Annotated in this window: 41 protein-coding genes and 2 tRNA genes (1 of these 43 running past the window's edge); 31 read left to right on the top strand and 12 right to left on the bottom strand. The window is 68.5% G+C overall.

The genetic code is table 11. The features are described 5' to 3' along the window. The 16 genes from AC3A6J_RS20865 to AC3A6J_RS20790 form a co-directional block, all read left to right on the top strand. Window positions 1-72: EF-Tu C-terminal domain-related protein (locus AC3A6J_RS20865; protein WP_487861899.1), on the top strand; the 72-nt coding region annotated here is incomplete at its 5' end. A 21-nt stretch (window positions 73-93) separates the two neighbouring features. Next, a tRNA-Trp gene (locus AC3A6J_RS20860) sits at window positions 94-169 on the top strand. Between the two features lie 134 nt (window positions 170-303). Further along, complete coding sequence (gene secE, locus AC3A6J_RS20855; RefSeq protein WP_487861888.1) at window positions 304-687, top strand: preprotein translocase subunit SecE; 384 nt, start codon at window positions 304-306, stop codon at window positions 685-687. Further along, entirely contained in the window at window positions 688-1,302 is a 615-nt protein-coding gene (gene nusG, locus AC3A6J_RS20850) for a transcription termination/antitermination protein NusG (protein ID WP_487861887.1), read from the top strand. A 139-nt stretch (window positions 1,303-1,441) separates the two neighbouring features. Continuing rightward, window positions 1,442-1,873 (top strand): 50S ribosomal protein L11, encoded by a 432-nt coding sequence (rplK, locus tag AC3A6J_RS20845; RefSeq protein WP_213958619.1) that lies wholly within the window; start codon window positions 1,442-1,444, stop codon window positions 1,871-1,873. After that, window positions 1,873-2,571: a 50S ribosomal protein L1 gene (gene rplA / locus AC3A6J_RS20840; protein ID WP_487861886.1), complete on the top strand. Its 699-nt coding sequence runs from the start codon at window positions 1,873-1,875 to the stop codon at window positions 2,569-2,571. Before rplK ends, rplA begins: the two co-directional genes overlap by 1 nt. A gap of 249 nt (window positions 2,572-2,820) precedes the next feature. Then, window positions 2,821-3,357 carry a 50S ribosomal protein L10 gene (rplJ, locus tag AC3A6J_RS20835; protein ID WP_487861885.1) on the top strand — a complete coding sequence of 179 codons (537 nt, stop codon included), beginning with the start codon at window positions 2,821-2,823 and terminating at the stop codon, window positions 3,355-3,357. A 43-nt stretch (window positions 3,358-3,400) separates the two neighbouring features. After that, window positions 3,401-3,778, top strand: a complete 378-nt coding sequence (rplL, locus tag AC3A6J_RS20830; protein WP_487861884.1) for a 50S ribosomal protein L7/L12 — start codon at window positions 3,401-3,403, stop codon at window positions 3,776-3,778. Between the two features lie 249 nt (window positions 3,779-4,027). Further along, window positions 4,028-8,152 (top strand): DNA-directed RNA polymerase subunit beta, encoded by a 4,125-nt coding sequence (rpoB, locus tag AC3A6J_RS20825; RefSeq protein ID WP_487861883.1) that lies wholly within the window; start codon window positions 4,028-4,030, stop codon window positions 8,150-8,152. A gap of 20 nt (window positions 8,153-8,172) precedes the next feature. After that, a complete protein-coding gene (gene rpoC, locus AC3A6J_RS20820) occupies window positions 8,173-12,402 on the top strand; it encodes a DNA-directed RNA polymerase subunit beta' (protein WP_487861882.1) in 4,230 nt (1,409 codons plus the stop codon). Between the two features lie 122 nt (window positions 12,403-12,524). After that, complete coding sequence (locus tag AC3A6J_RS20815) at window positions 12,525-13,181, top strand: LemA family protein (protein WP_487861881.1); 657 nt, start codon at window positions 12,525-12,527, stop codon at window positions 13,179-13,181. 110 nt (window positions 13,182-13,291) lie between these two features. Further along, a complete protein-coding gene (gene rsmB, locus AC3A6J_RS20810) occupies window positions 13,292-14,683 on the top strand; it encodes a 16S rRNA (cytosine(967)-C(5))-methyltransferase RsmB (RefSeq protein WP_487861880.1) in 1,392 nt (463 codons plus the stop codon). Next, window positions 14,661-15,320 (top strand): DUF4390 domain-containing protein, encoded by a 660-nt coding sequence (locus AC3A6J_RS20805; RefSeq protein ID WP_487861879.1) that lies wholly within the window; start codon window positions 14,661-14,663, stop codon window positions 15,318-15,320. Before rsmB ends, AC3A6J_RS20805 begins: the two co-directional genes overlap by 23 nt. Then, window positions 15,317-17,653: a sensor histidine kinase gene (locus AC3A6J_RS20800; protein ID WP_487861878.1), complete on the top strand. Its 2,337-nt coding sequence runs from the start codon at window positions 15,317-15,319 to the stop codon at window positions 17,651-17,653. The genes AC3A6J_RS20805 and AC3A6J_RS20800 overlap by 4 nt, the downstream gene beginning before the upstream one ends. 102 nt (window positions 17,654-17,755) lie before the next feature. Next, a complete protein-coding gene (locus tag AC3A6J_RS20795; RefSeq protein ID WP_487861877.1) occupies window positions 17,756-18,457 on the top strand; it encodes a response regulator in 702 nt (233 codons plus the stop codon). An 18-nt stretch (window positions 18,458-18,475) separates the two neighbouring features. Continuing rightward, window positions 18,476-18,551: transfer RNA gene (locus AC3A6J_RS20790), tRNA-Phe, on the top strand. Between the two features lie 69 nt (window positions 18,552-18,620). On the opposite strand, the gene AC3A6J_RS20785 is transcribed toward AC3A6J_RS20790, so the two are convergent. Together AC3A6J_RS20785 and AC3A6J_RS20780 are read right to left on the bottom strand one after the other, a co-directional pair. Beyond that, window positions 18,621-20,054, bottom strand: coding sequence for an FAD-dependent oxidoreductase (locus AC3A6J_RS20785; protein WP_487861876.1), 1,434 nt, complete (start codon window positions 20,052-20,054; stop codon window positions 18,621-18,623). Between the two features lie 29 nt (window positions 20,055-20,083). Next, complete coding sequence (locus AC3A6J_RS20780) at window positions 20,084-21,088, bottom strand: tripartite tricarboxylate transporter substrate binding protein (protein WP_487861875.1); 1,005 nt, start codon at window positions 21,086-21,088, stop codon at window positions 20,084-20,086. A 133-nt stretch (window positions 21,089-21,221) separates the two neighbouring features. Between AC3A6J_RS20780 and AC3A6J_RS20775 the strand changes: the two genes are divergently transcribed. Then, window positions 21,222-22,151, top strand: a complete 930-nt coding sequence (locus AC3A6J_RS20775; RefSeq protein ID WP_487861874.1) for a LysR substrate-binding domain-containing protein — start codon at window positions 21,222-21,224, stop codon at window positions 22,149-22,151. Here AC3A6J_RS20775 and AC3A6J_RS20770 read toward each other — a convergent pair. Further along, window positions 22,148-23,509 carry a hypothetical protein gene (locus AC3A6J_RS20770; RefSeq protein WP_487861873.1) on the bottom strand — a complete coding sequence of 454 codons (1,362 nt, stop codon included), beginning with the start codon at window positions 23,507-23,509 and terminating at the stop codon, window positions 22,148-22,150. The two genes, AC3A6J_RS20775 and AC3A6J_RS20770, sit on opposite strands and share 4 nt — an antisense overlap. A gap of 145 nt (window positions 23,510-23,654) precedes the next feature. Between AC3A6J_RS20770 and AC3A6J_RS20765 the strand changes: the two genes are divergently transcribed. From AC3A6J_RS20765 to AC3A6J_RS20735, 7 genes are all read left to right on the top strand, one after another. Then, window positions 23,655-24,047 (top strand): hypothetical protein, encoded by a 393-nt coding sequence (locus AC3A6J_RS20765; RefSeq protein ID WP_487861872.1) that lies wholly within the window; start codon window positions 23,655-23,657, stop codon window positions 24,045-24,047. Between the two features lie 76 nt (window positions 24,048-24,123). After that, complete coding sequence (locus AC3A6J_RS20760; protein ID WP_487861871.1) at window positions 24,124-25,356, top strand: TolC family protein; 1,233 nt, start codon at window positions 24,124-24,126, stop codon at window positions 25,354-25,356. Further along, on the top strand, window positions 25,353-26,663 hold the full coding sequence (locus AC3A6J_RS20755; RefSeq protein ID WP_487861870.1) for an efflux RND transporter periplasmic adaptor subunit: 1,311 nt from the start codon (window positions 25,353-25,355) through the stop codon (window positions 26,661-26,663). The genes AC3A6J_RS20760 and AC3A6J_RS20755 overlap by 4 nt, the downstream gene beginning before the upstream one ends. Further along, window positions 26,660-29,830 (top strand): efflux RND transporter permease subunit, encoded by a 3,171-nt coding sequence (locus AC3A6J_RS20750; protein WP_487861869.1) that lies wholly within the window; start codon window positions 26,660-26,662, stop codon window positions 29,828-29,830. The genes AC3A6J_RS20755 and AC3A6J_RS20750 overlap by 4 nt, the downstream gene beginning before the upstream one ends. A gap of 172 nt (window positions 29,831-30,002) precedes the next feature. After that, window positions 30,003-31,457 carry a cytochrome ubiquinol oxidase subunit I gene (locus AC3A6J_RS20745; protein WP_487861868.1) on the top strand — a complete coding sequence of 485 codons (1,455 nt, stop codon included), beginning with the start codon at window positions 30,003-30,005 and terminating at the stop codon, window positions 31,455-31,457. Next, entirely contained in the window at window positions 31,447-32,454 is a 1,008-nt protein-coding gene (gene cydB, locus AC3A6J_RS20740; protein ID WP_487861867.1) for a cytochrome d ubiquinol oxidase subunit II, read from the top strand. The genes AC3A6J_RS20745 and cydB overlap by 11 nt, the downstream gene beginning before the upstream one ends. Beyond that, complete coding sequence (locus AC3A6J_RS20735) at window positions 32,441-32,575, top strand: DUF2474 domain-containing protein (protein WP_487861866.1); 135 nt, start codon at window positions 32,441-32,443, stop codon at window positions 32,573-32,575. Before cydB ends, AC3A6J_RS20735 begins: the two co-directional genes overlap by 14 nt. A 4-nt stretch (window positions 32,576-32,579) precedes the next feature. Here AC3A6J_RS20735 and AC3A6J_RS20730 read toward each other — a convergent pair whose 3' ends face one another. Continuing rightward, window positions 32,580-32,789 (bottom strand): hypothetical protein, encoded by a 210-nt coding sequence (locus AC3A6J_RS20730; RefSeq protein WP_487861865.1) that lies wholly within the window; start codon window positions 32,787-32,789, stop codon window positions 32,580-32,582. A 64-nt stretch (window positions 32,790-32,853) separates the two neighbouring features. Further along, window positions 32,854-35,061, bottom strand: a complete 2,208-nt coding sequence (locus tag AC3A6J_RS20725) for a copper-transporting P-type ATPase (RefSeq protein WP_487861864.1) — start codon at window positions 35,059-35,061, stop codon at window positions 32,854-32,856. A 184-nt stretch (window positions 35,062-35,245) separates the two neighbouring features. On the opposite strand from AC3A6J_RS20725, the gene AC3A6J_RS20720 reads away from it, so the two are divergent. Next, window positions 35,246-35,644 carry an HU family DNA-binding protein gene (locus tag AC3A6J_RS20720; protein WP_487861863.1) on the top strand — a complete coding sequence of 133 codons (399 nt, stop codon included), beginning with the start codon at window positions 35,246-35,248 and terminating at the stop codon, window positions 35,642-35,644. Window positions 35,645-35,721: 77 nt separating this feature from the next. Here the strand turns inward: AC3A6J_RS20720 and AC3A6J_RS20715 are convergent, their stop codons facing one another. Continuing rightward, entirely contained in the window at window positions 35,722-36,630 is a 909-nt protein-coding gene (locus AC3A6J_RS20715; RefSeq protein ID WP_487861862.1) for a LysR substrate-binding domain-containing protein, read from the bottom strand. A 185-nt stretch (window positions 36,631-36,815) separates the two neighbouring features. Between AC3A6J_RS20715 and AC3A6J_RS20710 the strand changes: the two genes are divergently transcribed. The 4 genes from AC3A6J_RS20710 to AC3A6J_RS20695 all read left to right on the top strand — a co-directional run bounded on the left by AC3A6J_RS20710 (window position 36,816) and on the right by AC3A6J_RS20695 (window position 45,407). After that, entirely contained in the window at window positions 36,816-37,931 is a 1,116-nt protein-coding gene (locus AC3A6J_RS20710) for a TRAP transporter substrate-binding protein (protein ID WP_487861861.1), read from the top strand. Next, window positions 37,928-40,903 (top strand): bifunctional diguanylate cyclase/phosphodiesterase, encoded by a 2,976-nt coding sequence (locus AC3A6J_RS20705; protein ID WP_487861860.1) that lies wholly within the window; start codon window positions 37,928-37,930, stop codon window positions 40,901-40,903. The genes AC3A6J_RS20710 and AC3A6J_RS20705 overlap by 4 nt, the downstream gene beginning before the upstream one ends. Window positions 40,904-40,936: 33 nt before the next feature. After that, window positions 40,937-43,345, top strand: a complete 2,409-nt coding sequence (locus AC3A6J_RS20700) for a diguanylate cyclase domain-containing protein (protein ID WP_487861859.1) — start codon at window positions 40,937-40,939, stop codon at window positions 43,343-43,345. Between the two features lie 133 nt (window positions 43,346-43,478). Continuing rightward, a complete protein-coding gene (locus AC3A6J_RS20695) occupies window positions 43,479-45,407 on the top strand; it encodes a hybrid sensor histidine kinase/response regulator (protein ID WP_487861858.1) in 1,929 nt (642 codons plus the stop codon). 6 nt (window positions 45,408-45,413) lie between these two features. On the opposite strand, the gene nadE is transcribed toward AC3A6J_RS20695, so the two are convergent. The 4 genes from nadE to AC3A6J_RS20675 are packed head-to-tail and all read right to left on the bottom strand — an operon-like array spanning window position 45,414 to window position 50,018. Then, a complete protein-coding gene (gene nadE, locus AC3A6J_RS20690) occupies window positions 45,414-46,265 on the bottom strand; it encodes an NAD(+) synthase (protein ID WP_487861857.1) in 852 nt (283 codons plus the stop codon). A 29-nt stretch (window positions 46,266-46,294) separates the two neighbouring features. Beyond that, window positions 46,295-47,476 carry a phospholipase A gene (locus AC3A6J_RS20685; protein ID WP_487861856.1) on the bottom strand — a complete coding sequence of 394 codons (1,182 nt, stop codon included), beginning with the start codon at window positions 47,474-47,476 and terminating at the stop codon, window positions 46,295-46,297. Then, window positions 47,473-47,916 (bottom strand): hypothetical protein, encoded by a 444-nt coding sequence (locus AC3A6J_RS20680; protein WP_487861855.1) that lies wholly within the window; start codon window positions 47,914-47,916, stop codon window positions 47,473-47,475. Before AC3A6J_RS20680 ends, AC3A6J_RS20685 begins: the two co-directional genes overlap by 4 nt. Beyond that, on the bottom strand, window positions 47,913-50,018 hold the full coding sequence (locus AC3A6J_RS20675; RefSeq protein ID WP_487861854.1) for an ATP-dependent helicase: 2,106 nt from the start codon (window positions 50,016-50,018) through the stop codon (window positions 47,913-47,915). The genes AC3A6J_RS20680 and AC3A6J_RS20675 overlap by 4 nt, the downstream gene beginning before the upstream one ends. Window positions 50,019-50,144: 126 nt before the next feature. On the opposite strand from AC3A6J_RS20675, the gene AC3A6J_RS20670 reads away from it, so the two are divergent. Both AC3A6J_RS20670 and AC3A6J_RS20665 read left to right on the top strand, forming a co-directional pair. Further along, complete coding sequence (locus AC3A6J_RS20670; RefSeq protein WP_487861853.1) at window positions 50,145-51,161, top strand: AEC family transporter; 1,017 nt, start codon at window positions 50,145-50,147, stop codon at window positions 51,159-51,161. Window positions 51,162-51,282: 121 nt separating this feature from the next. Beyond that, window positions 51,283-51,480, top strand: coding sequence for a hypothetical protein (locus AC3A6J_RS20665; RefSeq protein WP_487861852.1), 198 nt, complete (start codon window positions 51,283-51,285; stop codon window positions 51,478-51,480). A 7-nt stretch (window positions 51,481-51,487) separates the two neighbouring features. Here AC3A6J_RS20665 and priA read toward each other — a convergent pair whose 3' ends face one another. Both priA and hemE read right to left on the bottom strand, forming a co-directional pair. Continuing rightward, window positions 51,488-53,611 carry a replication restart helicase PriA gene (gene priA / locus AC3A6J_RS20660; RefSeq protein WP_487861851.1) on the bottom strand — a complete coding sequence of 708 codons (2,124 nt, stop codon included), beginning with the start codon at window positions 53,609-53,611 and terminating at the stop codon, window positions 51,488-51,490. A 439-nt stretch (window positions 53,612-54,050) separates the two neighbouring features. Next, on the bottom strand, window positions 54,051-54,223 hold the final stretch of the coding sequence (hemE, locus tag AC3A6J_RS20655) for a uroporphyrinogen decarboxylase (RefSeq protein ID WP_487861850.1). 937 nt of this gene lie beyond the right edge of the window; 173 of the gene's 1,110 nt are visible here — the last part of the coding sequence; the start codon falls outside the window, past its right edge; it ends in the stop codon at window positions 54,051-54,053.

Here is a 54,223-nt window from a genome sequence, read left to right as displayed (position 1 = left end):
CTGCGCTTCGCCATCCGTGAAGGCGGCCGCACCGTGGGTTCGGGCGTCGTGGCAAAGATCCTCGACATCTAAGCCGGGCACAAAGAGTTCCGGAGGGGTATAGCTCAATTGGCAGAGCGTCGGTCTCCAAAACCGAAGGTTGTAGGTTCGATTCCTACTGCCCCTGCCACCTAGGTGGCATCCCGCAGAGCCTGCCGCACACCGGTGGGAAGCTCGAAAAAGCCCATCGTGACCCGATGGGCTTCGGCGTCTCAAGAGGCGCATTGAATTGAAGGCCGCAGGGCCACAGGAAACCAGCCGAACATGGCCACTTCTCAAATCGAAACCGTGAGCACGGGCGCCGACAAGGCCAAGCTGGCTGCGGCAGTGCTGCTGGCAGTGGGCGCCATCGTTGCGTTCTACCTGCTTGCGCGCCACGGCTCGCTGGTGCAATGGGGCGCGCTGCTGCTCGGTCTGGCCGCCGCTGTGGGCGCCTTCGGCAGTTCGGAGAATGGGCGCCAGCTGTGGGCTTTTGGCCGCGACTCCTGGCGCGAAGTCAAGAAGGTCGTCTGGCCGACCCGCAAGGAAGCGATACAGATGACGGCCTATGTGTTCGCCTTCGTGGCGGTCATGTCCGTCTTCCTCTGGCTCACCGACAAGACGCTCGAATGGGTGTTTTTCGACCTCATTCTGGGCTGGAGAAAATAAATGACAGACGACGCAGTTGAAGAAACCACGCCGGGCGGCGCCGAAGAGGCGCCTGCCTCGTTGCTGCCTCCCGCCGCCAACCCCGACCTGCGTTGGTACGTGGTGCATGCCTATTCGGGCATGGAAAAGGCCGTCGAGCGCAACATCACCGAGCGCATCAACCGCGCCGGCATGCAGGACAAGTTCGGCCGCATCCTGGTTCCGACCGAAGAAGTGGTCGAGATCAAGAACGGCCAGAAGCGCACTACCGAGCGCCGCTTCTTCCCGGGCTATGTGCTGGTCGAGATGATCATGGACGACGAGAGTTGGCACCTGGTGAAGCACACCAACAAGGTGACGGGTTTTGTCGGTGGCGCCAAGAACCGCCCGGCCCCGATCTCGCAGAAAGAGGTCGAGGACATCGTTAGCCAGATGCAGCAGGGCACCGAGAAGCCGCGCCACAAGGTCGAGTTCACCGTGGGTGAGTTCGTGCGCGTCAAGGAAGGCCCGTTCACCGACTTCAACGGCACCGTCGAAGACGTCAACTACGAGAAGAGCAAGGTCAGCGTGTCGGTCATGATCTTCGGCCGTGCGACGCCCGTGGAGCTCGAATTCAGCCAGGTCGAAAAGACCTGAGTCCCTGCTGGCCTGCGGGCCAGAACCGTTTTCCGGCTGCGCGCTTGTCCGACTCGGCGCGCGGCCTTGACAGAAGAGTCGTTCAACCCCGGGGAGCCGCGGCCGATGCCGAGGCGATATCACCCGCAAGGAGCAAAGCATGGCGAAAAAAATCGTCGGCTTCATCAAGCTGCAAGTGCCAGCTGGTAAGGCCAACCCGTCACCACCGATCGGTCCCGCACTGGGCCAGCGTGGTCTGAACATCATGGAGTTCTGCAAGGCGTTCAACGCGCAGACCCAGAGCTACGAGCCGGGTCTGGCGCTGCCGGTGGTCATCACCGCCTTCGCCGACAAGAGCTTCACCTTCATCATCAAGTCGCCGCCGGCCGGCGTCCTGATCAAGAAGGCGATCAAGCTCGACAAGGGCTCGGCACGTCCGCACACCGACAAGGTCGGCAAGATCACGCGCGCGCAGCTCGAAGAAATCGCAACGACCAAGATGAAAGACCTGACCGCGGCCGACATGGACGCAGCAGTTCGCACCATCGCCGGTACGGCCCGCTCGATGGGCGTGAATGTGGAGGGCGTGTAATGGCCAAGAACACCAAGAAGCAGAAGTCGCTCGAAGGCAAGGTCGACAGCACCAAGCTGTACCCGTTCGGTGACGCGATCATCCTCGTCAAGGAAGCCGCCACCGCCAAGTTCGACGAATCGATCGATGTGGCCGTGCAGCTCGGCATCGACGCGAAGAAGTCGGACCAGGTCGTGCGTGGCGCCGTCGTGCTGCCCAACGGCACCGGCAAGACCAAGCGCGTGGCCGTGTTCGCCCAGGGCGCCAAGGCCGATGAAGCCAAGGCCGCCGGCGCCGACATCGTCGGCATGGACGACCTGGCTGCGATGGTCAAGGCGGGCGACATGCCTTTCGACGTCGTGATCGCCGCGCCTGACGCGATGCGCGTGGTCGGTACGCTCGGCCAGATCCTCGGCCCGCGCGGCCTGATGCCCAACCCGAAGGTCGGCACCGTGACCCCGGACGTCGCCACGGCCGTGAAGAACGCCAAGGCCGGCCAGGTCCAGTTCCGCGTCGACAAGGCCGGTATCGTGCACGGCACGATCGGCCGCCGCTCGTTCGACAACGACAAGCTGCAAGGCAACCTTGCAGCGCTGATCGACGCGCTGGTCAAGGCCAAGCCCGCGACCAGCAAGGGCGTGTACCTGCGCAAGGTGGCTGTGTCGTCGACCATGGGCCTGGGTGTCCGCGTGGACACGCAGACCATCTCGGCGAGCTGATGAGATTGGCTCCGCCCCTGGCCTGACGGTGAGGGGCGGGGCGAATGTGGTGGGTCGCGGCGGCTTCGGTTGCCGTGGGCCATCCAAGACCGCTGGCGTGCAGGGTGCCTGCACTTAATGGCCGGACCTTTTGTCCGGCGGCCAGCGCAGATGGCGATCCCGCTGCAAGGATTTGTTCCGAAACAGTTGGTCGCTGCATGTAGCGCGATCCGAGGCCCCGGCCGAAGGTCGCATTAAAAGGAGTAGACCTTGAGTCTGAATCGCAGTGAGAAAGAAGCGGTCGTCAGTGACGTGACCAGCCTCGCCGCTAAAGCTCAAACGCTCGTGATGGCGGAATACCGTGGCATCACGGTGGCCGATATGACCAAACTGCGCAGCGAAGCTCGCAGCAAGGGTGTGACCCTCAGCGTGTTGAAGAACACGCTGGCACGCCGTGCTGTCGCTGGTAGCGCATTCGAAGTCATCGGCGACCAGATGACCGGCCCGCTGATCTATGGCTTTTCCGAAGACGCAGTGGCCGCCGCCAAGGTGGTGGCCGATTTCGCGAAGACCAACGACAAGTTGGTGATTCGCGGTGGCGCATTCGGCGGCAAGGCCCTGGACGTCGACGGCGTGAAGCAACTGGCCAACATCCCTTCCAAGGAAGTGCTGCTGGCGCAATTGCTGGGCTTGATGCAATCCCCGATTTCCCGGACCGCCCGCGTGCTCGCGGCACTGGCCGAGAAGCGTGGTGGTGGCGAAGCTGCACCCGTTGCCGATGCACCGGCAGAAGCGCAAGCGGCGTAAGCCTTGCGTTTGAAAAATTCAACCCAATTGTTAGGAAACAAAAATGGCATTCGATAAAGACGCATTTCTGACCGCGCTCGACAGCATGACGGTCCTGGAACTCAACGACCTGGTGAAAGCCATCGAAGAGAAGTTCGGCGTGAGCGCCGCTGCAATGGCCGCTCCGGCCGCCGCGGGTGGCGGTGCTGCCGCTGCTGCCGCCGAAGAGCAGACCGAATTCAACGTTGTGCTCGCCGAAGTCGGCGCGAACAAGGTGTCGGTCATCAAGGCCGTGCGCGAAATCACCGGCCTGGGCCTCAAGGAAGCCAAGGATCTGGTGGAAGCCGCTCCCAAGGCTGTCAAGGAAAGCCTGTCGAAGGCTGACGCCGAAGCTGCCAAGAAGAAGCTGGAAGAAGCCGGCGCCAAGGTGGAACTGAAGTAATTCAGTCCCCCTAGAGGGCTGGAGGCGCCTGGAAAGGCCCTCCAGCCTTTGCCGCTTTCAGAGCGCACTCAAAAACCGCCCCTCAAGGCGATTTTTGAGTGTTTTCTGACCCCGACTGCAGAAGACCCCTTGGTTCGGGCGATGTGCAACGCATCGCCGTCCGCCAACGGCTGGTAGTGGCCAGCCGCCAAGCAGTGGTGCCTCGGCACCGCTGACAAGTCGCTGAAGATCTCAAGCTCCGGAGCTCTCATGGCCCAATCGTCCGCGTACAGTTACACCGAACGCAAGCGCATCCGAAAAAGTTTCGGTAACCGCGATAGCGTCGTCGAAATCCCCTACCTGCTGCAGATGCAGAAAGACGCGTACACCGCGTTCCTGCAAGCCGGCATCGCCCCCAAACAACGCACCGTCGAAGGCTTGCAGGCCGCGTTCGACGCCGCGTTCCCGATCGTCTCGCACAATGGTTTTGTCGAGATGAAGTTCCTCGAGTACAACCTCGCGAAACCCGCCTTCGACGTGCGCGAGTGCCAGACCCGCGGCCTGACCTTCGCCTCGGCCGTGCGCGCCAAGGTTCAGCTGATCATCTATGACCGCGAGTCGTCGACTTCGCAGTCGAAGGTGGTCAAGGAAGTGAAGGAACAAGAGGTCTACATGGGCGAAGTGCCGCTCATGACCGACAAGGGTTCGTTCATCATCAACGGCACCGAGCGCGTGATCGTCTCGCAGCTGCACCGTTCGCCCGGCGTGTTCTTCGAACACGACAAGGGCAAGACGCACAGCTCGGGCAAGCTGCTGTTCTCGGCTCGCGTGATTCCCTACCGCGGCTCGTGGCTCGACTTCGAATTCGACCCGAAGGACATGCTGTACTTCCGCGTCGACCGCCGCCGCAAGATGCCGGTGACGATCCTGCTGAAGGCCATCGGCCTGAACCCGGAATCGATCCTCGCGAACTTCTTCGTGAACGACAACTTCCGCCTGATGGACAGCGGCGCGCAGATGGAATTCGTTCCCGAGCGCCTGCGCGGCGAAGTCGCGCGCTTCGACATCACCGACAAGTCGGGCAAGGTCGTGGTCGCCAAGGACAAGCGCGTCACCGCGCGCCACACGCGTGAACTCGAGCAGTCGGAAACCACGCACATCAGCGTGCCTGAAGACTTCCTGATCGGCCGCGTGATCGCACGCAACATCGTCGACGCCGATTCCGGCGAGATCCTGTCCAAGGCCAACGACGAACTGACCGAAGCGCTGCTGAAGAAGCTGCGCACGGCCGGCGTGCAGGACATCCAGGTGATCTATACCAACGAACTCGACCAGGGCGCGTACATCTCGCAGACCCTGCGCATCGACGAGACGGTCGACGAATTCGCCGCGCGCGTGGCCATCTACCGCATGATGCGCCCCGGCGAGCCGCCGACGGAAGACGCGGTGCAGGCCCTGTTCCAGCGCCTGTTCTACAACCCGGACACGTACGACCTGTCGCGCGTGGGCCGCATGAAGTTCAACGCCAAGGTCGGCCGCGACGAATCGACCGGCCCGATGGTGCTGACCAACGAGGACATCCTGGCCGTGGTCAAGATCCTCGTCGACCTGCGCAACGGCAACGGCGAAGTGGACGACATCGACCACCTCGGCAACCGCCGCGTGCGCTGCGTCGGCGAACTGGCCGAGAACCAGTACCGCACCGGCCTCGCGCGTATCGAGAAGGCCGTCAAGGAACGTCTGGGCCAGGCCGAGCAAGAGCCGCTCATGCCGCACGATCTGATCAACAGCAAGCCGATCTCGGCCGCGCTGAAGGAATTCTTCGGCGCCTCGCAGCTGTCGCAGTTCATGGACCAGACGAATCCGCTGTCTGAAATCACCCACAAGCGCCGCGTGTCGGCCCTTGGCCCGGGCGGTCTGACGCGCGAGCGTGCCGGCTTCGAAGTGCGCGACGTGCACGTCACCCACTACGGCCGCGTGTGCCCGATCGAAACGCCCGAAGGCCCGAACATCGGCCTGATCAACTCGCTGGCCCTGTACGCCCGCCTGAACGAATACGGCTTCATCGAGACGCCGTACCGCCGCGTGGCCGACAGCAAGGTCACCAACGAGATCGACTACCTGTCGGCCATCGAGGAAGGCAAGTACGTGATCGCCCAGGCCAATGCGGCCCTGGACAAGGACGGCAAGCTGACCGGTGACCTCGTGTCGGCGCGTGAAGCCGGCGAATCGATCCTGGTCGGTGCAGAGCGCGTCCAGTATATGGATGTGTCGCCCGCGCAGATCGTGTCGGTGGCCGCATCGCTGGTGCCGTTCCTCGAGCACGACGATGCGAACCGCGCGCTGATGGGCGCCAACATGCAGCGCCAGGCCGTGCCCGTGCTGCGCCCCGAAAAGCCGATGGTCGGTACCGGTATCGAACGCGTCTCCGCGGTCGACTCGGGCACCGTGGTCACGGCAACCCGTGGCGGTATCGTCGACTACGTCGATGCGACCCGTGTCGTGGTGCGCGTGAACGACGCCGAAGCGGCTGCCGGTGAAGTCGGTGTGGACATCTACAACCTGATCAAGTATCAGCGTTCGAACCAGAACACCAACATCCACCAGCGTCCGATCGTCAAGCGCGGCGACAAGATCGCCAAGGGCGACGTGATCGCCGACGGCGCATCGACCGACCTCGGCGAACTGGCCCTCGGTCAGAACATGCTGATCGCGTTCATGCCCTGGAACGGCTACAACTTCGAAGACTCGATCCTGATCTCGGAACGCGTCGTGGCTGAAGACCGCTACACCTCGATCCACATCGAGGAACTGGTGGTGATGGCGCGCGACACCAAGCTCGGTGCCGAGGAAATCACGCGCGACATCCCGAACCTGGCCGAGCAGCAGCTCAACCGCCTCGACGAATCCGGCATCATCTATGTCGGCGCCGAAGTGCAACCGGGCGACACGCTCGTGGGCAAGGTCACGCCGAAGGGCGAGACCACGCTGACGCCTGAAGAGAAGCTGCTTCGCGCCATCTTCGGCGAGAAGGCTTCCGATGTGAAGGACACCTCGCTGCGTGTGGACCAGGGCTCGCAAGGCACCGTGATCGACGTGCAGGTGTTCACCCGCGAAGGCATCACGCGCGACAAGCGCGCCCAGCAGATCATCGACGACGAACTCAAGCGCTTCCGCCTCGACCTGAACGATCAGCTTCGCATCGTCGAAGCCGACGCGTTCGATCGTATCGAGAAGCTGCTGACGGGCAAGGTCGCCAACGGCGGCCCGAACAAGCTGGCCAAGGGCACCAAGCTCGACAAGGCTTACCTGTCGTCGGTCGAGAAGTTCCACTGGTTCGACATCCGCCCGGCGGACGACGAAGTGGCGTCGCAGCTCGAGTCGATCAAGAACTCGCTCGAGCAGACGCGCCATAGCTTCGACCTCGCCTTCGAGGAAAAGCGCAAGAAGCTCACGCAGGGCGACGAGCTGCCCGCGGGCGTGCTCAAGATGGTCAAGGTCTACCTGGCCGTCAAGCGCCGCCTGCAGCCCGGCGACAAGATGGCCGGCCGCCACGGCAACAAGGGTGTTGTCTCCAAGATCGTTCCGGTCGAGGACATGCCCCACATGGCCGACGGCACGCCGTGCGACATCTGCCTGAATCCGCTGGGCGTGCCTTCGCGGATGAACGTGGGCCAGGTGCTCGAAGTGCACCTGGGCTGGGCCGGCAAGGGCATCGGCCAGCGCATCGGCGACATGCTGCAGCAGGAGGCCAAGGTGGCCGAGCTGCGCAAGTTCATGGAGCAGCTCTACAACGGCTCGGGCCGCAAGGAAGACCTCAGCCAGCTGAGCGACGGCGACGTGCTCGAGATGGCGGCCAATCTGCAGACCGGCGCGACCTTCGCGACGCCGGTGTTCGACGGTGCCTCGGAAGAGGAAATCCGCGGCATGCTGAAGCTCGCCTACCCGGACGATATCGCCAAGCTCAAGGGCCTGACCGACACGCGCACGCAGGCCTACCTGTTCGACGGCCGCTCCGGCGACCAGTTCGAGCGTCCCGTCACCATCGGCTACATGCACTTCCTGAAGCTGCATCACCTGGTGGACGACAAGATGCACGCGCGCTCGACCGGTCCGTACTCGCTCGTCACGCAGCAGCCGCTCGGCGGCAAGGCGCAGTTCGGCGGCCAGCGCTTCGGTGAAATGGAAGTGTGGGCGCTCGAAGCCTACGGCGCCGCTTACGTGCTGCAGGAAATGCTGACCGTGAAGTCCGACGACGTGCAAGGCCGTACCAAGGTGTACGAAAGCATCGTCAAGGGCGAGCACACCATCGAAGCCGGCATGCCGGAGTCGTTCAATGTGCTGGTCAAGGAAATCCGTTCGCTGGGCCTCGACATCGAGCTCGAGCGTTCGTAATCAGAAGAGGAAAGAGTCACATGAAATCGCTACTCGACCTGTTCAAGCAGTTCACACCCGATGAGCATTTCGATGCCATCAAGATCGGCATGGCTTCGCCCGAGAAGATCCGTTCGTGGTCTTTCGGCGAGGTGAAGAAGCCCGAGACGATCAACTACCGCACGTTCAAGCCCGAGCGCGACGGCCTCTTCTGCGCCAAGATCTTCGGCCCCATCAAGGACTACGAGTGCCTGTGCGGCAAGTACAAGCGCCTGAAGCACCGCGGCGTGATCTGCGAGAAGTGCGGCGTCGAAGTCACGCAGACCAAGGTGCGCCGCGAGCGCATGGGCCACATCGACCTGGCCGCGCCCTGCGCGCACATCTGGTTCCTGAAGTCGCTGCCGTCGCGCCTGGGCCTCGTGCTCGACATGACGCTGCGCGACATCGAGCGCGTGCTGTACTTCGAAGCCTACGTGGTGACCGACCCCGGCATGACCCCGCTGAAGAAGTTCAGCATCATGTCCGAGGACGACTTCGATGCGAAGCGCAAGGAATACGGTGACGAGTTCATCGCCAAAATGGGCGCCGAAGGCATCAAGGACCTGCTGGAGGGCATCGAGCTCGACAGCGAGATCGAGAAGCTGCGCGGCGACCTGACCGGCTCCGAAGTCAAGGTCAAGAAGAACTCCAAGCGCCTGAAGGTGCTCGAGGCCTTCCGCAAGTCGGGCATCAAGCCCAACTGGATGGTGCTCGAAGTGCTGCCCGTGCTGCCACCGGACCTGCGTCCGCTGGTGCCGCTGGACGGCGGCCGCTTCGCGACCTCCGACCTGAACGACCTGTACCGCCGCGTCATCAACCGCAACTCGCGTCTGCGCCGCCTGCTGGAGCTCAAGGCTCCGGAAATCATCGCGCGCAACGAAAAGCGGATGCTGCAGGAAGCAGTCGACTCGCTGCTCGACAACGGTCGCCGTGGCAAGGCCATGACGGGCGCCAACAAGCGCGCGCTCAAGTCGCTGGCCGACATGATCAAGGGCAAGAGCGGCCGCTTCCGCCAGAATCTGCTGGGCAAGCGCGTCGACTACTCGGGCCGTTCGGTCATCGTGGTGGGCCCGACGCTCAAGCTGCACCAGTGCGGCCTGCCCAAGCTGATGGCGCTCGAGCTGTTCAAGCCCTTCATCTTCTCGCGCCTCGAAGCCATGGGCATCGCCACCACCATCAAGGCGGCAAAGAAGGAAGTCGAATCCGGCACGCCGGTGGTCTGGGACATCCTCGAAGAGGTCATCAAGGAGCACCCGGTCATGCTGAACCGTGCTCCGACGCTGCACCGCCTGGGCATCCAGGCCTTCGAGCCGATCCTGATCGAAGGCAAGGCGATCCAGCTGCACCCGCTGGTTTGCGCGGCGTTCAACGCCGACTTCGACGGCGACCAGATGGCCGTTCACGTGCCGCTGTCGGTGGAAGCGCAGATGGAAGCCCGCACGCTGATGCTGGCCTCCAACAACGTGCTGTTCCCGGCCTCGGGCGAGCCCTCGATCGTGCCTTCGCAGGACGTGGTGCTGGGCCTCTACTACACGACCCGCGACCGCATCAACGGCAAGGGCGAGGGCCTGATCTTCTCCGACATCGGTGAAGTTCAGCGCGCACTCGACGCCAACGAGGTCGAGCTGACCGCCAAGGTCGCTGTGCGCATCACCGAGTACACCAAGAACAAGGAAACCGGCGAATTCACGCCGTCGACCTCGCTCGTGGACACCACGGTGGGCCGTGCGCTGCTGTCCGAGATCCTGCCCAAGGGGCTGCCGTTCTCGAACATCAACAAGGCGTTGAAGAAGAAGGAAATCTCCAAGCTCATCAACATCTCGTTCCGCAAGTGTGGCCTGAAGGAAACCGTGGTGTTCGCAGACAAGCTGCTGCAGAACGGCTTCCGCCTGGCGACCAAGGCCGGCATCTCGATCGCCATCGACGACATGCTCGTGCCTGCCGAGAAGCACGGCATCATCGAGCGCTCCGCCAAGGAAGTGAAGGAGATCGAGCAGCAGTACGTCTCGGGCCTGGTGACCTCCGGCGAGCGCTACAACAAGGTGGTGGACATCTGGGGCAAGGCCGGCGACGAAGTGTCGAAGGTGATGATGGCCAAGCTCTCGAAAGAGAAGGTCATCGACCGGCACGGCAAGGAAGTCGAGCAGGAGTCCTTCAACTCCATCTACATGATGGCCGACTCGGGCGCGCGCGGTTCCGCTGCGCAGATCCGCCAGGTGGCCGGCATGCGGGGCCTGATGGCCAAGCCCGACGGTTCGATCATCGAGACGCCCATCACCGCGAACTTCCGCGAAGGCCTGAACGTGCTGGAGTACTTCATCTCCACCCACGGCGCCCGGAAGGGCCTGGCCGACACGGCACTGAAGACCGCGAACTCGGGCTACCTGACGCGTCGCCTGGTCGACGTGACGCAAGACCTGGTGGTCACCGAGCAGGACTGCGGCACGCACGGCGGCTACCTGATGCGCGCCATCGTCGAAGGCGGTGAAGTGATCGAGTCGCTGCGCGACCGAATCCTGGGCCGCTCGGCTGCGGACGATGTGCTGCATCCGGAAAACCGTTCGGTGCTGCTGAAGGCCGGCGAGATGTTCGACGAAGACAACATCGAGGTCCTGGAGGCCGAGGGCGTCGACGAAGTCAAGGTCCGTACCGCGCTGACCTGCGAAACCCGCTTCGGCATCTGCGCGACCTGCTACGGCCGGGACCTGGGCCGCGGCGGCCTGATCAACATCGGCGAAGCCGTCGGTGTGATCGCGGCGCAGTCGATCGGCGAACCGGGCACGCAGCTGACGATGCGTACGTTCCACATCGGTGGCGCGGCATCGCGTGCGGCGGTGGCCTCGAGCGTCGAAGCCAAGTCCAACGGCGTGATCGGCTTCAACGCCACGATGCGCTACGTGACCAACAGCAAGAACGAACTGGTGGTGATTGCACGTTCGGGCGAGATCGTCATCCATGACGAACACGGCCGCGAGCGCGAGCGCCACAAGGTGCCGTACGGCGCGACCCTGGCCGTCAAGGCCGACCAGCAGATCAAGGCCGGCCACGTGCTCGCCAACTGGGATCCGCTGACGCGCCCGATCATCACCGAGTTCGCCGGCAAGACGCAGTTCGAGAACGTCGAGGAAGGCCTCACGGTCGCCAAGCAGGTGGACGAAGTGACCGGTCTGTCGACCCTGGTCGTGATCGACCCGAAGCGCCGCGGCGCTGCCAAGGTCGTGCGCCCGCAGGTGAAGCTCATCGACGCCTCCGGCGCCGAAGTGAAGATTCCGGGCACCGACCACTCGGTGACGATCGGCTTCCCGATCGGCTCGCTGGTGCAGATCCGCGACGGCCAGGACGTGGGCCCCGGCGAAGTGCTGGCGCGTATTCCGGTCGAAGGCCAGAAGACGCGCGACATCACCGGCGGTCTGCCGCGCGTTGCCGAGCTGTTCGAAGCCCGCTCGCCCAAGGACAAGGGCATGCTGGCCGAGATGACCGGTACCGTGTCGTTCGGCAAGGAAACCAAGGGCAAGATTCGCCTGCAGATCACCGACCCCGAAGGCGGCGTCTACGAAGAGCTCGTGCCGAAGGAAAAGAACATCCTCGTGCACGAAGGCCAGGTGGTGAACAAGGGCGAGAGCGTGGTGGACGGTCCGGCGGACCCGCAGGACATCCTGCGCCTCTTGGGTTCGGAAGAGCTCGCGCGCTACATCGTGGACGAAGTGCAGGATGTGTACCGCTTGCAGGGTGTGAAGATCAACGACAAGCACATCGAGGTGATCGTTCGCCAGATGCTGCGCCGCGTCGTGGTCGACAACATCGGCGAGACCAGCTACATCTCCGGCGAACAGGTCGAACGCAGCGAAATGCTCAACACCAACGACGCCCTGCGCGCCGAAGGCAAGATCCCCGCGACGTTCACGAACCTGCTGCTCGGTATCACGAAGGCGTCGCTCTCGACCGACTCGTTCATCTCGGCTGCGTCGTTCCAGGAAACGACGCGCGTGCTGACCGAGGCCGCGATCATGGGCAAGCGCGACGAACTGCGCGGCCTGAAGGAAAACGTCATCGTCGGCCGCCTGATTCCCGCAGGCACCGGCATGGCCTACCACCAGGCACGCCGGGCCAAGGACGCGATGGACGACGCCGAGCGCCGCGCCATTGCCGAGTCCGAGGCCGCCGAGCTGGCGGGTTCGACGAGCGATGAGTCCACCACGGCCGACGCCAGCGAAGGCGCCGCGTCCGAATAACGGGTTAGCATCGCCGGCATGACCGGTATCCGACGCCCCCCGACCGATCCGGCCGGGGGGCGTTTTTATTTGTTGAGCACCTTGCTTGTTGTTGCTGTTGCTGTCGTGAAGCGTCGTTGTCGATGAGCCTCTTGCCCGATTCATTCGCTGCCTGGGTCGTGCTCGCTGTGCTGCTGTTCTGGTTCGTGGGTGCCTACAACCGGCTCGTGCGCCAGCGCTCGGCCGTGCTGCAGGCCTATGCCACGCTCGATGCGGCGCTGCGCCGGCAGCTCGACTTCGTCCAGGCCCGCATCACCGAAGGCGCGCACGAGAGCGCGCACCCGGGCGCTTCGTCGGGCTCTTCTTCGTCTTCTCCTTCTTCTTCCGCGCCGCCGGCCTTTTCAGCCGCCGTGGCGCCGCTGCAGGCCGCCACCACCCAGCTCGCGACCTTGCTCGGCGCGACCCGCGTGCGGCCGCTCGATCCCGGCGGCATGGCGGCGCTCGGCACTGCGCTGCAGGTGCTGATCGGCGCCTGGCAGCGTCAGTATCCGGACGCGGTGACCGTCTTCGATGCCGACGGCACGCTCTCGCGGCCCGTGCCGCTGTTGCAGGACGGCGCGGCCGCGGTTTCCGTCACCGCCGCGGAGCCGATGGCCTGGCCCGAGCCGTCGGCCGCGGCCGAGATTGCGCGCGGCCAGTTCAACCTGGCGGTGGCGCAGTACAACGCCGCGATCATGCAGTTCCCGGCCGTGCTCGTGGCCTGGATGGTGCGGCTGCGTCCGGCCGCGCCGCTGCTCTGAGGTCGCAGCCGCCCGCACCGCGTGGAACTCCGTATCCTTTCCTTCTTCTATTGATTCGCGGGGCGCAGCGCTTTCAGCGCCGTGCGCCCGCCCGTTACGATCGCTCCAACTTGGCAGACCTACCTTCCGACCTTTCAGCCGATGCGGTCCCGCCGGGGCAGCAGCCCCCGCTGTGGCGCCAGCTGCAATTGACCGCAGCCGCGCTCGCGTCGATCCGCGCCGGCAGCTCGGGCACCGTCGCGTTCGAGTCCGTCGAGCCGGCCCTGCGCCCGGGCGTGCAGGCGCTCGGCTTCCAGGTGCTGCGCTGGCTCGGCCGCGCCGAGGCGCTGCGCCGCCATCTGGCCAAGCGCACACCGCCGCCGTTGCCCGACGCGCTGTTGTGCACCGCGCTGGCGCTGGCCTGGGATGCGCAGCATTCGCCCTACGAACCCTTCACCCTGGTCGACCAGGCCGTTGAGGCCGCCAAGCGCAACCCTGCCACGCGCGCACAGGCGAGCTTCATCAATGCCTGCCTGCGGCGTTTTCTGCGCGAGCGCGACGAGCTCGTCACCGCCACCGACCATGAGCCCGTGGCGCAGTGGAACCATCCGCGCTGGTGGATCGAGCGTCTCAAGCGCGACCATCCGCGCGAGTGGCAGCGCGTGCTCGCGGCCGACAACGCGCAGCCGCCGATGACCTTGCGCGTCAACCTGCTGAAGACCAGCGTGGCCGCGTACCAGCTGGCCCTGGAGGCGGTCGGCCTGTCGGCCGTGCCGGTGGGCGCCGCCGGCCTGCAGCTCGCACGCGCGCGGCCCGTGCACCAGCTGCCGGGCTTTGCTGCTGGCGAATGCTCGGTGCAGGACGCGGCCGCGCAGCTCGCCGCGCCGCTGCTGCTCGAAGGCATGCTGCCCCCGGCCGGTGCTTCCAGTGCTGCCGCACCGCTGCGCGTGCTCGACGCCTGCGCCGCCCCCGGCGGCAAGACCGCGCACCTGCTCGAGCTGGCCGGCCCCGCGGCCGTCGAGGTCACCGCGCTCGAGGTCGACGCGGCGCGCGCGCGCCGCATCGACGACACCCTCGGCCGGCTCGGCCTCTGCGCCAACGTCGTCGTGGCCGACGCCTCGCGCCCCGCCGCCTGGTGGGACGGCACGCCCTTCGATGCGATCCTGCTCGACGCCCCCTGCACCGCCTCGGGCATCGTGCGGCGCCATCCCGACGTGCGCTGGCTGCGCCGCGAGAGCGACACCGCGCAGCTCGCTGCGCAGCAGGCTGCCTTGCTTGCCGCGCTCTGGCCCCTCGTCCGGCCCGGCGGCCGGCTGCTCTATTGCACCTGTTCGGTGTTCAGGGAAGAGGGTTCGCAACAAATCGATGCGTTCCTTGCGCACAACACCAACGCCCGATTGGCGGCTTCGCCCGGCCATTTGCTCCCCCAAAGCGGGGCGATTGCCCGCGCCGTCCCGGACAATCCCTCAGGTGACCACGACGGCTTCTTCTACGCCCTGCTTGAAAAACAACGCCCGCGCTGAAGTCCGCGGCCGGCGGCGTGCACTGGCGCCCCTGGCCGCGCTGTTCCTGGCCTGGGCGCTGCTGGCGCTGCCGGGCTGGTTGCCGCTCGACGCGGCCGCGCAGGTTCGCGCCGCCCCGACCGTCACGCAGATGCGCCTCGAACAGGCCGACGACGGCGTCTACCTGACCGCCGCGGTGCAGTTCGAGCTGCCCGCGCTGGTCGAGGAGGTGCTCGACAAGGGCATCGCGATCTACTTCCTCGCCGAGGCCGAGGTCGTCCAGGAGCGCTGGTACTGGACCGACCGCAAGGTCGCCCAGGTCACGCGCCACATGCGGCTCGCATACCAGCCGCTCACGCGCCGCTGGCGGCTCAATGTGTCGCCTGTGCCGATCAACGGCACCGCGGGCTTCGGCGTCTCGCTGAACCAGAACTTCGACAGCCTCGCCGACGCCATGGAGGCCGTCAAGCGCGTCGGCCGCCTGCGGCTCGGCGATGTCGCCGACATCGGCGATGAGGCGGCGCACCAGGTCATGTTCCGTTTCCGGCTCGACACCTCGCAGCTGCCGCGTCCGTTCCAGATTGGCGTGGTCGGCCAGGCCGACTGGAACATCGTGGCCGAGCGCAGCGCCCGGCTGCCGGTGGAGAAGCAGCGGTGAGCATCGGCAAGCCGCGCAGCGCCGCAGCGGACACGCCCGCCGCGCGCCGCTCCCGCGCCCTGCGCTGGGCCGTCAGCGTCGGTGCCGCGCTCGTCACCGCCATCGGGCTCGTGCTGATGTTCCTGCTCGCGCAGGCCACCAACAACCGTGCGCTCTACGAGCGCTACTACGTGCGGCTGTTCGGCATCAACGTCGTCGTCGCGGTGCTGCTGGTGCTCGTGATCGGCTGGGTCGCGTTCCGCCTGCTGCGGCGGCTGCAGCAGGGCAAGTTCGGCAGTCGGCTGCTCATCAAGCTCGCGGCCATCTTCGCGCTCGTGGGCGTGGTGCCGGGCGCACTGGTCTACGTGGTGTCCTACCAGTTCGTCGCGCGCTCGATCGAGAGCTGGTTTGACGTCAAGGTCGAAGGCGCGCTCGATGCCGGCCTCAACCTCGGGCGCGCCACGCTCGATTCGCTCTCGGACGACCTCGCCGCCAAGACCCGCGTGGCGAGCGCCCAGCTGGTGGAGGTGCCCGACGCCAGCGCCGGCCTCGCGCTCGAGCGCATCCGCAACCAGCTCCAGGCCAGCGACGTCGCGCTCTGGACGCAGACAGGCCAGCTGGTGGCCAGCGCCGGTACCTCGCGCTTCCAGCTCAGCCCTGAGCGGCCGACCATTCAGCAACTGCGGCAGGTGCGCGCCGACCGTGTCGTCGCGCGCATCGAAGGGCTCGACGAAACCGCCGCACCCGGCGCCAGCCTGCCGCCGGCCAGCGTGCGCGTGCTTGCGATGGTGCAGCGCCCCGGCTTCGACTTCGACACCGCGCCGCGCTTCCTGCAGGTCACGCAGCCGCTGCCGCCCGCGGTGGTCGCCAATGCGCTCGCCGTGCAGGAGGCCAACCGCGAATACCAGGAGCGTGCGCTCGCGCGCGAGGGCCTGCGTCGGATGTACATCGGCACCCTCACGCTGAGCCTCTTTCTGGCGGTGTTCGGCGCCGTGCTGCTCGCGGTGCTGTTCGGCAACCAGCTCGCGCGGCCGCTGCTCGTGCTGGCCGACGGCGTGCGGCAGGTGGCCGCCGGCGACCTGCGCCCCACCGCCGTGCTGCAGGGCAAGGACGAGCTCGGCGGCCTCACGCGCTCGTTCGCCGTCATGACCCAGCAGCTGTCCGACGCGCGCGGCGCCGTCGAGAAGACCATGGGCCAGCTCGACGCCGCACGCGCCAACCTGCAGACCATCCTCGACAACCTCACTTCGGGCGTCATCGTGCTCGACGCCAGCGGCACCATCCTGTCGACCAACCCCGGCGCCACGCGCGTGCTGCGGGCGCCACTGGCTGCCTATGAAGGCATGCCGCTCGCCGGCGTGCCGGGCCTCGCCGAATTCGGCCAGAGCGTGCAGCAGCAGTTCGACGAGTTCCAGGTCGAGCGCCTGCAGCACGGCCTCGACCACTGGCAGCATGCGTTCGAGCTGCATGCCTCCGGCAACGACCTGCCGCCGCACCAGGACAGCGCGATCAACATCGTCGCGCGCGGCGCCGAGCTGCCGGGCGCTGCGCGGCTGCTCGTGTTCGACGACATCTCCGAGATCGTCTCGGCCCAGCGCGCCCAGGCCTGGGGCGAGGTCGCGCGTCGCCTGGCCCACGAGATCAAGAACCCCCTCACCCCGATCCAGCTCTCGGCCGAGCGGCTCGAGATGAAGCTTTCGGGCAAGGTCGCGCCGCCCGAGCAGGCCGTGCTCGTCAAGTCGGTCAAGACCATCGTCGACCAGGTCGACGCCATGAAGCGGCTCGTCAACGAGTTCCGCGATTACGCGCGTCTGCCGGCGGCCGACCTCAAGCCGGTCGACCTCAACGCGCTGCTCGTCGACGTGCTCCAGCTCTACCACGCCGAGAACGCCTCGGTCGCGCTGCACTCCGAGCTCGACGAGCGCTGCCCGCCCGTTCGCGGCGACGCACAGCAGATCCGCCAAGTCATCCACAACCTGCTGCAGAACGCGCAGGACGCCGCCGAGTCCGCCGCCAGCACCGCCGGCCGCGCCGGCGAGGTCGTCATCCGCACCCGCGTCGGCGATTCGGGCCAGCGCGTGCGCCTCACCGTGCAGGACAGTGGCCCCGGTTTTGCCGAGCACATCCTCAAGCGCGCCTTCGAGCCTTACGTCACGACGAAAACTAAAGGTACAGGTCTTGGCCTCGCCGTCGTCAAGAAGATCGCCGACGAGCACGGCGCGCGCATCGAGCTTTCCAACCGCATTGTCGATGGGGCTGTAGCGGGGGCCCAAGTCTCGCTATCATTCGCAATGGCAAGCGGCTCGCAAACAGCGGTCGCTCACACCGAAGATCCGAATTCTTCCGCCACCTGAGCGCCCGCGAACGCCGCCGCGCGCAGGCGGTGGAACGATGAACCGATCGACGGGCGTACCGACACACCTTGCAGATACCGGCGCAGACAACAAGCAGCACTCATGGCAAACATTCTCGTGGTCGACGACGAGCTGGGCATCAGAGACCTGCTCTTCGAAATTCTCAATGACGAGGGCCACAACGTGGAGTTGGCGGAAAACGCCTCCGAAGCGCGCGCAGCGCGCCAGCGTGCCCGGCCCGACCTGGTGCTGCTCGACATCTGGATGCCCGACACCGATGGCGTGACGCTGCTCAAGGAATGGTCGGCCGCCGGCCTGCTGACCATGCCCGTCATCATGATGAGCGGCCACGCCACCATCGACACGGCGGTCGACGCCACGCGTATCGGCGCCTTCGCGTTCCTCGAAAAGCCGATCACCATGCAGAAGCTGCTCAAGAACGTGGAGCAGGGCCTCGCGCGCGAGAACGCCCGGCGCGTGGCCGCCGGCATCGTACCGCCCGCCAGCGGCACCAGCCAGCCGGTCGCGATCACCACCACCGGCGACAGCCTGCTGATGGCCTCGCTCGCATCGGTTCCCGTGCCCGACGCCGGACCGCAGTCGACCCAGAGCTTCGACCTCGACCGCCCGCTGCGCGACGCGCGCGACGGCTTCGAGAAGGCCTACTTCGAGTTCCATCTCGCGATGGAGAACGGCTCCATGACCCGCGTCGCCGAGAAGACCGGCCTCGAGCGCACCCATCTGTACCGCAAGCTCAAACAACTTGGGGTCGATCTTTCAAGAGGCCGCAGAAGCGCTGTATAATTTAGGGCTGCACACCAAGGCCCGGTAGCTCAGTTGGTAGAGCAGCGGATTGAAAATCCGCGTGTCGGTGGTTCGATTCCGCCCCAGGCCACCACTCTTCTAAGCCCTTGATTCTTAACGGAATCAGGGGCTTTTCAGTTGGTGGTGCTTCGTCGGCCCCGCGCTACGCCCGCGTCATCCTCGCCGACAGCGCCGCCTGCGGCAGATACGCTCCCGCCCCACGCAGCGTCTCCACCAGCACCCGCGTGTCGAGGTCGCAGGCCGGCTGCCCGGTCGCGATCGACTGTGCCGCGGCGGTGCCCACCGCCTGGCCCATCATGTAGGCGGCCGACTGGGCGCGGATCGAGCCGTGCACCTTGGTGTCGCTCGAATGGCAGCGCCCCGCGACCCAGAGGTTCTCCGAGCCGCGCGGCACGAGGATGCTGTACGGAATGCCGACGCAGCCGCCGAGGCCGAGATTGTCCTTGCCGTGAAAGTCCTTCATGAAGCGCTCGTACTCGGCCTTCGAGGTGTCGGTCGGATGCACGTCGGTCGGGCGGTTGTACACGGCGATCTGGTCTGCGAACTGGCGGCGGTTGCGAAAGTCCTCGATGCCGAGCTCGAACTCGCCGACGATGCGGCGCGAGTCGCGCACGCCCATCACGGGCGCGGTGGTCAACAGCTCGATGTCGGCGCAGCCCGGCACGTACTTGCGATAGAAGTCGAGGTACTCCACCGCCAGCTTGCGGCCGAACACCATGCCGTCCGACAGGCTGCGGTTCGACAGCGGATTGAGGTTGAAGACATGGCCGGCGTTGAGCGTGGCGGTGCGCTCGCCGATCTTGTTCATGCCGGGCATGAAGCGGTCTTCCTGCGTGAACTGGCCGTCGTCGATGGCCTGCGGCAGCAACTCGCTCTTGGTGCGGTTCTTCACCGCGTCGATGCCGCGCCAGTCGGTGCCGTAGGCCGGGTCATCCCAGTGCATGCCGCCGATCAGCGAGCACAGCGTGCTCGGCGCGACCGAGTCGGTGTCGCGCAGCACCACCTTGCATTCGACGCCCGCAAGCGCGGCGAGTGCGGCATCGCCGGTGGCATCGACGAAGGCCTTGGCCTTCACGTAGCGCAGCCCTTCGACATTGCTGAGCACCACGCCTTCGATGCGCCTGCTGTCGCCATCACCAGCGTACATCTCGGCCTCGACCACGCGCGTGAAGAAGCGCAGCTCCACGCCGGCCTGCAGCGCGAAGTCGTCGAGGATGCGCTTGAGGTGCTCGGGCTTGAAAGGCACCCAGCGGTTGAGCTGCGCATTCAAAAACTCCGGCACCACGTGCGGGCCGAAGGCCTTCTGCGTCCACATGGTCTCGAGCAGTTCCTTCATGAAGCCGCCGACCAGCATGCGCTCGCCGTCGGCCACCGGCCCGAACGACGCCACCAACCCCGAGGTGCCCATGCCGCCCAGACAGCCGGTCGCTTCGACCAGCAGCGTGCGCAGGCCGAGCCGCGCGCCGCACACGGCGGCTGCGGTGCCCGCGGGGCCGCCGCCCGCCACCACGAGGTCGTACTCGGCGTCATCGACCGGGATGCGGCGGGCAAAGGAATGGGTTTTGCTGTCGTTCATGGAAAAAAAGGAAGAAGGATGGAAGGAAATCAGTTGACCGGCGCGCCGAGCGGCTTGGTGATCGCGGCAAAGCGCCGGATCTCGTCCTGGATGAAGGCCTTGAACTCGTCGGGTCCCTGGGGCGCGACGTCGATGCCCATTTCGGCGAGCGCCTTTGCGATGTCGGGCATCGCGAGCACCGCGCCGATATCGCTGGCGAGCCGCTCGGCGATGGCGCGCGGCACGCCGGCCGGCGCGACGAAGCCGGCCCAGTTGACCGCCTCGTAGCCCGGCAGCGTCTCGGCGATGGTGGGCCAGTCGGGGAAGAGCGGGCTGCGCTTCGCGCTGGTCACGCCGAGCACCTTGAGCTGGCCGGCCTTGATGAAGATGTCGGCCGAACTCGCGACCGAGAAGCCCATCGGAATCTGTTTGCCGATGATCTCGGTGTACATCTTGGCCGCGCCGTTGTAGGGCACGTGCTGCAGCTGGATGCCGGCCATGTGGTTGAGCATTTCTCCCGCGAGCTGCGCCGAGGTGCCGATGCCGTTCGAGCCGAAGGAAATGCCATCCGCAGGTGACTTCTTCGCGAGCGCGATCAGCTCGCGGATGTTGCTGGCCGGAAAGTCCGCCGCGGCGACGAGCGCCACGGTGTAGTAGCCCACGCGCGCAATCGGCTGCAGGTCGCGCACGCTGTCGTAGGGCAGGTCCTTGCGCTGCACCGCATTGATGCTGAGCGAACTGCCGAGCAGGCCCAGCGTGTGGCCGTCGGGTGCGGCGCGCACGGTCGCCTGGGTGCCGATCACCACGCCGCCGCCGGGCTTGTTCTCGACCAGCACCGACTGCTTCCAGCGCGCCTCGAGCTTCTCGGCGAACAGGCGCGCCAGCCGGTCGGCCGCGCCGCCGGGTGGCTGCGGCAGGTAGATGCGCACCGGTTTGCTCGGAAATCCCTGGGTTGGTTGTTGCTGTTGCTGCTGTGCGTGCAGCGTGGGTGCGAGCGCGAGCATCGCTGCGTCCTGCAGCAGGCTGCGCCGCGTCGCGCCGTGGCGGGGGGGCATCGTCCTGTCCATTCGTCTTGTCTCCGGCTTGTTCTTCGAGCGAGACCATTGTTCTGCCGCGTTCCCCGCGCCACAAATGAAAAGACGTGTCCAGGCCTTAACCTTCGGTTATGTCCTTCAACGAGCTTTTGCAATGAACCTGCGGCACATGGAAGTCTTTCGCGCCGTGATGCTGACGGGCAGCGTCAACGGCGCGGCCGAGCTGCTGCATGTGTCGCAGCCCGCGGTGAGCAAGCTGCTCGCGCATGCGGCGCGGCAAGTGGGGCTCACGCTGTTCGAGCGCGTCAAGGGCCGGCTCGTGCCCACGCCCGAGGCGCAGCAGCTCTACCAGGAGATCGAAAGCCTATGGCGTGGCGTGGAGCGCGTGCGCGACGTGTCGCGCGCGCTGGCCGAGCCCGAGACTGGAACGCTGCGCCTCGCGGTGTCGGCCAGCCTCGCGTCGTGGCTCGCGCCGCGCGCGGTCGCGCTGCTGTACGAGCGCTTTCCGCGGCTCCGGAGCCGCATCGAGGTGCTGGTCTCGCCGATCATGGTCGATGCGCTGCTCGAGCATTCGGCCGACCTGGCGATCGGGCTGCTGCCCAATGCGCATCCCAACCTGGTGACGGTCAAGAGCTATCAATGCGGCCTGGCCTGTGCGATGCGCGACGACCATCCGCTTGCCGCCAAGGCGGTGATCACGCCGGCCGACCTGCGCGGCCATCGCGTGATCACCTCGCCGGCCGGCACGCCCTATGGCCAGAGCCTGCACCGGGCCTACGGCAAGTCCGCGCCGCAGCTGCGGCTCGACATCGAGGTGCGCTCCGCCACCACGGCCTGCTGGTTCGCCCAGGCCGGTGCGGGCATCGCGGTGGTCGACCGCACCGCGGTGGCGGGCCAGTCGTTCAGCGGGCTGGCGGTGCGCCCGTTCAAGAGCAGCGAAAAGCTCGAGGTGCGCATCATCCGCAACCGCTACCGGCCGATGTCGGTGGTGCAGGCGGCGTTCTGCGCCGCGTTCGAGCGCGTGTGGAGCGAGGCCTTCAAGCCGCAGGCCCCGGCGCCGCGCGCAACGGCACCGGTGCGCTAACCGGCCTGCAAGACCTCGGCCGCGGCGTCCAGCAGGTCGTCGGGATGCAGCATCGACTCGCGGGCCAGCCGTGCGGTCTCGTACTGGTGCAGCGTGGCGCGCAGCCGCGGCGTGGTGGCCAATGCCTTCCATACCGGTGCGAGCGATGTGTGCGGCGGCGCCGGTTCGCCGCGCCCGATGCGCTGCGCAAACGCGAGGCTCGCGGGCTCGCCCAGCAGCACGGCCTTGCTTGCCGCGCTCAGCAGGGCCTGCGGCTGCGGCTCGGCCTGCGCGGGGCAGCAATAGATCACGTGCGGCGGCAGCGCATGGCCGTGCGGACGGAGACGGCGCAGCGAGGCGCCGACGATGTGCGTGGCGCCATCGTCCGACGCGAAGGCATAGGCCGTGCCAGGATCCGCCTGCGCGAGCCGCTGCAGTCCGCGCAAGAGGCGCGGCAGGTCGGCGCTGACGGCCGCGGGCGAGGCCTTGATCTCGGCCAGCAGCACGAGCTCCGCGGCGCCCTGCTGCGCATCGGCGCTGCGCACGATCGCGGCGTCCCATTCTTCCTTGGCCTTGCTCGCTGCGCCCGGAAAGCCGCCCGGCGTGCGCAGGCTGCGGACCACGCGGAAGCTGCCGCTGTCGCCGGCTGCAACGCGTTGGTTCATCAGGTCGGCGATGCCGCGCAGCGCCTGCACGCCGGCATGCTCGGCCATCTCGCCTTCGCGCGCCGAGGCGCGCCCCTGGGCCGCGGCCGCATCGCTGCCGGCCAGCGGGCCGCGCCGCTCGCACAGCGCACGGTAGCGCTGCACGGCGTCGACGCGCAGCAGTTCGTCGCCGCGCACCAGTCGCTGCAGCGCGGCGTTCGCTGCCCGGAGCTCATCGGGCGCGGGCAGGGCCGCCATCGCCTGCGCGAGCTGCGCCCAGTCGCCGGCACCGGCCAGGGCATGCAGCTGCGCCAGCGCGTCGCGCGAGGCACCGGCCGGCATGCGCTGCAGCTTGCCGGGATGGGCCACGGCATCCACGGCGCTGCGCACCGTGCGCAGGTCGGCCGCGCGCTGCCCTGACAGCCGCACATGGTCGCGCACGTCGCGGTCCTGCGCCTGCAACACCGCTGCCTTGAATGCCGGGTCGCCGCGGTCGGGCGCAAGCGCCTCTTCGATGAGGCGGGCCAGCGCGCGTGTGAAGAGCGCCTCGGCCTGCGCGGGCGAGGGCAGCTGGCTTTCGCTCGCGGTGCGCACGGCCGCAATCGCAAAGGCCAACGCCGTTGCGGGGCCGGCCGCCTCGGCGGCTTCGGCATTGGCCGGCAGCGGCGGCAGGCGGAACCTGCGCGGTGCCGCCGCCAGCGCGGCCAGCAGAAGGGTGTCGAGTGGCTGCTCCAAGATCGGTCCGGAAGGGCTGAGGGCTGGCAGGCCGGGAAGAAAAAATCCCGGAACCGGAAGCATCGCACGCGCGGTGGGCCCGGCAACGCGGGGGGCTTCCGTTGCTGCTTCAAACAGACACTTTTTGGTTACACTTCGGCCTCCCATGCGCGCACGCCGCTCCTTCCTCCATCGCCAGGCCACCATGCTCCTCATGGTGTTCTCGCTGCTGTTCGCACAGCTGGCGCTGGCGGGCTATGCCTGTCCGACCGAGGCCGAGGCTGCGGCAGCGATGGAACTGGCGATGGCCTCGGGCGAACCCTGCCAGGGCACCGACACGGCGCAGCCGGTGCTGTGCCACCAGTACGACGCCGACATGTCGCTGTCCTTCGAGCCGGTGAAGGTCGCCACGCCGTCGCTGCCGGCCATCGTGCAGGTGCTGGCGCTGCCGCTCGTGCTGGCCGCCGAAGGCGATGCGCTGCCGGCACAGGCGCGGCCCGAGGCGCAACATCCACCGCCCGACCCCGTCTTTCTCGCGACCCGCAGACTGCGGGTCTGACACCTCCGTCGACTGACCGTTGCCGGCGCGGCATGTTCGCGCGCCGGCGAATGCCTCATTCGTCCACGGAGTTTTCATGTCCTTTTCTCTTTCGCGCGCGGCCGTCCTGGCCGTGGCGCTGCTGCCGGGCATTGCGCCGGCCGCACCCTTGTCGCTCGAGGCTGCGCTGCAGCTCGCGAGCCGGCGCTCCGAAACCGCCCGCGCCGCCGAGGCCGGCCTTCAGAGCGCCACCGAGGCCGCGCATGCCGCGGCCCAATTGCCCGATCCCACGCTGAGCCTGTCGCTGCAGAACCTGCCCACCGAGGGCGACAGCCGTTTCCACACGGCGCGCGAGCCGATGACGATGAAACGCATCGGCATCCGCCAGGAGTGGGTGTCCGCCGACAAGCGCGCCGCGCGGCAGGCTGCCGCCGATGCCTCGGTCGGGCGCGAACGGGTGCAGTTGCGGGCGGCCGCCGCCGACACCCGGCTGCAGACCGCGCTCGCGTATGTCGATGCCTTCTATGCCGGCGAGACGCTGAAGCTCGCGATGCTGGCCCAGCACCACGCCCATGAAGCCGTCGAGGCCTCGCGCGCGCGCCTCGCCTCGGCCGCGGCAAGCAGCCAGGAGGTGCTGGCGCTCGCGGTGGCGAGCGGCGGGGCGGAAGACGGCGTGGCCGAAGTCCGGCAGCGGCAGGACGCCGCGCGCATCGCGCTGCAGCGCTGGACCGGCGTGCCGCCCGATGCGCTGGCGGCGCCGGGCGTCCTGCCGACCCTCGCCGAAGAGGCCTATGTGGCGCGGCACCCGGCCGTGGCCGCGATGCGGCGCGAGGCCGAGGTGGCCGCGCGCAAGGCGGCGGCCACCGCTTCGGAGCGCGCACCCAACTGGACCTGGGAACTCGCCTACGGCCAGCGTTCCGGACGCGCCGACATGGTGTCGGTGGGCGTGAACATTCCGCTGCGCCTCGCGCCCGCCGAGCGCCAGGACCGCGACACCGCGGCCAAGCTGGCACTGGCTGGCAAGGCCGAGGCCGAACTGGCCGAAGCGGTGCGCGCGGCGCGTACCGAATACCGCACGCTGCAGGCCGATGCCGAGCGCCTGCGGCAGCGCATCGCGCGTTACCGCACGGCCGCGCTGGCTCCGGCGCAGCAGCGCATCGCCGCGGCCACCGCGGCCTACGGGGGCGCCCAGGGCAGCCTCGCGGCGCTGTTCGAGGCGCGCCATGCCGAGGTCGAGGCCGGGCGCCGGCTGCTTGCGCTCGAGCGCGAATTCGCGAGAACCCAGGTCCAACTGGCCTTCCGGCCGATCGATGCCGAGGAGGCGCAATGAACACCCAAGACAACCAGAACCAACCCAACGGCAAGCGCAACCGCGTCGTGGGCCTGTCGCTCGTCGGCGTGCTGCTGCTGGCATCGGGCGGCGCCTTCTACCTGGGCCGCCGCACCGCCCCGCCCGCGGAGGCGCCGATGGCCGCTGCCGCAGCGCCCGAGGCCGAAGCCGCTGCCATGCCGGACGAACGCAAGGTGCTCTATTGGCACGACCCGATGGTGCCCGGCCCGCGCTTCGACAAGCCCGGCCCGTCGCCGTTCATGGACATGCAGCTGGTGCCCATGTATGCCGACAACGGCGACGCGGAGGGCGGCGTGAAGATCAGCCCCGCCGTGCAGCAGAACCTCGGCATCCGGGTGGCCGAGGTGCGGCGCGTCGAGCAGGCGTCGACCTTCGATGCCGTGGGCACGGTGCAGTTCGACGAGCGCCTTGTCGCCGCGGTGCAGACCCGGGTGGCCGGCTATGTCGAGCGGCTTTCGGTGCGCGCGCCGATGGAGCGCGTGCGAAAGGGCCAGGCGCTCGCGACGGTGTTCGCGCCCGACTGGCTCGCGCCGCAGAACGAGTGGCTCGCGCTGCGTCGCGCGGGTGCACCGGCCGAGTTGGTCGCGGCGGCCCGCGAGCGCCTGCAGGCCCTGTCGATCCCGGCCGACCTGGTCCGGCAGAGCGAGAAGGCCGGCACCGCGCAGGCGCGCTACGTGATCGCCGCGCCGGTCGACGGTGTGGTGGCCGAGCTCGGCGTGCGTGAAGGTGCCGCGGTCACGCCCGGCATGACGCTGTTCCGCATTGCCGGCCTCGGCAAGGTGTGGGCGGTGGCCGAGATTCCCGAAGCGCAGGCGGTGCGCCTCGCGCGCGGCCAGAAGGCCACCGCCACGCTGCAGGCCGACGCATCGCAGTCTTTCGAGGGCACGCTCGACGAGATCCTGCCCGAGATCCAGCCGGCCTCGCGCACCCTGAAGGCGCGCTTCGAGGTCGCCAACACCAGCGGGCGCCTGGTGCCCGGCATGCTGCTGCGGCTTGCGCTGTCGGGGCCGTCCGTCAGCCGGCTCGTGGTGCCGACCGAAGCGGTGATCCGCACCGGGCGGCGCGCGGTCGTGATCGTGCGCAATGCGAGCGGCGCCTTCGCGCCGCGCGAGGTGACGCTGGGCATGGAGGCGGGCGATGACACCGAGGTGCTGTCGGGCCTGGCCGAGGGCGACCAGGCGGTGGCCAGCGGCCAGTTCCTGATCGACTCCGAGGCGCGGCTGCGTTCGGTGCTTGGCAACATGGCGGCGCCCGCCGCTTCGCCGCCCGAGGGAGAGAAGCGATGATCGCGGCCCTGATCCGCTGGTCGGTCGGCAACCGCTTCCTGGTGCTGATCGCCACCGCCTTCCTCGTCGCGGCCGGCTGGTGGTCGGTGGTGCACACGCCGCTCGACGCGCTGCCCGACCTGTCGGACACGCAGGTGATCATCCGCACGCCGTACCCCGGCAAGGCACCGCAGGTGGTCGAAGACCTCGTCACCTATCCGCTGACCACCACCATGCTCAGCGTGCCCGGCGCCAAGACGGTGCGCGGCTATTCGTTCTTCGGAGACTCCTTCGTCTACGTGCTGTTCGACGACGACACCGATCCCTATTGGGCGCGCTCGCGCGTGGTGGAATATTTGAACCAGGTGCAGAGCCGGCTGCCCGCGGGCGCGAACGCGGCGCTCGGCCCCGACGCCACGGGCGTGGGCTGGATCTACGAGTACGCGCTGGTCGACCGCAGCGGCACGCGCGACATCGGCCAGCTGCGTGCGCTCAACGACTGGTTCCTGCGCTTCGAACTCAAGACGGTGCCCGACGTGGCCGAGGTCGCGAGCATCGGCGGCATGGTGCGCCAGTACCAGGTGGTGCTCGACCCCGACCGCATGCGCGCGTTCGGCATCGCGCAGCAGACCGTGGTCGAGGCGCTGCAGAAGGCCAACCAGGCCGTGGGCGGCTCGGTGGTGGAGGCGGCCGAGGCCGAGTACATGGTGCGTTCGCGCGGCTACCTGCGCTCGCTCGACGACTTCCGCACCATCCCGATCGCACTGGCCGGCAGCACGCCGGTGCTGCTGCGCGACGTGGCGAGCGTGCAGGTCGGCCCCGAGATGCGCCGCGGCATCGCCGAGCTCGACGGCGAGGGCGAAGTCGCAGGCGGCGTGGTGATCATGCGCTCGGGCAAGAACGCGCGCTCGACCATCGAGGCCGTGAAGGCGCGGCTCGAAGCGCTCAAGCCGGGCCTGCCGCCCGGCGTGGAGATCGTCACCACCTACGACCGCTCGCTCCTGATCGACCGTGCCGTCGACAACCTGCGCGGCAAGCTGGTCGAAGAGTTCATCGTCGTCGCGCTGGTCTGCGCGGTGTTCCTGTTCCACCTGCGTTCGGCGCTGGTGGCGGTGGTGGCGCTGCCGATCGGCGTGCTGGCCGCGGCCATCGTCATGCACTGGCAGGGCGTCAATGCCAACATCATGTCGCTCGGCGGCATCGCGATCGCGATCGGCGCCATGGTCGACGGCGCGATCGTGATGGTCGAGAACCTGCACAAGCACATCGAGGCCTTCGAGGCCGCCGAGGGGCGCGTGCCCGACGCGGCCGAGCGTTGGCGGCTCGTGGCGGATTCTTCGGTCGAGGTGGGGCCGGCGCTGTTCTTCTCGCTGCTGGTGATCACGCTGTCGTTCGTGCCGGTGTTTTCGCTCGAAGCGCAGGAGGGGCGGCTGTTCTCGCCGCTGGCCTTCACCAAGACCTACGCCATGGCGGCGGCCGCGGGCCTGTCGGTCACGCTGATCCCGGTGCTCATGGGCTACCTGGTGCGCGGTCGCATTCCGCACGAGGCCTCGAACCCGGTGAACCGTGTGCTCATGGCCGCCTACCGGCCCGTGCTCGAGCTGGTGCTGCGCTTTCCCAAGGGCACGCTCGTGATGGCGGCGCTGTTGCTGGCCTCGACGGCGGTGCCGCTGTCGCGGCTCGGCGGCGAGTTCATGCCGCCGCTCGACGAGGGCGACCTGCTCTACATGCCGTCGGCGCTGCCGGGGCTGTCGGTCTCGAAGGCGGCCACGCTGCTGCAGCAGACCGACCGGCTCATCAAGACCGTGCCCGAGGTCGAGCGCGTGTTCGGCAAGGCCGGCCGCGCCGACACCGCCACCGACCCGGCGCCGCTCGAGATGTTCGAGACCACGATCCGCTTCAAGCCGCGCTCGGAATGGCGCGCAGGCATGACGCCCGAGCGGCTGGTGGAAGAGCTCGACCGTGCGGTGAAGGTGCCGGGGCTCACCAACGTCTGGGTGCCGCCGATCCGCAACCGCATCGACATGCTGGCCACCGGCATCAAGAGTCCCGTCGGCATCAAGGTGGCGGGCACCGACCTGGCCACCATCGACGCGATCGCCACGCAGATCGAGGCCGCGGTGAAGGACGTGCCCGGTGTCTCGTCGGCGCTGGCCGAGCGGCTCACCGGCGGGCGCTACATCGACGTCGAGGTCGACCGGCTCGCGGCTGCGCGCCACGGGCTCTCGGTGGCCGACGTGCAGGCCGTGGTCGCCACCGCCGTCGGCGGCGACAACGTCGGCGAGGTCGTGCAGGGGCGCGAGCGCTATCCGATCAACGTGCGCTACCCGCGCGAATTCCGCGATTCGCTCGAGCGCCTGCGCGACCTGCCCTTCGTGACGCCGCGCGGCGCGCAGCTGCTGCTCGGCGACGTCGCGAAGATCGAGGTCACGCAGGGCCCGCCGATGCTGCGCAGCGAGAACGCGCGGCTCTCGGGCTGGGTGTACGTGGACGTGCGCGGCCGCGACCTGCGCTCCGCCGTCGGCGCGATGCAGGCCGCGGTCGACAAGGCGGTCCAATTGCCCGCGGGCTATTCGGTGTCGTGGTCGGGCCAGTTCGAGTACCTCGAGCGCGCGACCGAGCGGCTCCAGCTCGTCGTTCCCCTGACGCTCGCGGTGATCTTCGTGCTGCTCTATCTGCTGTTCCGCTCGTTCGGCGATGCCGCGCTCGTGATGGCGGCGGTGCCGTTCTCGCTGGTCGGCGGCTTCTGGCTGGTGTGGGCCATGGGCCACGCGGTCTCGGTGGCCACGGCGGTGGGCTTCATCGCGCTCGCGGGCGTGGCGGCCGAGTTCGGCGTGGTGATGCTGGTCTACCTGCAGAACGCGCTCGCGCGGCGCCTCGAGGCCGGCGAACCGATGAACCGCGACACGCTGCTCGAGGCGATCCGCGAGGGCGCCGTGCAGCGCGTACGGCCCAAGGCGATGACGGTTGCGGTGGTGATGGCGGGGCTGCTGCCGATCCTCTGGGGCAGTGGCACCGGCTCCGAGGTGATGACGCGCATCGCGGCGCCGATGGTGGGCGGCATGGTCACCGCGCCGCTGCTGAGCATGCTCGTGGTGCCGGCGGCGTGGTACCTCATGCGCTGCCGCGGCCTGCGCGCGGCGCGCCTGGACCGGGCCTTGAAACTGCACGCGCCCGTCATGGAGTGAGTCGATTTGTCCCTTGCGCGATCCGCGCAGGGGGCGAAGAATCGCGTCCATCCGGAGCCGGAGCGGACGCGACCTTCGCCTACGCCGCCTTCCGGTGAACCCGCGCCCTGCGCGGCCGCGTGCGATGTTGTTGTCGTGGCGGCCGTCGGGGTTCACGGAAAGGTACAGCTGCATGGATGCCCTCCTGCTCGCGCGGATCCAGTTCGGTTTCACGATCTCGTTCCACATCATCTTTCCGGCGCTCACCATCGGGCTGGCCAGCTACCTGGCGGTGCTCGAGGCGTTGTGGCTGCGCACCAAGCGCGAGGTCTACATCGACCTCTACCAGTTCTGGATCAAGGTCTTCGCCGTGGCCTTCGGCATGGGCGTGGTGTCGGGGCTGGTGATGGCCTACCAGTTCGGCACCAACTGGAGCAACTTCTCGCGCTTTGCAGGCGGCGTCACCGGGCCGCTGCTCGCCTACGAGGTGCTCACGGCCTTCTTCCTCGAAGCGGGCTTCCTCGGCGTGATGCTGTTCGGGCGCGAGCGCGTGGGGCCGGCGCTGCACTTCGTCTCCACGCTCGCGGTGGCGGTCGGCACGCTGGTCTCCGCGACCTGGATCCTGGCCTCGAACAGCTGGATGCATACGCCCCAGGGCCACGAGATCATCGACGGGCGCGTGGTGCCGGTCGACTGGTTCATGGTGATCTTCAATCCCTCGTTCCCCTACCGGCTTGCGCACACGGTGGTCGCCTCGTACATCGCGACCGCGCTCATGGTGGCGGGCGCCGCGGCCTGGCACCTGCTGCGCGGCAACGACAACACGCGCGTGCGCACCATGCTGTCGATGGCGCTGTGGATGCTGCTCGCCGCGGCGCCACTGCAGGCGGTCATCGGCGACCAGCATGGGCTCAACACGCTCGAGTACCAGCCCGCCAAGCTGGCCGCCATCGAGGGGCATTGGGAGCGCACGCCCGAAGGCGAGGGCGTGCCGCTGATCCTCTTCGGCTGGCCCGACATGGCGGCCGAGACCACGCGCTACGCGATCGAGATACCGCGCGCGGGCAGCCTGCTGCTCGCGCACAGCTGGGACGGGCAGATTCCCGCGCTGAAAGACTTCGCGCCCGAGGACCGGCCCAATTCCACCATCGTGTTCTGGACCTTCCGCGTCATGGTCGGCCTGGGCGTGCTGATGATCGCGCTGGCGTTCTGGGGCCTCTGGCTGCGGCGCGGCGCGCGCGTCTATGCAAAGCGGGGCTTCCTTCGCTTCGCGCTCGCGCTGTCGCCGGCCGGGCTGGTGGCGATCCTCGCGGGCTGGTACACGACCGAGATCGGGCGTCAGCCCTGGATCGTCTACGGCCTCATGCGCACGGCCGATGCGGTGTCGCCGCAGCATTCGACGGCGCAGGTCGGCTTCACGCTGCTGCTGTTCGTGGTGGTGTACTTCGTGGTGTTCGGCGCGGGCACGGCCTACGGCCTGCGGCTGATCGCCAAGGGCCCCGCCGGCGACGAGGCCGAGCGACCGCCGCGCGGCGGACCGGGCGCACCGCGCACCCCCGCGCGACCGCTGTCGGCCGCAGCCGAGGAAGAAGACCACGCCGCCGCCAGCGCGGCGCACCACACCGAGGACGGCCGCCATGGGCATTGATCTCCCCCTCATCTGGGCCGTCATCATCCTGTTCGGCATCATGATGTACGTCGTGATGGACGGCTTCGACCTCGGCATCGGCATCCTCTTTCCGTTCCTGCCCGCCAAGGAAGACCGCGACGTTCTGATGAACACCGTGGCGCCGGTCTGGGACGGCAACGAGACCTGGCTCGTGCTCGGCGGCGCGGGGCTGCTGGCGGCGTTTCCGCTCGCGTACGCGGTGATCCTCAGCGCCTTCTACCTGCCGCTGATCCTGATGCTCGTCGGGCTGGTGTTCCGCGGCGTGGCCTTCGAGTTCCGCTTCAAGGCGCGCCCCGGGCGGCGGCGCTGGTGGGACCATGCCTTCATCGGCGGCTCGGTCACCGCGGCCTTCTTCCAGGGCGTGACGCTCGGCGCCTTTCTCGACGGGCTGCCGGTGGTCGACGGCAACTATGCGGGCGGTCCGTTCGATTGGGTCTCGCCGTTCTCGTTCTTCACCGGCGCCGCGCTGGTGGCGGCCTATGCGCTGCTCGGCGCGACCTGGCTCGTGATGAAGACCGAGGGCCGGCTGCAGACGCGCATGCGCACGCTCGCGCGGCCGCTGGCCTGGCTCATGCTGGCCGTGATCGTCGCGATCAGCATCTGGACCCCGCTCGCGCACGAGGCGATCGCGGCGCGCTGGTTCAGCTTTCCGAACCTGCTGTGGTTCGCGCCGGTGCCGACGCTGGTGGCGCTCGTCACATGGCAGTTGCTGCGCACGCTGCGCGGCGAAGGTCATGCGGCGCCGTTCGTGCTCACGCTGGCGCTGCTGTTCCTCGGCTACACCGGGCTCGGCATCAGCCTGTGGCCCAACGTGATCCCGCCCGACATCAGCATCTGGCAGGCCGCGGGCCCACCGCAGAGCCTGGGCTTCGCATTGGTCGGCGCCTTGCTGATCATTCCCGTGATCCTGATGTACACCGCGTGGAGCTATTGGGTGTTCCGCGGCAAGGTGCGCCACGGCGATGGCTACCACTGAGCGCCGCTGGCTGCGCCGCTTCGGTTGGCTGTTCGCGATCTGGCTCGCGAGCGTGGGCAGCCTCGCGCTCGTCGCGCTGGCCTTTCGCTGGGTGATGCGCGCCGTCGGGTTGACGGCGTAGCCGCCTAGCCGGAGTGCGCTGGCGCGGTGCGGCGACGGATCTCGCTCTGCAGTGCGCGCTGTCCCGCGGCGAGCGCGGCTTCGTAGGTGTCCGCGGGATCGAAGGCGTCGCGGAGCACCCGGGGGTTGCCTCCGTTCGCATCCGTTTCGAGCAGGCGCCAGACATAGGAGCCGACAGCCGGCTCCTCGACGATGAGTTCGATGGGCTGTGTCATGGCGTCAACATGCACCGAACGGCGCCCCCTGTCTGTAGGCCGGGTTCGACGGCTGCGTGCGCGGTCACCCTGGACGCCTCGCACCGCGCAGGCGCAGCGCGTTCGCGATCACCGAGGCCGAACTCAGGCTCATCGCAAGCGCCGCCACCATCGGTGACAGAAGCCAGCCCGTGAACGGAAACAGCACGCCCGCGGCCAGCGGAATGCCGAGCGCGTTGTAGAGGAACGCGAAGCCGAGGTTCTGCTTCATGTTGGCGATGGTCTGCTCCGAGATGCTGCGCGCCTCGGCGATGCCGCGCAGGTCGCCCTTGACCAGCGTGACCTGGGCGCTGTTCATCGCCACGTCGGTGCCGGTGCCCATGGCCACGCCGACGTCGGCCCGGGCGAGCGCGGGCGCATCGTTGATGCCGTCGCCCGCCATCGCGACGATGCGTCCCTCGCGCTGCAGCCGCTCGACCAGCGCCAGCTTGTCGGCCGGCTTGACTTCGCCGTGCACCTCGCCGATGCCCAGCTTCGACGCCACCGCGCGCGCCGTGGTGAGCCCGTCGCCGGTGGCCATGATCACGCGCAGGCCCGAGGCCTGCAGCGCCGCGAGCGCTTCCGCGGTGGTGGCCTTGACCGGGTCGGACACCGCGAGCAGGCCGGCGAGGCGATCGTCGACCGCGAGGAACATCACGCTCGCGCCTTCGCGGCGCAGCGTTTCGGCCTGCGGCTCGAGCGCATCGACCGCCACCCCCAGCCGGTCCATCAGCGCCGTGTTGCCGAGGGCGAGCCGGCGGCCCTCGACGCTGCCGCTCACGCCGATGCCGCTTTCGGAATCGAAGCCGTCGGGCGCGGTGAGCCGCAGGCCGCGCTCGCGCGCCGCCGCCACGATGGCATGCGCAAGCGGATGCTCGCTGCCCTGGTCGAGGCTGGCCGCGAGGTGCAGCACCTCGTCGTCGCCGAAGCCGGCAGCCGCCGCCGTGCGTTCGAAGCGCGGCCGGCCTTCGGTCAGCGTGCCGGTCTTGTCGACGATGAGCACATCGACCCGGCGGAAGTTCTCGATCGCGGCCGCGTCGCGGAACAGCACGCCCCGGGTGGCCGCCTTGCCCGTGGCCACCATGATCGACATCGGCGTGGCCAGGCCGAGCGCGCAGGGGCAGGCGATGATGAGCACCGCCACCGCATTGATGAGCCCGTGGGTCCAGCTCGGCGCCGGCCCGAGGAAGCCCCAGGCGAAGAAGGTCGCCACCGCGATGCCGATCACGGCCATCACGAACCAGCCCGCCACGTGGTCGGCCATGCGCTGCATTGGCGCGCGCGAGCGCTGGGCCTGCGCCACCATCTGCACGATGCCCGCGAGCACCGTCTGCGAGCCGACCTTTTCCGTCTGCATCACGAGCGCGCCATGGGTGTTGAGCGTGGCGCCGATGAGCTTGTCGCCGGCGCGCTTGCCTACCGGCAGCGGTTCGCCGGTCAGCATCGATTCGTCGACCGCGCTCTCGCCCTCGACCACCACGCCGTCCACCGGCACCTTCTCGCCGGGGCGAACGCGCAGGCGGTCGCCGACATGCACATGCGCGATCGGGATGTCTTCCTCGGTGCCGTCGGCACCGATGCGCCGCGCCGTGCGGGGTGCGAGCCCGAGCAGCGACTTGATTGCGGCCGAGGTCTGCGAGCGCGCCTTGAGTTCGAGGATCTGGCCCAGCAGCGTGAGCGAGACGATCACCGCCGCTGCCTCGAAGTACACCGCCACACGGCCCATCGACATGAACGACGCGGGAAACACCTGCGGCGCCATCGTGGCCACCACGCTGTAGGCGAAGGCCGCAGCGGTACCCAGGCCGATGAGCGTCCACATGTTGGGGCTGCGGTGCGCCACCGACTGCGCGGCCCGCACGAAGAAGGGCCAACCCGCCCACAGCACGATCGGCACCGAGAGCACCAGCTCGATCCAGCTCTGCGTGGCCATGTCGAACCACTGCAGGCGGTGCCCGGCCATCGCGAGCACCGCCACCGCGACCGTGAGCGGCAGCGTCCAGAAGAAGCGGCGCTGGAAGTCGCGCAGTTCCGGGTCGCCCTTGCCGTCGCCGTCCTCGTCCAGGCTCGGCATCTCGGGTTCGAGCGTCATGCCGCACTTTGGGCAGTTGCCCGGGTGATCCTGGCGGACCTCGGGGTGCATGGGGCAGGTGTAGACCGTCCCCTCGGCCGCGGCCTCGGCCAGCGCTTCGCGGTGTGCCTGCGGGCCGTGGTGGCGATGATCGTGGTGATCGTGGTGGTGCGTACCGTTCATTCGAGTGCTCCTGCTGCGGAAGAACGCCAGTCTCCACCTTGACATGGTGTGAATGTCAAGCGCCCGAAGGGCCTCCGCGCGAGGTCCGCAGCGCGCGTGCGCTACACTCCGCGCCGCTTGCAGCCGTGTCCAGCGCTGCGCCGTCATTGGCAACATGACGAGAACAAACCAAAGGAAATTTCAAGTGAACCGTATCGAACTGGTCGAAAAGATCGCCACCGCCCACAACGTCAGCAAGGCAGAAGCCGCCCGCATCCTGGAGACCGTCACCGGTTCCATCATCGCCGCCGTGAAGAAGGGCGACCCCGTGCAGCTCATCGGCTTCGGCACCTTCAAGCAAGTGGCCCGTGCCGCACGCACCGGCTTCAACCCGCAAGCCGGCGCCAAGATCAAGATCGCCGCGCAAAAGGTGCCGAAGTTCGTGCCGGGCGCTGCCTTCAAGGCCGCGATCGACCCGAAGGCTGCGAAGCGCAAGGCCGAGAAGGCTGCGGCCAAGCCCGTCGCCAAGAAGGCCGCACCGGCCAAGAAGGCTGTCGCACCGGCCAAGAAGGCTGCCGCGCCCGCCAAGAAGGCCAAGAAGTAATTGGCACGAACGCAGCCGCTGCTGGCTGCGCTCCAAAGAAAACGGCCCCTCGGGGCCGTTTCTTTTTTGGCCGCGCCTCAGCCGAGGCTGGACATGCGCGCGAGGATCAGGTCGTGCAGCGTCTGCGCCGCCACCGACAGGCTGCCTTCGCGGCGCTGCACGAGGTAGATGGTCCGCGTCAGGCCGGGCAGCGGCAGCGGCCGGGTCACGAGCGTGTCGCGCCGGAAGTGGAACAGCGTGAGCGCAGGCACCACGCTGATGCCGATGCCGGCCTCCACCAGGCCCATGACGGTGGCCAGGTGCTCGACCTCGAACACCGCGTTGAGCCTGAGCGGATGCAGCGCGGCATCGAGCGACTGGCGCACGCTGCTGTTGCGTGCCATCTGGATGAAGGGCCACGGCGCCAGCTGCCTGGCGGTGAGCCGCGACACCGTGGCGAGCGGATGGTCCTTGCGGCACACCAGGTGGAAGCGGTCGTCGCAGAGCTTGCGCCCGCGCAGGTCGCTCGCCGCGGCCGCGCCGGCACCGGTGGCGGCGAGCGCGAAGTCGGCCTGGTGGTTGCGCAATTGGGCGATGCAGGCGTCCGACAGCGCATCGTGCAGCTCGACCGTGATGCCCGGCCAGGCCTGCATGAACTCCGACAGCACGGCCGGCAGCCAGCCCGCCGCGAGCGAGGGCAGGGCCGCGATGCTCACGCGGCCCTTGCGCCGCTCGGCATGGTCGGCCAGGTCGCCGATCGCGTCCTGCATGTCGTCGAGCAGCCGGCGCGCCGAGGGCTCGAACAGGCGGCCCTCGGGCGTGAGCTGCACGCTGCGGGTGTCGCGGTCGAACAGGCGCGCGCCCAGGGTTTGCTCGAGCGTGCGGATCAGGGCGCTGAACGCAGGCTGCGACAGGTGGCAGGTCTGCGCCGCGCGCGTGAAGTTGCGCTGGTCGGCCAGCGCCATGAAGGCGCGCAGCTGGCGGGAAGAAAGGTCGGGCGCGGACATCGGCGTGCGTGCGTGCGGGGGATCGGAAGGGGGGCGGTGCGCAACGGAAATTCAGGCCTGTCGATGGTAGGCCCGTGCCCTGGACGCAACATGCATTTGTGCGTGTCGACCGCCGCTGGCGGAAAATCGGTGATTCTGTAAAAAAATTGTGACTTGAAGCACTTTTCGGCATCATGATCCGGGCGATGAAGTCCGGCGCAGCACCTCTGGCCTGGCGGCATACCCTCGGGGTGCATGTTGCCGCTCTCTTTCTGGCTATCGCGGCGACGAGCAGCGGGGCGCAGCCGTCTGCGCCCGCGCCTGTGCCGGCATCCGCGTCCGCCCCTGTGCGGCTGCGCATCGTCGGCGGCTTGGGCGGCCTGAACCAGTACACGCGCCACGAGGCGCGCTTCTGGAACGAGGACCTGCGGCGGCTGAGCAACGGCAAATACGACGCGTCCATCGTTGCGTTCAACCAGGCCGGCGTCCCGGGGCAGGAGATGCTCAATCTCATCCGGATCGGTGTGATCCCGTTCGGCACCGCGCTGCTGAGTCAGGTCAGCAACGAGTACCCCGAGCTGGGGGCACCCGACATCGCGGGCCTGAATCCCGACATGGGCACGCTGCGCCGGGTCGTCGCTGCTTTCCGGCCGTACCTCGAACGCACGCTGCGCGAACGGCACGGCGTCGAGTTGCTGGCCGTGTACGCCTATCCGGCCCAGGTGATCTTCTGCAGGCAGCCCGTGAAGCAGCTGTCCGACCTGGCGGGACGGCGCGTGCGCGTCTCGGGCAACACCCAGGCCGACTTCGTCCGCGCGCTCGGTGCGGTGCCGGTGTTCACCGAATTCACCGAGGTCATCGCCAACATCCAGTCGGAGAACACCCAGTGCGCCATCACGGGCGCGATGTCAGGCAATGCGCTGGGGCTGCACAAGGTGACCCAGTCGCTCTACACCATGCCCCTCAGCTGGGGCATCGCGGTGTTCGGCGCCAACGCCGACGCATGGAGCACGCTGCCGCCCGAGCTGCAGGCGCTGCTGCGGCGAGAACTGCCGAAGCTCGAGGCGGAAGTCTGGCGCGAGTCGGAGCGCGACACCGGCCACGGCATCGCCTGCAACACGGGCGCGGACGCCTGCACCTCGGGCAGCAAGGGGGCGATGGTCGAGGCCCGCCCGTCGGCCGAGGACGACAAGCGTCGGCGCGAGATCTTTGCCGGCACCGTGCTGCCGAAATGGCTGCAGCGCTGTGGCGGGACCTGCGTCGAGGTCTGGCAGCAGACCATCGGCCCCCTGGTCGGCATCAAGGCGCCAGTCGGCCAGTGAACAAGCCGCTGCCCAGCCGCATCACCAGTTTCGTCGTCGGCGTGGCGGGGCTGTTCCTCATGGCCGTCGTAGCGGTGGCGGGCTTCATGACCTGGCAGCTGCGCGAAAGGGCGATCGGCGAGGCCGAGGCGCATGCGGTGCAGTTCATCAACGCCTCGGAAGCGGCGCTCAATCGCGGGCTGCTCGGGGTGGACGTGCTGCTCGCGGGATTCGGGCAGTTCCTGCGCAAGTCGAACGAGGCCACCGTGGCGCGCGACATCGCCCAGCCGGAAACTGCGCAGCTGATCGAGAACGTGGTGCGCCAGAGCCTGCTGGTGCGGTACGTCGCTTTTCTGACGCCGGAGGGCTCGGTGGTGGGTTCGTCCGACCGCCGGGGCGCGGGGTTGACCGTGCATCTGCCGGAGCGCTTTCTGAAGGAGATCCTAGACCGGCCCGGCTCGATGCTCGCCATCAGCACGCCCACGGTGAGCCCGACGACCTCGCAGCAGGTGCTGTTCTTTGCGCGCGTGCTTCGCCTGGACGACGGCAGCAGGCTGGTCGCGGTGGCCGAGGTGCAGGTCTCCATGCTCACCACCGTGCTTGCGCAGGGCGCCAGCATCCGGGGGCTCGAGGTCACGCTGGAGCGCGAGGGCGGCCGGCTGCTCGCCAGCATTCCGCCGCGCGACGACCTGGCCGGCCGGACACTGATGCCGATCCTCACCGAGCAGGCGAGCGACGGGCACCCCCGGCGCATGACGTCGCGGCTCGGCGGCAAGCCGGCCATCGTGGCGGCGCGTCCCGGGCTCTACCGGAACCTGGTGATCGTCGCGAGCATTCCGCTCGACGCGGCGCTCGAGGGCTGGCGCCGGGAGCGCAACGTGATCATGAGCGCAGCGCTGGCCTTTGCGCTGCTGATCCTCGGCATCGGCTATTTCGCCATGACGCAGCTGCGGCGCCAGTGGCGCGCCCGCACGGAGCTGGTGCGCTCGAAGGCAACGCTCGACCAGGCGCTCGAATCGATGGTCGACGGCTTCGTGCTGCTCGACCCGCAGGACCGCGTCGTCACCTGGAACCGCCGCTTCGTCGACTACTTCCCGTGGGCCGAGCCCCAGCTCGCGCCGCTCGTGCCGTTCGAACGCATCGACGAGGAGAACGCCCGTCACCTGCTCGCGCAGAACGACCAGGAGCTCACGATGCTCAACGGCCAGGTGATCCTCGAGGTGAAGAGCCCCACGCCTGACGGCGGTATGGTGTGCGTCTACCGCGACGTCACCGAGAAGAAGCGCCACGTCGCCGACATCCTCGAGGGCAAGGCACAGCTGCAGGCCACGCTCGACGCGCTGCCCGACGTGCTGCTCGAAGCCGGCATCGACGGCCGCTGCTACCGCTTCCATTCGCCGCGCCGCCCCAAGCCGTCGATCAAGGTGCGCGAGCCGGTGGGCAAGCTGATGTCGGACCTGCTGCCGAAGAATGCCGCCGCCGAGGTGATGGTGGCGCTGCGCGATGCCTTCGAAACCGGCTTCTCGTCGGGGCGGCAGTTCGAGAACCGCGCGGCACGCGGCACCACCTGGTTCGAGATTTCGGTCTCGCGCAAGCTGATCGGCGAGGGCGCCGCCGCGCGATTCATCGTCATCCTGCGCGACATCACCGAGGCCAAGCTGGCCGCACGCGAGATCGAGCACCTGGCCTTCTACGACATTCTCACCGGCCTGCCGAACCGCCGGCTGCTGCTGCACAGGCTGCAGTCCACGGTCGACGCGAACGTCCGGCGGTCGCGCCATGGTGCGCTGCTGTTCCTTGACCTGGACGACTTCAAGACGCTCAACGATGCGCTCGGCCACGCCACCGGCGATGCGCTGCTCAAGCAGGTGGCCGTGCGGCTGCAGGACTGCCTGAGCGAAGGCGGCACGGTCGCGCGGCTCGGCGGCGACGAGTTCGTGGTGCTGCTCGAGAACCTGAGCGACGATGGCGCCGTGGCGGCCATGCAGGCCAATGCGGTCGGCGAGGCCGTGCTCGCGAGCATCAACCGCATGTTCCAGCTCGACGACCACCAGTACCACAGCACCTGCAGCATTGGCGCCGTGGTCTTCAGCGGCGCGAACCAGTCGCTCGAAGACCTGCTCAAGCAGGCCGACATCGCGATGTACTACGCCAAGTCCGCGGGCGGCAATGCGCTGCGCTTCTTCGAGACGGCGATGCAGACGGCGATCACCGCGCGCGCGACGCTCGAGAGCGAGCTGCATGCGGCCATCCAGGGCGAGCAGTTCGTGCTGCACTACCAGAGCCAGGTCGCGGCCGACGGCCGCATCGTGGGCGCCGAGGTGCTGATTCGCTGGGAGCATCCGGCACGCGGCCTGGTGCAGCCCGGCGGGTTCATCGAACTCGCGGAGGAGACCGGCCTCATCGTGCCGATCGGCATGTGGGTGCTCGAGACCGCCTGCAGGCAGCTCGAGTGCTGGCGCCACGACCCCAAGCGCAGCCACCTGCGGCTCGCGGTGAACGTGAGCGCGCGCCAGTTCCGCACCGACGATTTCGTCGACCGCGTGCGCGACGTGCTGCACCGCACCGGCGCCGACCCGACGCGGCTGGAGCTCGAGCTCACCGAGACCCTGCTGCAGGAGAAGGTGGCCGACACCATCGAGAAGATGCAGGCGCTCGCGGCGCTGGGCGTGCGCTTCTCGATGGACGACTTCGGCACCGGCTATTCGTCGCTCTCGTACATGACGCAGCTGCCGCTCAACCAGATCAAGATCGACAAGTTCTTCGTGCAGAAGGTCGGCGTCGACCCGAAGGTGCAGATGATCATCCAGGCCATCATCGGCATGGCGCGCAACCTCGACCTCGAGATCGTCGCGGAAGGCGTCGAGACCGAGGCGCAGTTCGCGTTCCTTCAGGCTGCGCATGTCGAGATGTTGTGCCAGGGCTACCTGTTCAGCAGGCCGGTGCCGCTCGCGCAGTTCGAAGCGCTGCTTGACGTCGAGATGGCGGGCTGAAGGCCGCCGCCCCAGCTCATCGAAGCCCCGACCATGCCCGCCCGCCGCTTCCACCTGCCCCGGCTCAGCCTGCGCGCGCGCATGTCGGCGGGCGTGGCGGCGTTCGTCTTCCTCACGGCGGTGGGGGTCACCGCGGCGGCGCTGTACCTGGTCAAGCGCAGCATGCAGGCCGCCATCGTCGACGAGGAGTTCGAGCGCATCTCGCAGATCGCCGATGCAGTGGACCAGAAGTTCCGCGCCCGGCGCACTCTGCTGAAGACCTTCGGCGACAGCATCGAGACCCACCGCCTCCAGGGCGCCGCAGGGCTGCAGGATCTCCTCGTGCAGCACAGGGCGCTGAAGGAGGCCTTCGACAACATCGCGATCGCCGACCGCGCGGGGGAGATCGTGGCCAACTTCAACGGTGCGCACCAGATCGGCAAGGCCAACGTGGCCGACCGCGAGTACTTCGAGCGCACCGTGGCGGGCAAGGCCGGCGTGATCTCGAAGCCCTTTCGCAACCGCATCAACGGCCTGCCGCAGATCGCGATGACCGAGCCCGTGCTCGACGCGGCGGGCGAGGTGGCCTTCGTCATCTCGGCCTTCGTCAACCTCAGCGCGACGAACTTCCTCGGCGAGCTCGCGAACGTGCGCTTCGGCGGCAGCGGCTACATGTTCATCACGAGCCTCGACGGCATCGTCATCGACGACCCCGACGAGTCCCGGCTCCTGCAGCATGCGGTGGACGGCGGCGCCGACAGCGAGGCGCTCGGGCGCGCGCTCGCGGGCTTCGAGGGCACCTTCGAGGCGCCCGACCGCGGCGGTACACCCGGGCTCTATGCCTTCAAGCGCATCCGCGAGACCGACTGGGTGCTCGGCGCGATGTATCCGCGCGAGGAGGCGTTCTCTCGCATTGCGCAGGTCGAGCGCTTCGCCTGGCTCGGCACCTTCCTGCTGACGCTGCTGGCCGGCGGTTTCGCGTTCGCCGCCTCGCGCGCGCAGCTTGCGCCTCTCGCGCGGCTGCGCCAGCACATGCAGGTCTCGCGCACCGCCGACGACTACGCGCCGATGAAGGACGCGCCGCCGAAGGACGAGGTCGGCGACCTGTCGCGCACCTTCGACCTGCTGATGCAGGAGCGCCAGGCCTCGCAGCAGAAGCTGGCCGAGAGCGAGCGCTTCCTGCGCGACGTGACCGACCACCTGCCGGCGGTGGTGGCCTACTTCGACCGCGATGACCGCTGCCTGTTCGCCAATGCGGCCGGGCTCGCGATGCGCGGCCGCACGCACGCCGACATCGGCCGCATGACGATGCGCGATGCGCTGCCCGACGCGGTCTACCGCCAGCTCGAGCCGCAGATCGCGAAAGTGCTCCAGGGCACCCCGTCGCGCACCGAGGGCACCTACGAGCGGCGTGGCAGGGAGGGCTTCTTCGAATGCCACCTGGTGCCCGACCTGCGCGACGGCGGCGAACTCGCCGGCTACTACGTGATGACCTTCGACGTCACGCAACGCAAGCTGGCCGAGATGCGCAGCGCCGAAAGCGAGCGGCGCCTGCGCGGCCTCACCGACGGCGTTCCGGCGCTGCTGACCGAAGTCGACCGCGACGAGCGCGTGGTGTTCTGCAACGGCAGGTACCGGACCTGGCTCGGCGTGGAGCCCGACGCGCAGGTGGGCCGCCCCTTGCGCGATGCGCTCGGCGAGGCGCAGTACCTGCAGCGCAAGCCGTTCCTCGTGCGCGCCTTTGCGGGCGAGGTGGTGAGCTTCGAGCAGCCCGCCAGCCTGCTGATCGGCGAGCGCATCCTGCAGACCACCTACCTGCCGCACATGGACGCCGAAGGCGCGGTGGTCGGCCTGTACATCCTGGCCAACGACGTGACCGAACTCAAGCGCCAGCAGATGCAGCTCGACGCACTGGCGCGCGAGGATGCGCTCACGGCGCTGCCGAACCGCCGCTCGTTCGAGGAGCACCTGCGCGATGCCATTGCGCGCTCGCGGCGCTCGGGGCTGCCGGTCTGCCTGCTGTTCCTCGACGTCGACTACTTCAAGACCATCAACGATTCGCTGGGCCATGCAGCCGGCGACGCGGTGCTGAAGGAGTTCGGCCGGCGACTGCGCCAGAGCGTGCGCGAGACCGACATGGCGGCGCGCTATGCGGGCGACGAGTTCGTGATTCTGCTCGAGGCGGTGTCCGATCCGGCCGACGGGCCACTCGTGGCGGGCAAGGTGCTGGCGGCGATGCGGCCGGCGTTCGAGCTGCCGAGCCGAAGCCTGCAGGTCACGACCAGCATCGGCATCGCGGTGTCGGAGCCCGAGGAAGACTTCGTCTCGCTGCTGGCGCGCGCCGACACGGCGCTGTATGTGGCCAAGAAAGAAGGGCGCAACCGCTTCATGCTGGCCGCGCCCCGGTCGCCTTCGCCCGACGGCACCCCACGGTGGCCGCGCCAGGAGTCGACGGGCGCATGAAGCGCGTGGAGAGCGATTTGCGCCTTGTCCTACGCCGAAAGCATCGGTGCCTGCCTAAATTGACGCCACCGTTGCACGATGGCGAGCAGGATGCCTGTCGCCCCGACGCACGGACCCTGGAGGAGAAAGCGCAATGACGGATTTCGGCGGCGGGAGTGCCCCCTTGAGCCAACGCACTCTGACCGACGCCGACTTCCGGCTGATGGTCGATACGGTCGTCGACTATGCCATCGCCGTGCTGGACCCCGGCGGCATCGTCATCAGCTGGAACGACGGCGCCCGCCTGCTTAACGGCTACGAGGCGCCCGAGGTGCTCGGACGCCATTTCTCGCTCATCTACCCGAGCGAGATGCTCGACCAGAATCTGCCCGAGCAAGAACTCGAGACCGCGCGCGAGGCCGGCCGCGTCGAGCAGGAAGGCTGGCGCCTGCGCAAGGACGGCACGCGCTTCTGGGCCAGCGTCGTCATCACGCGCATGAACGGCAGCAACGGCGAGGTGCGCGGCTTCTCGTTGATCTGCCGCGACCTGAGCGAGCGCCGCCGGCAGGACGAGATGCTGCGCCTGAGCGAGGAGCGCTTTCGGCTGCTGGTGGAGGGCGTGAAGGACTATGCGATCTTCATGCTCGACCCGGGCGGCCACGTCGTGAGCTGGAACCTCGGCGCGCAGAAGAACAAGGGCTACGAGGCCGCGGAGATCATCGGTCAGCATTTCTCCAAGTTCTATCCGCCCGAAGTCGCTGCCACCGGCTGGCCTGAACTCGAATTGCGAAATGCGCTGCGCGACGGCCGCTTCGAGGACGAGGGCTGGCGCGTGCGCAAGGACGGCAGCCGCTTCTGGGCCAGCGTGGTGATCACCGCGCTGCACGACGCGAGCGGCCGGCATCGCGGCTTCGCCAAGGTCACGCGCGACCTGACCGAGCGGCGCCGCGTGACCGCGCTCGAGGATGAAGGGCGGCGCGTCACGAACTTTCTCGCGATGCTCGGGCACGAACTGCGCAACCCGCTCGCGCCGATCTCGAACGCGCTCGAACTGCTCAAGCGTGAGAAGACCGAATCGGCCGTGGTGCTCCACACCCGCGACATCATCGGGCGGCAGCTGCGCCAGATGACCCGCCTCGTCGACGACCTGCTCGACGTGGGGCGCATCACCAGCGGCAAGGTCCATCTCGAGAGCAAGCCGCTCCGGCTGCGCGACGCTGTCGCGCAGGCCATCGAGGCGGTGCGGCCGCTGATCACGAGCAAGTCGCAGACCCTGCATTTCCCCCGCGGCGAGGCCGACCCGTGGATCGCCGGCGACAGCGCGCGCGTGATCCAGATCGTGAGCAACCTGATCCACAACGCGGCCAAGTTCACCCAGAGCGGCGGCAACATCCATGTGTCGCTGACCCAGGCCGGGAGCGATGCCGACATCAGCGTGCGCGACGACGGCCCGGGCATCCAGCCCAAGGACCTGCAGCGCATCTTCGACCTGTTCGTGCAGGGCGAGCAGGACATGGCCCGGTCGCAGGGCGGTCTGGGCCTGGGGCTCAGCCTGGTGCAGCAGCTGGTCACGCTGCACGGCGGGCGCGTCAGCGCGTTCAGCACCGGCCGGGCCGGCGAGGGCAGCGAGTTCGTGGTGCAGTTCCCCGCCACGCCCGCTCCGGCGACCACGCTCGAATCCGAGCCGCGGCCCGTGGGCGAGCAGCGGGTGCTGGTGGTGGACGACAACAAGGACGCCGCGGAGACCATGGCGCTGCTGCTGGAGGCACTGGGCTACCGGTCGAGCATCGCGCACGACGGGCTCAGCGCCATCGAAGCGGTGAAGGCGCAGGACCCCGACGTGGTGCTGCTGGACATCGGCCTGCCCGACCTGAGCGGCCATGAAGTGGCGCGGCGGCTGCGCGCCGAGCTGGTCAATCCGCCGGCGCTGATCGCGATCACCGGCTATGGGCAGGCGAGCGACCGCGACACCAGCCTCGAGGTGGGCTTCAAGGCCCACATGACGAAGCCGGTCGACGTCGACCGGCTTTCGGCGCTGCTCGAGCGCCTGCTGGCGCCCAAGGCAGGCGGCGCGGGCGGGTAGCCGGGCTCAGCCCGGGTGCGGCGGCTCGACCGGCAGTGCGCGCTTGTGTGCGCTCTTGCGGTGCGTGGTCAGGATGATGTCGCGCGCCGCGGCCGCCACGGGCTTGCCTTCGAGGAAATCGTCGATCTGCTCGTAGCTGACGCCGAAAGCGTCTTCGTCGGGCTTCTGCGGCACCAGCGATTCCAGGTCGGCCGTGGGCACCTTGAAGACCAGTTCCTGCGGCGCACCGAGCTGCTGCGCGAGCGCGCGCACGCGGCGCTTGTTGAGCCCGCTGAGCGGCGTCACGTCGGCCGCGCCGTCGCCGAACTTGGTGAAGAAGCCCATCAGCGCCTCGGCCGCGTGGTCGGTGCCGACGACGATGCCGTCGTGCGCGCCGGCCACCGCGAACTGCGCGATCATGCGCTGGCGCGCCTTGATGTTGCCGAGCACGAAGTCCTCGTGCCCGGGGTCGCGGAACCCGAGCTCGCCGGCCTTCACCGCCGCGAGCATGGCGTCGGCCGCGGGCCGGATGTCGACCGTGAGCGTGCGGTCGGGCGCGATCACCGCGAGCGAGCGCTGCGCCTCGGCTTCGTCCTTCTGCACGCCGTAGGGCAGGCGCATCGCGATGAACGTGGCCGCATGGCCCTCGGTGCGCAGGCGCTCGACCGCGCGCTGTGCGAGGCAGCCCGCGACCAGCGAATCGACGCCGCCGCTGATGCCGAGCACCAGCGCCTTCAGGCCCGTGCCGCGCAGGTAGTCGGCCAGAAACGTCACGCGCCGCTCGACTTCGGCCGCGGCATCGAACACCGGCGCCACGTTCAGCGCCGCGATGATCTCGCGCTGCCTGGCGTCCACGGCAGCAAGTTCGCCATCACTCATGATCTGCTCCTTCGTCTGTGTGCAAGCGATTAGAAATCCACCAGGCTCAGGCCGATGCTCAGCACGGTGCGCCGGCGGTTGTAGTCCACCAGCGTATCGCCGTAGCCGTGGAACAGCTGCGTGTGGAAGCGCAGGTTGCTCTTGGTCGGGTCGCCGATGGCCTTGAGCCATTCGAGCCGCACCGAGCCGCGGCCGCTGTCGCGCAGGTTGTGGCGCACGGTGATGCCGAGCGTGTTGTCGCGGTCGAGGTTCCAGCGGCCCGTGACCTCGGCGCGGCCGATGTAGCTCGAGATGTCGGGGTTGTCGTCCTTCTCGGCACCCTCGGAGAGACGCTGCCAGATGCGTCCCGTGATGTTGAAGCGGTCGCCGAGCTCGGCGCCGCCCATCAGGTAGACGCGGTTCCAGCTGCGCGACAGCGGCAGGCTCTGGCCGTTCGACTGGTGCACCAGGCCCACGCCCGCATAGCGCCAGCGCCAGCCGCCGGGCAAGGCGAAGTCGAGCGGGTACACGTACATCAGCTCGGGTTCGTGGTCGGTGGTGCGGAACGGGCGCGAGAGCTCGCCGTTGAAGAGCTGCCAGGTCGACTGCTGCGAGTAGGCGAACCACAGCGAGTCCTTCCGGGCCGGGTCGTTCTGCGTGAGCAGGCCCTGCGCGAGCTTGGTGCGCACCGACAGGCCGATGCGCATCTCGTGGGCCTGGTAGGCCACGGGCGTGCCGGTGTGGCCTTCGGACGGCGAGGTGGGCACGTCGGGCTTGCTGGTGGCGGCCGAGGCGGACACGTTGAGCGGGCGGTAGCCGCGGAACACGAAGGTGCCGCAATCGCTGCCGGTCTCGAGCTCCCAGAAGCGCGACAGGATCGAGTACTGGCGGTCGCGGCAGCCCTCGCTGGTGGCGACCGAGACCACGCGCGTCGCCGGCATCGAGGCATCCACCGGGGTTCCCGGCTGGGTGCTGGCCAGCACCGGCGGTGCCACCGGCACCGACACCGCCGGCAGCGTCTGCTGCTGCGCCCAGCGGTCGAAGCAGGCCAGGCGCGCCTCGTTGTTGGTGCCGAGCGCGGTGCACTGCTGCCAGGTCAGCTGCGCATCGGCGAGCGGGCTCGCCGGCTTGTCGACGGCCTGCGCGCCGGCAAGCGTTGCCGCGAAGAGGCCGGGCACCAGCAGCAGGCCGGCGGTGAAGGGGGGGCGGTGGCGATGGGGGAGGGGTTTCATTTTTTCTCTGCGGTCCGTTCCGTCTTGGTGAGCGTGAAGGGATGGGTGCTGTCGTCGTCGGCGTTGCGCCATGTGCCGGTGAACTCGCGGCCGCACGAGGCTGGCCGGAGCGTGCCCGACCAGACGCCCGTGATGCGGCGGCCGTCGCGCGATTCGTCGATCGCGAGCGTGCCTTCGTCGTCGACGTCGCCCGCGAGCTGGGCCACCGAGGCGTCGGCGCGCGTGACGGTGCCGCGCACGCCGGCGTATTCGGGATGGCGGTCGAGCCGCACCGAGGCCGTGCCGGCCTGGCCGTCGAAGCGGGCCTGCCAATCGCCGTAGAGGGCGTCGACCGGCAGTTCGCGCGCGGTCGCGGGGCAGCCGGGCGGCGCTCCTGGCGCGGCGCAGCCCGCTGCGAGTGCGGCCGCGGCCAGCAGCGCAAGCATCCGCTGCGGCTTCATGGCGCGGCGGCAGCGGCCGCGGCGGCCGCTGCGCTGTCCTGGGCCTTGCGCGCGAACTCGGCGCGCAGTGCCTTGAGCTTCTCGCGCGGGTCCTCGCGCGTGGTGGCCTTGTCCAGGCCCATCTCGGCGATGAAGCGGCTCGGCACGCAGGGCACCATCTCGCGGCCTTGCTTGCGCTTCTTGGTCCAGCTTACCGCCAGGCTGCGCTGCGCGCGCGTGATGCCCACGTACATGAGGCGGCGCTCTTCCTGCAGCCGCTGCAGTGTCTCGTCGCTGACCTTCAGCTGGCGGCCGTTGTCGTCCTCGAGCTTGAACGGCAGCAGCCCCTCGGTCACGCCGATCAGCATCACGTGCGGCCATTCGAGGCCCTTGGAGGCGTGCAGCGTCGAGAGCGTGACCACGTTCTGGTCCTGCTCGCGCTCGCTGATGGTCGACAGCAGCGAGATGGTCTGCGCCACCTCGAGCAGGCTCTTGCGCTCGGTCTCGATGTTGCTGTCGGCGCCCGAGGTGTCGTCGATCGTGCCGCCCGCACGCAGCGACATCCAGTCGACGAACTCCATCACGTTGGTCCAGCGCGCGGCCGCGGCCTGCTCGCTGTCTTCGCCGTCGTAGAGGTGCTGCTCGTAGCCGATCTCCTTGAGCCACTCGAGCATGAAGGTGCGCGAGTCCTCGGCGCCCATGGTGCGGCGCGCGCGGTATTCGAGGTCGTTGATGTAGCGGCCGAACTCGTGCAGGCCATCGAGCGCGCGCTTGGGCACCACGCTCGGCAGCGACGGGCTGAACAGCGCCGCGAACAGGCTCAGCTTGTACTGGCTCGCGAATGTGCCCAGGCTCGCGAGCGTGGTGTGGCCGATGCCGCGCTTGGGCGTGGTGATGGCGCGCAGGAACGCCGGGTCGTCGTCGTTGTTGACCCAGAGGCGGAACCAGCCGCAGAGGTCCTTGATCTCGGCGCGGTCGAAGAAGCTCTGGCCGCCCGAGACCTTGTAGGGGATCTGCGCGCGGCGCAGCGCCTGTTCGAGCACGCGTGCCTGGTGGTTGGCGCGGTAGAGGATCGCGAAGTCGCGGAACTCCTTGTACTGCTTGCCCTGCGTGGTCGCATCGCCCGCGCGCAGGCTCACGATGCGTGCCACCGCGCGCTCGGCCTCGTGCGCCTCGGAGTCGGCATCGACGATGCGCACCGGCTCGCCTTCGCCGAGCTCGGAGAACAGCGTCTTCGGGAACAGCTTCGGGTTCGGGCCGATCACGTTGTTGGCCGCGCGTAGGATCGCGCTGGTCGAGCGGTAGTTCTGTTCGAGCTTGATGACCTTGAGCGTCGGGTAGTCGACCGGCAGCCGGCGCAGGTTGTCGAGCGTGGCACCGCGCCAGCCGTAGATCGACTGGTCGTCGTCGCCCACCGCGGTGAAGCGGCCGCGCTCGCCGGCCAGCGCCTTGAGCACTTCGTACTGCGTGGCGTTGGTGTCCTGGTATTCGTCCACCAGGATGTGGCCCAGCGCGGCCTGCCACTTGGCGCGCACTTCATCGAAGTCGCGCAGGAGCTTGAGCGGCATGCCGATCAGGTCGTCGAAGTCGACGCTCTGGTAGGCCGTGAGCCGCTCTTCGTAGCGCCCCATGATGCGCGCGGTGATGCGCTCGTTGTCGTCGGCCGCGGCGGCCTCGGCCTGGGCCGCGGTCAGGCCCATGTTCTTCCACTTGCTGATGGTCCATTGCCAGATGCGTGCGGTGGCCGCATCGGTGGTGCCGCCCGCATCCTTGAGGATCTTCGTCACGTCGTCGCTGTCGAGGATGCTGAACGCCGGCTTCAGCCCGAGCACGGCGCCGTCTTCGCGCATCATGCGCACGCCGAGCGCGTGGAAGGTGCAGATCACCACCTTCCGCGCGTCGCGCCCGATCAGCTCCTTGGCGCGCTCGCGCATTTCGCTCGCAGCCTTGTTCGTGAAGGTGATGGCCGCGATGCGCTTGGGTTCGAGCCCGGCCTGGATCAGCCGCCCGATCTTGTGCGTGATCACGCGCGTCTTGCCCGAGCCCGCCCCCGCCAGCACGAGGCAGGGGCCGTGCATGTAGTTGACAGCTTCTTGTTGGGCGAGGTTGAGACCGGAGGACATGGAGCGTGGGAACCGACGAAAGGCCGCAACGGGAATGGCGGCGCGAAAGCGGGCAATGATACGGGCCGGCGCCATCCGCCACAGCGTCCGGAGTTCACCATGCGGGACGCGGCGACAATCGCCTCCGTGCTGCAGATCTTTCTCGTTACCTTTCCTTTCTTCGCCCTGATCGCGGCAGGCTATGGCGCTGCCCGAGCAAGAATCCTGCCGCTCGACGCGATTCCAGGCCTCAACACCTTCGTGCTGTATTTCGCACTGCCGTGCATGCTGCTGCGCTTCGGCGCGGACACGCCGATCGGGCAATTGCTCGACGGCAGTGTGGCACTGGTCTGGGGCGTGAGCGCGCTGGCGGTGGTGGCCGGCGTGGTGCTCTTCACGCGCAACACCCGCATCGGCTGGAACGACGCCTCCTTCGGCGCGCTGGTCGCGGCCTTTCCCAACACCGGCTTCATGGGCGTGCCACTGCTGATGGCGCTGCTCGGCGCCCAGGCCGCGGGCCCGATGATCATCACCATCGCCTTCGACCTGGTCGTGACCTCGTCGCTGTGCATCGCGCTCTCGCGCCTGGACGGCGCCGGTGCCGGGCACCACGGGCCCCGGCAGGCGGCGCGGCAGGCGCTGCGCGGGGTGCTGGTCAATCCGATGCCATGGTCGATCCTGCTCGGCGTGCTGCTGTCGGCCGCGGAGTGGCGCCTGCCGGGGCCGGTCGACCGCACCGTGGCCATGCTGGCGGATGCGGCGTCGCCGGTGGCGCTCTTCACCATCGGCGCGGTGCTGGCGCGCTCGGCGCTGCTGGCGCGCGAGCATGGCGCGAGCGCGGCCGTGGCGGCGGCCATGGGCACGCGGTCCGCGCCGCGGGCCGAGGCGCCGCTGGCCGACGTGGCGCCGGTGGTGCTGGTCAAGCTGATCGTGCACCCGGTGCTGGTCTGGCTGGTCGCGCAGGGCGCCGTCGCGCTCGGGTTGCCGCTCTCGCAGCCGGCGCTGATGGTGATCGTGCTCGTGGCGGCGCTGCCGAGCGCGAGCAACGTGTCGATGCTGGCCGAGCGCTTCGGCGCCGACAACGGCCGCATCGCGCGGATCATTCTCTGGACGACGGTCGCCACCTTCTTCAGCTTTCCGCTCGCGGTGAGCCTGCTGCGCTGAGCCGCCCCGCGCCGCCGCGTCGGCCATTCGGCCGGGCTGTTGTTACCACTTCGGATGAATACTTGAGTTTGCTAATGTGCTGATAGAGTGGTGGCGAATCAATGGATGAATGGGTAGCAACATGGCCGTACTTGTTCGAATCCTGCTTTGGCTGGCCTGGGCCGGCGCTGCCGGATGGGCGTGGCATGCCGGGGTGCTCGGCGCCGGCACCGCGCTGGCGCTGGGCGCTTTGAGCCTGGTGGTGTTCGCCTGGCCGGGCAGCATCGTTCGGCGCCGCGGCGGCGGCGAACTGCGCTACGTCGACATGGGAAAGCACTAGCGGACGCTCAGATGCTGTGCGGATCGACGTCCACCAGCCAGCGGATCACGCCCTTGCCCTGCGGCGTGCGTCTGAGCGCATGCAGCAGCGGCTGCCATTGCGCGAGCAGGCGCTGCAGCGCGGCGCGTGACGGGCTCTCGATCAGCATCTGCGCCCTTTCCACATTGGCGACGCGCTGTATCGCGAGCGGCACTGCGGGGTAGCGCACCACGCGGTCGGCGCCCTCTAGCGCCTCGGCGGCTTCGCTCGCGGCATTCAGGAAGGCCTGCGCGGCTTCCTGCGTGCGCGCGTCGGCGCGCAGCAGCGCCTGGAAGGCGAATGGCGGCATGGCGGCGGCGGCGCGCTCCTCGAGCTGCTGCGCCGCGAAGGCCGCGTAGTCGTGCCGGCGCAGCGCGGCAAAAAGCGGATGCTGCGCATGGTGCGTCTGGATCCACATCTCGGCCGTGCTGCCCTGCGCTGCAAGGTAGGCGGCGTCGCGGCCGGCGCGTCCCGCCGACTGCATCAGCAGGCTGAACAGCCGCTCGGGCGCGCGGAAGTCGCTCGAGAACAGCGCGCCATCGGGGTTCACGGCTGCCACCAGCGTGATGCGCCGGAAGTCGTGCCCCTTGGCGATCATCTGCGTGCCGACCAGCACGTCGACCTCGCCCGCATGCACGGCCGCGAGCTGCGATTCGAGCGCGCCCTGCTTGCGCGTGCTGTCGGCGTCGATGCGCGCGATGCGGACAGGGCTGCCGTCGGGCCGCCGCACCGCGGCGAACAGTTCGGCCAGGTGCTCCTCGAGCCGCTCGGTGCCGCGTCCGACCGGCGCGATGTCGGGATTGCCGCAGGACGGGCAGGCGTGCGGCACGCGTTCGGTGAAGCCGCAATGGTGGCAGCGCAGCGTGCGGTCGATCTTGTGGAACACGCGGTAGGCGCTGCAGTGCGGGCATTCGCTCTTCCAGCCGCAGTCCGCGCAGGCCAGCACCGGCGCATAGCCGCGCCGGTTGAGGAACACCATGCTCTGCTCGCCGCGCGCAATGCGCTGGCCGATGGCGTCGAGCAGCGCGGCCGAGAGCACGGTCTTCGGTGGCTGCAGGTTCATGTCGACCAGCCGCACCGCGGGCAGCTCGCCGGTGCCGATGCGCGACGGCATCGCCAGCCGCACATAGCGCCCGCCCGGGTCGTCGGCCGCGGCGGGGCGGCTCTGGTGCCAGCTCTCGAGCGAGGGCGTGGCCGAGCCGAGGATCACCTTCGCGCCCTCGCGCTGCCCGCGCCATACGGCGAGGTCGCGCGCCGAGTAGCGCGCGCCTTCCTGCTGCTTGTAGCTCGGGTCGTGCTCCTCGTCGACGACGATGAGCTTCAGGCCGGGCATCGACGCGAACACCGCCATGCGCGTGCCGAGCACGATGCGCGCGGCCCCGCCGTGCGCCGCGAGCCAGCTCGCGAGCCGCTGCGGATGCGTCATGCCGCTGTGCATCGACACCACCGCTTCGTCGCCGAAGCGGGCCTTGAAGCGGGCCTCGAGCTGAGGCGTGAGGTTGATCTCGGGCACCATCACCAGCGCCTGCGCGGCGGGGTCGGCCGCCAGCAGGTCGGCCACGCAGCGCAGGTAGACCTCGGTCTTGCCGCTGCCGGTGCTGCCGACCAGCAGGAAGGTGCCGCTGCCTTCCGCGAGGCGGGCCAGCGCCGTCGCCTGCTCGGCGCTCAGCGCGACCGGGTGGGCGGATTCGGCCGTGCTGGCCACCGGGCCGGCCGCGCTCCGGCGCTTGAGCCGGCGGGCCAGCTGCGTGGTGCTCAGGTCGCGCAACTGCGGCGGCAGCGCCGCCAGTGCGATTTCGCCGATCGAGCGCTGGTAGTAGCGCGCCGCGAAGCCGACCAGGTCGCGCCAGGCATCGCCGAGCGGCGCCAGCCCGTCGAGCGCCGCGCCGACGGACTTGAGCGCCATGCCGCTGTCGCCGTCGCGCGCGGCGGCCGCCTCCCAGACCACGCCGAGCACTTCGCGCCGGCCGAGCGGCACCCGGACCAGCGTGCCGGGCACGAGCGGCGCGGCGCTGGTGTAGCTCAGCACATCGCCGAGCGCGCTGTGCGCCGGCGTCTGCACTGCGATGCCGACCTGCCACTGCAGCGGCCCGTCCGCCGTGGCCGTCGTCATCGTCGAATCCCGCTCCGGGGGTGGGCTGGCGTTGGAGATAGGCCGTTCTCTCTGCGTAAGTTTGTTAAGGCTACTTGGAGCAATGCTGCTTAAGTGATTGATTTTCCAGTGCTTTGGCAGTCATCCAGAGTTTCTGTGGATAACTTTGTTGACAACCGGGCTCAACACGTCGCCGAGCCTTGCAGATCAAGGCTCCGGCTGGAATGCCCGTAAAAAAAGCAAAACTCGAAACCTATATGAATCAACCACTTAGACGCACTATCCGCTGGAGGCAAAGTAGAAGCCGGCCCAAAAAATCTTGCGCAGTGCAACACGCGTTTTGTGCATAAGTCAGGTCCGCCGGCCGCTTTTTTTGCTTGACAAACAGCGTCGGGCGGGCTTTTCGGGCGGTTCCGCGCGGCCCCTCGGCATCGCCTGGGAGCGCGTGGTTCCGGGATTGTTACTTGCGCAGGGCGCGCGACTGGCTGTGGACCGCCTGCACCAGCGCGGACACATGCTCGGGCGGCGTGAACTGGCTGATGCCGTGGCCCAGGTTGAAGATGTGCGTCGGGCCCGGCTGCCGGCGGTCGGCGTGCGGTTGGCCGAAGGCCTGCAGCACCTTGGCCACCTCGG

Source organism: Variovorax sp. Soil_C_39 (genome assembly GCF_057656815.1).
This window is presented reverse-complemented; position numbering and strand designations above follow the sequence as displayed.

Bases quoted from the DNA above. Each gene is read 5' to 3' on its own strand.
- secE (WP_487861888.1), top strand. From the start codon at position 304: ATGGCCACTTCTCAAATCGAAACCGTGAGCACGGGCGCCGACAAGGCC.
- nusG (WP_487861887.1), top strand. From the start codon at position 688: ATGACAGACGACGCAGTTGAAGAAACCACGCCGGGCGGCGCCGAAGAG.
- rplK (WP_213958619.1), top strand. From the start codon at position 1,442: ATGGCGAAAAAAATCGTCGGCTTCATCAAGCTGCAAGTGCCAGCTGGT.
- rplA (WP_487861886.1), top strand. From the start codon at position 1,873: ATGGCCAAGAACACCAAGAAGCAGAAGTCGCTCGAAGGCAAGGTCGAC.
- rplL (WP_487861884.1), top strand. From the start codon at position 3,401: ATGGCATTCGATAAAGACGCATTTCTGACCGCGCTCGACAGCATGACG.
- rpoB (WP_487861883.1), top strand. From the start codon at position 4,028: ATGGCCCAATCGTCCGCGTACAGTTACACCGAACGCAAGCGCATCCGA.
- rpoC (WP_487861882.1), top strand. From the start codon at position 8,173: ATGAAATCGCTACTCGACCTGTTCAAGCAGTTCACACCCGATGAGCAT.
- AC3A6J_RS20815 (WP_487861881.1), top strand. From the start codon at position 12,525: ATGAGCCTCTTGCCCGATTCATTCGCTGCCTGGGTCGTGCTCGCTGTG.
- AC3A6J_RS20795 (WP_487861877.1), top strand. From the start codon at position 17,756: ATGGCAAACATTCTCGTGGTCGACGACGAGCTGGGCATCAGAGACCTG.
- AC3A6J_RS20785 (WP_487861876.1), bottom strand. From the start codon at position 20,054: ATGAACGACAGCAAAACCCATTCCTTTGCCCGCCGCATCCCGGTCGAT.
- AC3A6J_RS20780 (WP_487861875.1), bottom strand. From the start codon at position 21,088: ATGCCCCCCCGCCACGGCGCGACGCGGCGCAGCCTGCTGCAGGACGCA.
- AC3A6J_RS20775 (WP_487861874.1), top strand. From the start codon at position 21,222: ATGAACCTGCGGCACATGGAAGTCTTTCGCGCCGTGATGCTGACGGGC.
- AC3A6J_RS20765 (WP_487861872.1), top strand. From the start codon at position 23,655: ATGCGCGCACGCCGCTCCTTCCTCCATCGCCAGGCCACCATGCTCCTC.
- AC3A6J_RS20760 (WP_487861871.1), top strand. From the start codon at position 24,124: ATGTCCTTTTCTCTTTCGCGCGCGGCCGTCCTGGCCGTGGCGCTGCTG.
- AC3A6J_RS20755 (WP_487861870.1), top strand. From the start codon at position 25,353: ATGAACACCCAAGACAACCAGAACCAACCCAACGGCAAGCGCAACCGC.
- AC3A6J_RS20750 (WP_487861869.1), top strand. From the start codon at position 26,660: ATGATCGCGGCCCTGATCCGCTGGTCGGTCGGCAACCGCTTCCTGGTG.
- AC3A6J_RS20745 (WP_487861868.1), top strand. From the start codon at position 30,003: ATGGATGCCCTCCTGCTCGCGCGGATCCAGTTCGGTTTCACGATCTCG.
- cydB (WP_487861867.1), top strand. From the start codon at position 31,447: ATGGGCATTGATCTCCCCCTCATCTGGGCCGTCATCATCCTGTTCGGC.
- AC3A6J_RS20735 (WP_487861866.1), top strand. From the start codon at position 32,441: ATGGCTACCACTGAGCGCCGCTGGCTGCGCCGCTTCGGTTGGCTGTTC.
- AC3A6J_RS20730 (WP_487861865.1), bottom strand. From the start codon at position 32,789: ATGACACAGCCCATCGAACTCATCGTCGAGGAGCCGGCTGTCGGCTCC.
- AC3A6J_RS20725 (WP_487861864.1), bottom strand. From the start codon at position 35,061: ATGAACGGTACGCACCACCACGATCACCACGATCATCGCCACCACGGC.
- AC3A6J_RS20715 (WP_487861862.1), bottom strand. From the start codon at position 36,630: ATGTCCGCGCCCGACCTTTCTTCCCGCCAGCTGCGCGCCTTCATGGCG.
- AC3A6J_RS20710 (WP_487861861.1), top strand. From the start codon at position 36,816: ATGAAGTCCGGCGCAGCACCTCTGGCCTGGCGGCATACCCTCGGGGTG.
- AC3A6J_RS20700 (WP_487861859.1), top strand. From the start codon at position 40,937: ATGCCCGCCCGCCGCTTCCACCTGCCCCGGCTCAGCCTGCGCGCGCGC.
- AC3A6J_RS20695 (WP_487861858.1), top strand. From the start codon at position 43,479: ATGACGGATTTCGGCGGCGGGAGTGCCCCCTTGAGCCAACGCACTCTG.
- nadE (WP_487861857.1), bottom strand. From the start codon at position 46,265: ATGAGTGATGGCGAACTTGCTGCCGTGGACGCCAGGCAGCGCGAGATC.
- AC3A6J_RS20685 (WP_487861856.1), bottom strand. From the start codon at position 47,476: ATGAAACCCCTCCCCCATCGCCACCGCCCCCCCTTCACCGCCGGCCTG.
- AC3A6J_RS20680 (WP_487861855.1), bottom strand. From the start codon at position 47,916: ATGAAGCCGCAGCGGATGCTTGCGCTGCTGGCCGCGGCCGCACTCGCA.
- AC3A6J_RS20675 (WP_487861854.1), bottom strand. From the start codon at position 50,018: ATGTCCTCCGGTCTCAACCTCGCCCAACAAGAAGCTGTCAACTACATG.
- AC3A6J_RS20665 (WP_487861852.1), top strand. From the start codon at position 51,283: ATGGCCGTACTTGTTCGAATCCTGCTTTGGCTGGCCTGGGCCGGCGCT.
- priA (WP_487861851.1), bottom strand. From the start codon at position 53,611: ATGACGACGGCCACGGCGGACGGGCCGCTGCAGTGGCAGGTCGGCATC.